Source organism: Streptomyces sp. bgisy100 (assembly GCF_057709105.1).
Genome location: NZ_JBYITE010000004.1, coordinates 168,736 through 225,001 on the forward strand (window position 1 = coordinate 168,736; position 56,266 = coordinate 225,001).

The following is a 56,266-nucleotide window of genomic DNA, read 5'->3' on the forward strand; positions in this document are numbered from 1 at the left end:
GCCCGGCTGCCGCACCGCGCCCGCCGCCCCGGGCCGACGGCTCGTCCGGCCCGGGCCGAGGTTCGTTCTGCCCGGTGCCGAGGCTGGTTCGGCTCGGCGCCGAGCGGGCACCCGGCGCCGGTCGGGCCCCGGCGGGGACGGCCGTCACGGGGCGGCCAGCGCCTCCGTCGGCGGCATGCGGGACGCCCGGACCGCCGGGTAGAGACCGGCGACGGCGCCGATGAGCAGCGTCAGCGCCAGACCGCCGGACACCGCCCACCAGGGGACCACCACCGACCAGCCCTGCGCCGTGGCGTACGCGGCGGTCACCGCCGTGCCCAGCAGCACCCCGCCCGCCCCGCCGAGGGCCGTCAGGAGCAGCGACTCGGCCAGGAACTGCAGCCGGATCTGCCCGCGGGACGCCCCGAGCGACCGGCGCAGCCCGATCTCCGGCCGCCGTTCCAGGACCGAGACGACCATGGTGTTGGCCACCCCGATGCCCCCGACGAGCAGCGCCACCGCGCCCAGGCCCAGCAGCAGGGCGCTCAGCGTCTCGTCGGTGGCCCGGCGGGCGGCCAGCGCGTCCGAGGGCCGGGAGACCCGGACTTCGGTGGGCGCCTCCGGGTTCGCGGTGGCCGCGAGCACCGAGCGCACCGTCTCCACCGCCGGTTCGGCGGATCTGACGTAGAGGCAGGAGGGGTGTCCGTCGAAGCCCAGGTAGCGTTCCGCGGTGCGCCAGCCGACGAGGGCGGCACCGTCCAGCTCTCCGGCCAGCGGCATCGGGGCCAGGATGCCGGTCACGCTGAACCACTCCTCCCCCAGCCAGACCCTCAGTCCGGGGGTGCGCACGTCCAGGCGCCGGGCCGCCGTGGCGCCCAGGACGACGCCCGGGTAGCGGGAGGTGGCCTCGTTCAGCCAGGCGCCGGAGCGGACCCGGCCGGCGAGGGCGCGCGGCAGGTCGGCGCGGGCCGCCAGCACCTCGATGCTGTTGGTCTGCCCGACGGGGATGCGGTCGTTGCGGTAGACGTGCGCCTCGACCCGGCCGACCGCCGACACCGACCGCACCGGCCCGATCCGGCGGACCATCGCCACGGCCCGGTCGGGGAGTTCGGCCGAGCCGCCGTACATCGTGCTGCCGGGGGCGACGGTGAGCAGATTGGTGCCGAGCCGGTCCAGGGCCCGGTCCAGACCGGCCCGGCTGGAGGCGGAGATGCCGACCACCGAGAGCATCGCCGCGATGCCGATGGCCACGCCGAGCGCGGAGAGAACGACCCGCAGCGGCCGGGTGCGCAAGCCCGCCGTGCCGACCCGGACCAGGTCGGCGGCGCTCAGTCGCGCCTGGACCAGTTCCCCGGGCCCGGTCACGACGCCCCGCCCGCTGCCGCTTCGGAGGCCGGGCGGCCGTCGCGCATGTGCACCCGGCGGGGCAGTCCGGCGGCGACGTCCCGGTCGTGAGTGATCACCAGGACGGTGGTACCGGCCGCGTGCAGTTCCCGGAGGACCGCCAGCACGGCGGCGCCGGAGGCGGAGTCCAGGTTGCCGGTCGGCTCGTCGGCGAGCAGCAGGACCGGGTCGCCGACGACCGCGCGGGCCATCGCCACCCGCTGCTGCTCACCGCCGGAGAGCTGGTGCGGGCGGTGGCCGAGCCGGTGCCCCAGGCCCACCCGCTCCAGGGCGTCGGCAGCCGCCCGGCGCCGCTCGCGCAGCGGCACACCCGCGTAGAGCAGCCCGCCGGCCACGGTGTCCAGGGCCGAGGTCCCGGCGGACAGGTGGAACTGCTGGAAGACGAAGCCGATCCGGCGGGCCCGCAGCGCCGAGACCCGGCGGTCGGACAGCCGGGCGACGTCGTGCCCGTCGACCAGCACCCGGCCGGAGGAGGGCCGGTCCAGGGTGCCGATGATGTGCAGCATCGTGGACTTCCCGGAGCCGGACGGACCGACGATGCCGACCAACTCGCCGTGGGAGACGGTCAGATCGACGCCGCGCAGCGCCTCCACGCCGCCGGGGTGGACCTTGGAGACCCGGTGCAGCTCGACGACGTTCATCCGGGCATCCCCACCCTCCGGCCGGCCCTGATGCCCTCGCCGCGCACCTCGACGCGGCCCTCGGCGAACAGTCCGGTGCGCACCGGTGCGATCCGGGTGCGCGGTGGCGCGCCGTTCCGCCCGGGTTCGACGAGTTCCAGGCCGTAGCCGCCCTCCGCGAGAGCGAGCAGCGCGGCCACCGGCACGGTGAGGGCTCCGGCGCGCCGGTCGGCGGTGAAGCGGATGCCGACCGGGGCGTGTTCCGGGCCGCGGAGCGCCTGCTGGGCGGCGACGGACACGGTGATGCGGACGGTGGCGTCGCCGCCGGTTCCGGAACTGCCGGAGCCGCCCCCGCCGGCGCCTCCCGAACCGCCGCCCCCCGAACCGCCGCCTCCCGAACCGCCGCCGGATCCGGAGGAGCCGGATCCGCTGCCGCCCGAACCGCCCGAGCCGCCCGATGAGTTCCCGTCCGTGCCGTTCCGCGAACCGCCCTGAGCGCCGTCCTGCGAACCCTCGTCCGAGCCGTCGTCCGAGCCCGTGCCCGTGACGGTGCCCCGGACGGTCCGTCCGTTCTCCAGCTCCACCCGCACCTTCGCGCCCCGGACCGCCCAGCCGGCGTCGAGCACCCGCACCTCGGCCGTGACCACCCGTTCGGTGCCGGTGCAGGTCAGGACCTCAGTGTCCGCGGAGCCGCCGACGCGGGCCGTGTGCCCGGCGATCCGCACCGGACCCGGCGCGTACACCACCTGCCCGACGGCGACCGATCCGGTTCTGCGCAGCCCGAGGCGCGCCTGCCAGCGTTTGACCGCGGCGGCCGTGAAGGCGGTGTACCGCTCGTCCGCGTCGAAGCCGACGTAGCCGAGCGCCGCCAGATTGCGTTCGAACTGGAGCACGTCCCGGCCGCGGGAGCCCGTCCGGAGCTCGCGGTACATCGGGAGGGCGCCGTAGAGCAGCGGCACCGGCCGGTCGTCCGCCCGCAGCAGCGGTGCGCCCCGGGTGACGGTGCTGCCCACGGCCGGCAGCCAGGTCACCGTGCCACCGGCCCGGGAGGCGACCGGCGTGGTGGGGCCGTATCCGAGTTCGCCGTCCACGGTGGTCGCGTCGGTCAGCGTCTGCCGGGTGATACGGGTGGTGGCCGCGGGGCCGTCGCGGCGCTGCGGCTCGGCTCCGCCGCCGGTGCCCGCGATGCCCACGGCGACGACCGCGGCCACGGCCGTCACGGCGGCGCCGGCCGCCACGATCCGCGTGCGGCGGGTTGCCTTCCTCATCCGCCGTTCACCGCCGATCCGCCGGCGCCGGGCAGGAGTTCACGGCAGGTCTCCAGCGCCTCGGGGGTCTGGGGATCCTTCTTGATCCGTTCGGCCAGCTCCGCGTCCATCTCCGGCTCGCCGGTGCGCGGATCGGGGTCGGGGTACTGCGGAACCCCGTGCCGCCGCATGCACGCGGCGTACCGGCCGCGCTTCTCGATGTCCTCGGGCGCCGCCTTCTCCGGGGCGGTGCCGCCGGGCTGCAGGTCGCGGCACTTCTCGGCCGCCTCGGCGATCTTCCGGACCGGGGTGCCGTCCTTGTCCACCTGCGGCAGCCCCTCGGAGGTCTCCTCCAGCACCACGCCGTGCCGGCGCATGCAGGCGGCGTACTCACGGGAGCGTTTCCCGTTGTCCGGGTCCGCCGAACCGCGGGCGGTCGGCGAGCCGTCGGCCGTGGCCACTCCGGGGCCGTGGTCGTTGCCGCACCCGGTGAGTCCCAGCACGACGGCGAGCAGGGACGCCGCCGCGAGTCGTACCGTTCGTTGTCCAGCCATGGTCGGATTCCTTCCCTTTGGCCGGTCCGTGCCGTAGCCGATGAGAGCGAACGGTTTGTAAGTTCACTGTCAGGATGAGCGCTTATGCGTGCCTTATGGGCGATGGCGCACCATCCGGGAATCGACTCGAGGGGTGGCCGGTGGTGCGGGTGCTCGTGGTGGAGGACGAGGAACTCCTGGCGGACGCGATCGCCGAGGGGTTACGGCAGGAGTCCCTGGCCGTGGACGTCGCGTACGACGGGGCGGCGGCGCTGGACCGGCTGGGGGTCAACGAGTACGACGTCCTCGTACTCGACCGGGACCTGCCGCGGGTGCATGGCGACGAGGTCTGCCGCGCCGTGGTGGCCGAGGGGTACGGCACGCGCATTCTCATGCTGACCGTGGCCGGTGACGTCGGCGACCGCATCGCCGGGCTCTCGCTCGGCGCCGACGACTACCTGCCCAAGCCGTTCGCCTTCGGCGAGCTGGTCGCCCGGGTACGGGCGCTGGGGCGGCGGGCCCGCCCCGCCACTCCCCCGGTGCTGGTCCGGGCGGGCATCTCGCTCGACCCCGGCCGCCGGGAGGTCTTCCGCGACGGCCGGTACGTCCCGCTGTCCCGCAAGGAGTTCGCCGTGCTGGAGGAGCTGCTGCGGGGCGAGGGCAGCGCGGTGAGCACGGAGCAGCTGCTGGAACGGGCCTGGGACGAGAACATCGACCCGTTCACCAACGTCGTCCGCGTCACGGTCATGACGCTGCGCCGCAAGCTGGGGCCGCCGCAAGTGGTGCGGACGGTCCCGGGGTTCGGGTACCGGATCCCGTGAGGCCGAACTCCTGGACCATCCGCGTCCGGCTGACCCTGCTCTACGGCGGGCTGGTCCTGCTGGCCGGGCTCGCACTGCTGACCGTGACCTATGTGATGCTCGACCGGATCATCGCCACCCAGCCGATCACGCCTCCGGCGGGGATGCCCGCGAGCGCGACGGGCGCCGGGGCCGGGCCCGCGCCGTCCGCACCGGCCTCGCCCGGCCCCCGGGCGTCGGCCGGGGCACCGGCACCCCCGCCCGCGGGCCGGGACGAACGCGAGGCCATGGCGGTCAAGAAGCGGCTCAGCGCCGCCTCCGAGGAGCTCCGGCAGGAGTTCCACCGGCGCACGCTCGACCCGCTGATCGGCCGCGGGGCCCTGACGCTGGGGATCTTCGCCCTGGGGGGCCTGTGGATCGGCTGGCTGGTCTCCGGGCGGGCGCTGCGGCCGATCAGCCGGATCGTGGCCACCGCGCGCCGGGTGGCGGACCGCAGTCTGCACGAGCGGATCGCGCTGACCGGGCCGCGCGACGAACTGCGCGAACTGGCCGACACCTTCGACGACATGCTGGGCCGGCTGAACGCGGCGTTCGAGGGGCAGCGGCGGTTCGTGGCCAACGCCTCCCACGAGCTGAAGACGCCGCTGGCCATCAACCGGACGCTGCTGGACGTGGCGATGGCCCGGCCCGACGCGCCACCGCAGCTCCGGCACCTCGGGGAGACGCTGATCGAGGTGAACGCCCGGCACGAGCGGCTGATCGAAGGACTCCTCATGCTGGCCCGGTCCGAGTCCACGGTGGCCGACCCGGTGCCGCTGGACCTGGCCGACCTGGTGCGGCATGCGGTGGACGCCGCCGGGCCCGAGGCGGCGCGCGCCGGGGTGAGCCTGTCCTGGGACGCGACACCGGCGCCGCTGACGGGCGATCCGGTGCTGCTGGAGCGCCTGGTGCAGAACCTGCTGCAGAACGCGATCCGGTACAACATCGCCGACGGGTGGGTGCGCGGCACCTGCCGCCGCGGCGGCGGGACCGTCCGGCTGACCCTCGCCAACAGCGGTCCTGTCGTGGTGGCGCACGAAGTCCCCGCGCTCTTCGAGCCGTTCCGCCGCCTCGACGACCGGGTCGGCTCGGCGCGGGGAACGGGGCTCGGGCTCTCGATCGTCCGCTCGGTCGCCCGGGCGCACGGCGGCACCGCCGTTGCGACACCGCGCCAGGGGGGCGGACTGGAGGTGGCGGTCACGCTCCCCGCGCACTGAGTGTGCCCTGACGCGCCGATACGCGCCGTGTATGTAGGGGTATACGTCTTCCGCGCGCTATGTCTGCCCCGGAACCGCTGGGGGCGGTGGGCTGTTCATCGCACTGGGGGCGGTCAATGCACTGGGGCGGTGAACGGCACCTGGCACATCTCGGATGGATCGACGGATCGCAAATGAGGCAACCATGGACTCGCGCAACGAGTGCCGGATCTGTGCACTGTGCCTGCTCACCCCGGAGCACGGGGCGGAAGGCGGTGCGACGGCCGTACTGGAGCGGGTCGGCCTGCTCAGCCACCGTGAGCGGGACGTCCTCCTGCTCCTGTCCGGCGGCCCGTCGAACCGCGATATCTCCCAGGCGCTGTGCATCAGTGAGCGAACAGCAAAGGCCCATGTTTCCAGCATTCTCAGCAAGTTGGCGGTCAAGTCCCGTTTACAGGCCTGCTTGATCGCCTGCGCCTATCACGCCCAGAACTGTCCCAAGGGCCAATAGATGACGCCTCCCGGTATCTGCTGCCATTGCCTTGTCCGGCCGAAGGGGCCGGATTCCATCGCATCGGCCACCAGATTCTGGGGGAAACATGCACGGTAATATCAGACGAAGAATGCACCGCGCTCTGGCCACCGCGGCGGCTCTGGCCGCTCTGGGCGGTCTCGGCGTCGCCACGGCCGGCACGGCGGACGCCGCCGGGAAGAACGGCGTGGTGGAGGTCGGTGAACTCGGGCTGTACTACCTCACGGACTACCGCTCGCCCATCTTCGACCTCTACGTCTCGGACGCCGACTTCAGCAACGACGTGTTCCCGGGCACCAGCATCTCCGCCAACAACAACACCGAGTCCTTCTGGAACCGCGACTCGTTCACCTGGTACGTGTGCCTGAGCGCCAACTACGGCGGCGGCTGCGGCTACATCAATCCGGGCCAGTACGCCAACTTCAGCGCCACCTTCAAGAACACGGTGACGTCGGCGTACTACGCCTGATCCGACGACGTCCGATCCGGCGACGTCCGACCCGGCCATGTCCGATCCGGCTCGCCTGATCCGACTCATCCGATCCGACTCGTCCGATTCGACTCGCTGAGGCACAAAGGGGCCGGTGCTCCGCCCATTGGAGCTGGGCGGAGCACCGGTTCCCGCACTCTATCCGCATTCCGCAGGGAGCCCACCATGCCCATGCCCGGCCGCCGACTCCCCGCGCAGCGCGCCACCGCTCTCCTCACGCTGTGCTGCGCGCTCCTGGTGTCCGCCGGCTGCTCCTCCGGCACGGCCGGCCCGGACCGGCGGGAGCCCGAGGTCACCGGCATTCCGTCGGTCCTCGCCAGTACGAAGTTGCGGATGCCGCTGGAGCGTTATCTCCCCAGCCGACAGGAGCTGCGCGAAACGGACCGGGCCCGCGTCGTACTGATCGACCGCTGCATGGAGCGGTTCGGATTCGATTACACCGTCCAGCCGCCGGAGCGGGAGTACGGACCGCGCAGCCTGACGGAACGGCGGTACGGGATCTCCGAGGCGAAACTCGCGGCCGAGGACGGCTACGGTCTCGGCGACCGGGACCCCAGCCGACAGCCTCCTCCCGCGCGCCCGAAAATCGAACCCGCGGCGGAGTCGGTGCTCTTCGGCAAGGGGCGGTCGACCGTCAAGGGAAAGAGCATTCCCGAGGGAGGGTGCGCGGGCCGGGCCGAGCGGGAGTTCACCGCTCCCTCCTCCGCGAGCGCTTCCTCGCCTCTCGATCTGCCGCAGAAACTGTCCATGGAATCCTTCAACCGGTCACGGCTGGACTCCCGGGTGAAAAAGGCGTCCAAGGCGTGGTCCGCGTGCATGACGGAGCGCGGCTACGACTACCCGGACCCGCTGGCCCCTCTGGCGGATCCCCAGTTGCGCGGGGACGGCAATGCCGAAGCGGTCGCCACCGCCACGGCCGACATCCGGTGCAAGAAGCGCATCAATCTGATCGGTATCTGGTTCGCCGTCGAATCCGCGTATCAGCGGGAGCTCATCCGGAAGAACTCCGGCGCACTGCAGATCGTCCGGCGGGCGAACGGGGAACGGCTGCGCATGGCCCGCGCCGTCACCACCGGGGTGTCCCGCGCGGGGCCGCGGTAGGTCGCGGCCCCGCACGCGCTCACTCCCCCCTCTCCGCGGTCAGGTTCCTTCCGCGGTCAGTTCCCGTCCGCGGTCAGCCCCCTTCCGCGGTCAGCCCCCTTCCGCGATCAGTCCCCTTCCGCGGTCAGTTCCCGTCCGCGATCAGTGAACGGACCATCCGACAGGTCGTGTTGGACGGCCGGTGGATGCCGATCCGGGCGGCCGTGCTGCGTATCCGGCGGTTGCGCGCCTGCTCGGTCCGGTAGACGCCCGTGTCGAGCAGGGCGATGACCAGGCGCATGGCCTTCAGCTTGCGGTTGTGGGACTCGTACCACTCGCGGGGCCGGCCCGCGGGCAGCGGCTTCTTCCGCAGTGGCGCGGGCGGTTGGGTCGTCGGCTTCGTCCGGTGCTTCGTGGTCGGCTTCTTCGTGACTGCGGTTGTGGCCATCGGCGACCTCCTGGCGTGCTGATCGGACCCCTCACGAACTGCTTCCATTTTACGGGCGGCCACTGACAAACGGCCTGGCCGGAGCGGGTGCGGCAGGGGCTGCGGCAGGGAGTGCGGAGTATCGTGGAGGCGGCCGGATCCGGAACGGTTCGCCCCGCCCCCGGACCCGCCCCGGGCCTCCCCGGGCATGTCTTCCGGGCCCCGGCGCGCGCCCCTCCGCCCCGGCTGCCGGGACTCGCCGCGGCACGACCGGAGGCCGGCGGAGAGGGGCCGACCCTCGCACCGGAACGAGGCCGCCACCGCAGGCTCCAGGGTGACCAGTTACCGCCGTGACACCGCCGATCAAGGATGCCAGGGTGCTGGCTGCACGTGCATCGGGCAGCGGGCGGCGGCGGAGCGCTGCGTGCCGTTTCCGTTCCGAGCGGAAGCGGCCGGAGCCGAGGCGAAGGGCGGGATCGCGCCGCCCGCGGCGTACGGCGTGTCCCGGGTGGGGGCCCGGCCCCAGGCGTCGGGCACGACCGCACGTACCACCCGGAAGGCGCTTGCGAAGATCGGATGCGACGGACTGTCAGAAACGTGTCTTCGCTGGTGACATGCGGTTTTCCGGCGTTCGTGGTGATCATACATACGCTCCTGTATGATTACGCCTCAGCCGATAGCTACGGGGGCTGGCATGGCAAGGCACACGGAGCCGTTACCTTCCGGGGAACTGCTCGACGGCCCGACGAACCGGCGGAGCGGCGGCACCTGGCTGGAACGGTTCGCCGCGGTCGTGCTGCGCCGGCGCCGTGCCGTACTGGTCGCGACCCTGCTGCTCACCGCGCTGGCAGGGGTCTACGGCGGCGGAGTGGTGGACCACCTCTCCAACGGCGGCTACGCGGCCTCCACCCGGGACCTCCGGATCGCGGAGGACACCCTGCAGGAGAAGTTCGGGGTGTCCAAGCCCCATCTGCTGCTCCTGCTCGAGTCCGGGACCGAGGTCGACTCTCCCGCCACCGCCGCCGCGGGCACCGCGTACACCGAACGGGTCCGCAGACAGCCCGGAGTGGCGTCGGCCGAGTCCTACTGGACCACCGGCGACACCTCGATGCGGGCTCGGGACGGGCGTTCCGCGGTGGTGGCGGTGCGGCTGTCGGGGGACGACGACCGGGTCCAGGACACCACGGCGCGGCTCGTGCCCCGGCTCCGCGGCGAACACCCGCCGTTCGAGGTCGGGGTGACGGGCGAGGCCGAGGCCAACGCGGAGCTGCAGCGGCAGAGCGACGAGGACCTCGTCCGGGCCGAGCTGGTGGCGGCGCCGCTGATCCTGCTGGTGCTGCTGCTGGTCTTCCGTACGGTGGCCGCGGCGCTGCTGCCGTTCCTCGTCGGGGTGGTCGGGGTGGCGCTCACCCTGGCCATTCTGCAGGGGGTCACCGAGTTCACCCAGGTGTCGATCTTCTCGCTGAACCTGACGACGGCGCTGGGGCTCGGGCTGGCGGTCGACTACAGCCTGCTGTTGCTGATGCGCTTCCGGGAGGAGTCCGGCAAGGGGCTCGATCCGCACACGGCGGCGATCGTCACCGTCCGGACCGCGGGGCGCACCGTCTTCTTCTCGTCGCTCACGGTGGCGCTCTGTCTGAGCGCCCTGCTGATCTTCCCGCTGTACTTCCTGCGCTCGCTCGCGTACGCCGCCATCCCGGCGGTGCTGACGGTGGGTGTGGCCGCGATCGTGGTGCTGCCCGCCGCGCTGCTGGCACTGGGCCGGTGGCTGGACGCGGGGGACGTCACGCCGCTGCTGCGCGGGTTCCGGCGGCGGGAGCGGTCCGCCGAGCCGGGGCCGCCGTTCTGGTCGCGGGTGGCCCGGCGGGTCTCGCGGCGTCCGCTGCTCGTCGCGATGCCCGTGGTGATCCTGCTCGTCGGCCTCGGCCTGCCGTTCACCCAGGCGAAGTTCGGGCTGACCGACGAGCGGGTGCTGCCGCTGAGCGCCGAGGCGCACAGAACGGCGCGCAGCGTGGAGCGGCACTTCGCGGCCGGGGCACTGAACCCGGTGCACGCCGTGCTCCGGGACGCCCCGGCGGACGAGCAGGCCGGCTACTTCCGCCGGGTGTCGCGGCTGGACGGGGTCGAGTACCTCGACACCCCGCTCGGCGCCTACGCGGACGGCAAGCGGGTGGGCAGGGCCGACCTGCCGGCCCGGGCGTATGTGCGGGGCGATGTGACGCGGCTGCTCATCGTGCCGTCCGACAACGCGTTCTCGCCGCGCAGTGAGGAGATCGTCCGGAAGATCCGGGCGATGCCGGCGCCCGGCAGCGTCCATGTGGCGGGCGACGCGGCGCGGTTCGCGGACACCAAGTCGGTGATCGGCGACCGGCTGCCGTACGCCCTGGGCATCATCGTGATCCTCATGTTCGTGCTGCTCTATCTGTTCACGGGCAGCCTGCTCGTACCGGCCAAGGCGATCCTTTTCAACACCCTCAGCCTCACGGCGTCGTTCGGCGCCATGGTCTTCATTTTCCAGGACGGACATCTGAAGTGGCTGGTGGGAGATTTCACCTCGACGGGCTATCTCGACGTCACCGTACCGGTGCTGATGTTCTGCGCCGCGTTCGGTCTGTCGATGGACTACGAGGTGTTCCTGATGTCCCGGATCCGTGAGCAGTACTCGGTGCACCGGGACAACACACGCGCAGTCATCGAAGGGGTGGGCAGGACCGGACCGATCGTCACGGCCGCGGCCGTGCTGATCGGCGGTGTGCTGCTCGCGCTCGCCAGCTCCGACATCTCGGTGCTCAAACTGCTCGGCCTGGGCATGTTCCTGGCCGTGCTGGTGGATGCGGTACTGATCCGGGGGGTTCTCGTACCGGCATTCATGCTCGTCATGGGCAAGGCGAACTGGTGGGCACCGCGCCCGCTGCGCCGCTTCCACGCCCGTTTCGGCATCACCGAGAGTGACTGACGCGTCTCGAATCCTGTTCGGATCACTCCGGAGAGAATTCATGGAAGTGCAGTCGGTTTGTCAATTTCCGGGAAGAGGACTCTGTGACTCGCTCGTCCCTCAAGGACATCAAGCGCACCCCGGCAGAAACCGAGCGGGGGGACTGCTCTGTGATACTCGTCGGCACCTGGCTGGCGCTCTCGATGAACGCCACGGAACGTTACGAAGGAGCGTGGATACACCGCTGTCCGGACCGCGAGGACCTGATATCCGTCGTGCACGCGCGTCGGGCCGACTGGATCCTGGCCGGGCCGGAGCTGGACGACGGGGACATCCAGCGGCTGTTCTCCGTGGCGGGCGCGGTCCGGGAGAACGTCCGGCTGGCGATCCTGGGCCACCGCCGGGACTGGCGGCGCTGCGACCGCTGGATCCGCCGCGGCTGCCGCGTCTACCTCGACGAGTCGGTCGGACCGGACCGGGCCGTCGCCGCCATCCGGGCCGCCCACACCCTCGGAGTGAACGTCATGGACCGGGGGTTCACCGAGGCGCTGCGCGAGCGGGCGACCGGTCCGGCGCCCCATCTGACCCGGCGTGAGCGCGAGGTCCTCGACCTGCTGCGGCGCGGGATGCGCAACCGGGAGATCGCCGGCGCGCTGTTCGTCAGCGAGAACACCGTGGAGTACCACATGCGGCATCTGCTCTCGAAGTTCAGCGCCAGGAACCGGCTGGAAGTGGTGGAACGGGCCACCGCGCTGGGCCTGGCCTGAGGATCGCCCCCGGATACTACGGCTATCCGGGATGCCCGCGGTGGCGCTCTCTTCATAATCTGGTCCCGCAAGGCCAGGAAATCCCGAATGAAAGTGGTGACAACAATGGAAGACATCACGTTCGAGATTGTGGACGAGCAGGTTTCCAGCCTCGACTCGATCGGCGTCGACGAGGGCTGCTCCACCACCACGACCAGCTCCTCTCTCGACATCTCCGAGGTCGAGTTCGAGTAAGCGGGAACGCTCCTCGCCGACGCGCGTCCGCGAGCCGTCGAAAGACGGTTCGCGGACGCGCGTCACGCGTATACGGACGCGGCGGCAGTGGGAATGCGGCGGGCGGCACGGACCGGACGGAAGGCACACGCATGGGCGGCACGGTGCGGCATCAGCGGGATCTGCAGGGCGACTACCACCACCGCATCTTCCACGCGCTCCACGACTGGGAGCGGACCTGGTCCGGCGCCCTGGACGTGGCCGGTGAAGGGGCCCGGGCGCGTTCGCTCGGCTTCGACCAGCTGGGCCACTTCGGCGCCCCGGGCTGCGCCCTCGTCGTCGAGGAGCTGGTGCGCCGGCTGGGGCCGCCCGACGGCACGCAACTGCCGTCGGTGCTGGCCGAGTTCGGCTGCGGGTTCGGCGGAGCGCTCCGCGAAGTGGTGCGTGGCCTGCGTGAACACGGCGTCGAGGTGGGCCGGGCGGTGGGCTTCGACCTCGTCTGGGACCACGTCCGGCTGTTCCGCACCATCCAGCTGTCCGGCGCGGGAGGACCGGCGGCGGGCGGCCCGACCGAGATGGCGGCGGCACCCGAGGCCCGGCCGGTGCAGGCGGACGTGCGGGCGGTGCCGGTGCGGGACGGGGCGCTCGACGCCGTGGTGTGCACCGGGTCGCTGCCGCACTTCGCCGACGTCCCGGCGGTGTTCGCGGAGGCCGCCCGCACCCTGCGCCCCGGCGGCGCGCTGGTGATGACCGAGGAGGCCAGCCTGGTGGCGGACGGGCGGACGGTGTCCGCGGAATTCCGCCACCGTCATCCCCCGGAGATCTTCTTTCTCACCGAAGCCGGGGAACGGGTGGCGCAGTTGGCCTCGGCCGGCTTCACCGATATCGAGGTGCGCGATCTCGGCACCTGGGCCCGCCGGCTGCTGCACGACCGGCTCAAGGCGATGCGGCTGTTCTTCGGAGACGTCGCCGCGATTTACGGCGAGGAGGAGACGGAGACCCTTCTCGGAACGCTCGGCGCGGCCCGTGAGGAGTATGTGAGCGGAGCACTCCTGCCGGCCCTGGTGACCGCGCGCCGGGCGCACCCCGGGGAAATCCCCGAAAAATAACCACGGTATTCCGGGTGGTTGAGCGCCGTACGGATTCCATAGTCTTCTTCCATTCCCAGGAAAGCAATTCTCCGGCCCGTGGGGATTGCGGAACGGAAGGGACCGTGACCGTGAGTCAGCCGCTGTCCGCACCGCGCGCCGTCGCCCCGGCGTACGGGTTCGCGATCGACCCGTCGGAGGTCGCGCGCTTCCGGCGCCTGCTGCCCGGCGCCACCGACGGCAGCAGCACCGGCGCGCCCCTCCCGGGCACCTCCGTGCCGGCCTTCTTCCTCTGCCGCGCGCTGCCTCCGGCGGTGCGGTCCGCGCTCGCCGGAACCGGTGCCGACGCGGCGGCGGTGCGGCACGCCGGACAGCGGATCACGCTGCGCCGCCGTCCGGGCCCGGACGAACGGCTCACCGCGCACGCCGTCGTCGAGTCCGTCGGCGACTACGGCTTCCAGCGGGCCGTCGTCCTGCGGGTGACCCTCCGGGACGCGGCCGGCGACGCCGTGGCCGAACTGCTCACCACCCTCGCCATCGGGCCCGCCACCGGGCAGGGCAGGATCGATCCGCAACCGGCCGCGGTGCTCCGCGGGCCGCCGCTGCTGCACTGGCGCACCCGCGTCCCGGACGACCTGCCGGAGCGCTACGCGCGGGCGAGCGGGGACGACAACCCCATCCACACCGACGCCGAAGCCGCCCGGCGGGCCGGGCTGCCGGGCGTGGTGCTGCACGGCATGGCGACCCTGCAACTGGCCGCGGCGGGGCTGACCGAGCGGCTCTTCGGCGGGGACGAGACCCGCTGGCGCGAGGTCCGGACCCGGTTCGCCCGCCCGGTGCGGCCGGGCGACACCATCGCGTTCACCGTGCACCGCGAGGAGGCATACCGCGCGGATGTGCACCGCGAAGATGCGTACCGCGAGGAGGGCGCCGGGCCGGGCGGGGACGTCCTCGGCCTCAGCGCGAGCGTCGACGGGAAGCCCGTCCTGAAGGACACCTGGTTCTCCGGGGCGGTGGCGTGAGATGACGGTCTGGATGTTCCCCGGCCAGGGTGCCCAGCGCCCGGGCATGGCCCGCGGACTCGACACCGCCCCCCGGCTGCTGCGGGAGGCGAGCGCGCTGCTCGACGCCGATCTGGCCGCCCTGTGCCTCACCGACGAGAACCCCGACGGGCGCCCCGAACTCGTCCAGCCCGCCCTGTTCGTGGTCGGTGTGGCGGCCGCCGCCGCACTGCGGCGGCACGGCCCGGCACCGGCCGCCGTCCTCGGGCACAGCTTCGGTGAATTCGCCGCCCTCACCGCCGCCGGCGCGCTCACCTTCGCGGACGGAGTGCGGCTGACCGCGCTGCGCGCCCGCGCCATGCTGCGCTGCGCCACCGCGGACAGCGCCATGGCTGCGGTGCTCGGCCTGGGTGAGGACGCGGTGCGCGCGGTCTGCGCGGAGGTCGGCGCGGGCGGCGGGCTGGTGGAGATCTCCAACATCAACAGTCCGGAGCAGATCGTCATCGCCGGGGAGCGCGCCGCGCTCGACGAGGCCACGGCGCTCTGCCGCGCCCGGGGCGCCTTCCGGGTCCGCCCGCTCCGGGTGCCGTACGCCGCGCACACCCGGCTGATGGCGCCCGCCGCCGACGAACTGCGCGCCGCGCTGGAGCCGGTGGAGCTGCGCCCGCCGGCCGCCCCGCTGTTCTCCTGCATCACGGCGGAGGCCACGACCGATCCGGGCCGCGTCAAGGAGCTGCTGGTCCTCGGCCTGACCGGCACGGTGGACTTCGCCGCCGCCGTCCGGGCCGCGTCGGCCGCCGGGCACCGGGACTTCACCGAACTCGGCCCCGGCTCCCCCGCCCGGCTCCTCGGCCTGGTCCGGGCCGTCCTCCCCGGGCGGACGCCCGGGCTGCGGCTGGTCTCCAGCGACGCGGAGGCCCGGACGCCGCAGCCGTTCCAGGCCGAGCGCGGCGGAAGGCCGGGGAGCGGCCGGCAGTCGCCGGTGGCGGCGCGTACGGCTGGAGGCGGCGACCATGGCGGGTGAACGGGTGGGTTCGGGAGCGGACTTGAGGGATTCGAGCCGTGACGCGGGGCCGGGTCGTCCCGGACGTGGACCTGGGCGGGGCACGAGGAGCGCAGGCCCCGGTACCGAGCCGGACCCGAGGAGCGCACGCCCCGGTACCGAGCCGGACCCGAGGAGCGCACGCCCCGGTACGGAGCCGGACCCGAGGAGCGCACGTCCTGGCCCGGGACCGCACATCAGGGCCGCACGCCCCGGCGCCGGGCCTGTCGTGGGGGCGGGTCCCGGTGCCGCGGGGCCGGCCCCGGCGGACGGCCCGCGGGTCGCGCTGGTCACCGGGGCGAGCGGGACCATCGGTTCGGCCGTGGCGCGGGCGCTCGCGGACGCCGGGCTGCGCGTCGCGGCCGGCTACCACCGGGACGCCGACGCGGCCGGGCAGCTGGCGGCGGAACTGCCCGGCGCGCTGGCCGTACCGGTCGACGTGACCGACCCGGGCGCCGTACGGGCCGCCTTCCGGGAGGTGGCCTCGGCCGCGGGACCGGTGACCGTCCTGGTCAACGCCGCCGGGGTGCTCCGGGACCGGCCGCTGCTGCGGATGGCCGACCGCGACTGGGAGGAGGTGCTGTCCGCGAACCTCACCGGCCCGTTCCGGTGCGTGCGCCAGGCCCTGCCCGCCATGGTCGCGGCCGGGTACGGGCGGATCGTCAGCATCGGGTCCGCGGCGGCGGCGTACGGGACGCCCGGCCAGGCCAACTACAGCGCGGCGAAAGCCGGGTTGCTCGCCCTCACCCGCTCCGTCGCCCGCGAGTACGGCCGGCACGGGGTGACCGCCAATGTGGTGGCGCCCGGGCTCGTGGAGTCCCCGCTGATCGCCGGGGTCGGTGCCGCCTCCCGGGCCGGGTTCGCCGAACGCACCGCGACCGGGGGCCTGGTGAGCGCGGAGGACGTGGCGCGGGCCGTGCGGTTCTGCGTCGAGACCCCCGGGCTGACCGGACGGTCCGTCGACGTCGACGGGGGGTTCGGCTGACCGCCTGGCATCCCCCGCGCCACCACGCTCGGCCTGGTGCCGCTCCGGCTGCCGACGGCGTCGGCGGGTCGTACGACCACCGGGCACACACCGGAGCAGCATCCACCCGGGCCGGAGCACCGGCCACCGGCCGGGAGGAACACCACAGGGCCGGAGCACAACCCCCGGACCGGTGGACCACCCCGGGAGCACGACCGCCGGGCCGGAGCACCACCACCGGGGAGCACCACCGTCGGGCCACCGTCGGGCGCCGGAGCACCACCACCGGGCCGGCACACGGCCGCACCGTGCGGCAGCCGGCCCGCCCCACCACACACGCCGTACCCAGCAGCGAGGAGAAGGCCGTGCAGGACAGCAGGGAGAAGATCGAGGCCGAGGTGCGGGAGCTGCTCACCGAGCGGTTCGCGGTGCCCGCCGACCGGATCACGCCGGAGGCCCACGTGTTCGACGACCTCGGTCTGGACTCGGTGGACCTGATGAGCGCCGTCGCCATTCTGGAGGAGCTGTACGACACCTCCGTGTCCGACGCGGAACTCCAGGACATGCTCGTCATCGGCGGGGTCGTCGACCGGTTCAGCGCCACGGCGGACGCGGCATGACCCGGCGCGTCGCGATCACCGGCATCGGGCCGGTCACTCCGGTCGGCATCGGGGTCAAGACGTTCGAGGAGTCGCTCCGCGAGGGCATGTCCGGCATCGGCCCGCTCACCCGCTTCACCGTGCCGGACTTCCCGGTGCACGCGGCCGGGGAGATCGACGACTTCGACCCGGCCGAGTACCTCGACGCCCGGCTGATCCGGCGTGCCGAACGCTTCGCGCAGTTCGGGGTCGCCGCCGCCCGGCTCGCCGTCGAGGACGCGGGGAACGTGGCCGACGGCCTCGATCCGGAGCGCGGCGCCGTGGTCGTCGCCACCGCGTACGCCGGGATGGAACGGATCTCGGCCGAGGCCGAGGTGCTGGGCCGGCGCGGCTGGCGGGCGGTCTCCCCGACCACCAGCATGGCCATGATGCCCGCGGTGGCCGCCGGGCTGATCTCCATGGAGTACGGCTTCATGGGCGCCGTCGAGTGCCCCACCACCGGCTGTGCCGCGTCCGGGCACGCCCTGTCGCGGGGCGCCGAACTGATCCGGCAGGGGCTGGCGGACGTCGCCCTCGCGGGCGGCTGCGACGCACCGCTCAATCCGGTGTCGCTGGCCACCTTCGCGACCGCCCGCGCCCTGTCCACCCGCAGCGACGACCCGGCCGCGGCCTGCCGCCCGTTCGACGCCGACCGGGACGGGTTCGTGATGAGCGAGGGCGGCGTGGTCCTGGTCCTGGAGGACTGGGAGCGGGCGCGGGCCCGCGGCGCCCGGATCTACGCAGAACTCGTCGGACACGGCCACACCGCCGACGCTTTCAACCTCTCCCGGCCCCGCCCGGACGGCCGGGGCGCCCTGAACGCCATGCGGCTGGCCCTGCGGATGGCGGGCCGCGAGCCCGCGGAGGTCGGGTACGTCAACGCCCATGCGGCGGGCACCCCGGCCGGTGACGCGGCGGAGGTGCTGGCGCTGCGCACGCTGATCGGGCCGTCCCTGCCCCCGGTGTCGTCCACCAAGTCGATGCACGGCCATCTGATGGGCGCCACGGCCGCCACCGAGGCCGCCGCCACCGCCCTGGCCCTGCACCGCGGCCTCCTGCCGCCCACCATCAACTTCCGCACCGCCGACCCGGACTGCGCCGTGGACGTCGTCCCCGGCCGGGCCCGGAAGGCCGACGTGGACCTGGCGCTGAGCAACTCGTTCGCCCTCGGCGGAGTCAACTGCTCCCTGGCCCTGGCGAAGGCGGTGTGAGCGCGGTGGATTCCAGGACGGAGACCGGCAAGGGCACGCCGCCCGGCGCCGGGTCCGCGGCCTTCGACCGTGCGGTCCCGGGCGCCTCCGGCGCCGAGGGCTCCTGCCCCGCCGCCCGTGGCAGCGCGGAAGTCCGCGGCGCGGAGCGGCCGTTCGCCGGTCAGGTCGCGCTGGTCACCGGTGGCACCAAGGGGATCGGCGGCGGCATCGCCCGTCGGCTGGCCACTCTCGGCGCCGATGTGGCGGTCACCTATCTGCGCGACCGGACCAGTGCCGAGAAGACGGTCGCGATGCTGACCGAGCTGGGTGTGCGGGCCTGTTCCCGCCGGGCGTTCTTCGGGGACCCGCAGGGAGACGTGCCCGCCGCGGTCGTCGACTGGGTCACCGCCGAACTGGGGCCGCCCACCCTGCTGGTGTCCAACGCCGGTACCGGCGTCGAGCGCTCCCTGATGGACTCCAGGCGGAGCCACTGGGACTGGACGGTGGAGACCCACGCCCGTTCCCTGCTGCGGCTGGTGCAGTGCGCGTCGCCCGGGCTGAAGGCGGTCGTCGCGGTCTCCAGCCCCGGCGCGCAGCGGGTGATACCGCACGCCTACGGGCTGCTGGCGGCGTCCAAGGCGGCTCAGGAGTCGCTGGTGCGGTATCTCGCCGTCGAGCTGGCGCCGCACTGCCGGGTCAACGCGGTCACCCCCGGCCTGGTCGACACCGACGCCGCGCGGAGCTTCGGCCGGCACGAGGAGCTCTTCACCACGGCACGGTCCCGCACGCCCGCCGGGCGGCTGACCTCTCCGGACGACGTGGGAGCGGCGGCCGCGTTCCTGCTCTCCGACGACGCACGAATGATCACCGGCCAGAACCTCGTCATCGACGGCGGCTATTCAATCCTGATGTGAGGCCCCACGTGAGCGCTGCTTCCCCACCTCGCCCTTCCCTCTCCCCGCCCCACCCTTCCGTTTCGCCGCCCCGCCCTTCCGTTTCCCCGCCCCGCACCGGTCCGGACGCACCACCCGGGCCCGGTCCGGGCGTTCCGTCCCGCCCGTATCTGCTGACCGGCGCGGGCGGGGTCATCGGCCAGAGCCTCGCCACGGTGCTCGGGCCGGGGCACGTCATCGGCCTGGTACGGCCGGGCGGCAACCGGCCCGGACCCGGCATCGAGGCCGTGACCGGTGACGTCACCGCGGCCGGCCTCGGCCTGGACCCCGGCCCGGGGCGGGTGCTCGCCGGCCGCATCGGCGGGGTCGTCCACAGTGCGGCGGTCACCTCCTTCACGCGGCCCGCCGAGGAGATCCGGCGCGTCAACACCGACGGCACCCGGCACGCGCTGCGGCTCGCCGAGGCCGCCGGGGTCCCGTTCCACCTGGTGAGCACGGTCTACGTACGGCAGCGCGACGGGAGTGCGGAGACCGGGCGGTCCCGGGTGTACCGGGAGTCCAAACAGGCCGCCGAGGACCTGGTGCGGGCCGCGCGGGTGCCGTGGTCGATTCTCCGGGTCACGGTGGTCACCGGGGACAGCCGCACCGGCGCCACCCCCCGCTTCCAGGGCATCTACGCCGCGATGAAGGCCCTGGTCACCGGGGATGCCCATCTGGTGCCGGTGGCCCCCGGCTCCCGTCTGGACTTCCTGCCGCGCGACCATGTGGCGGCCTGTGTTGCGGCCCTGCTGGCCGCGGGGGCGCGCGGCGAACACTGGATCACCGCGGGCGAACGGGCCCTGACCATCGAGCAGTTCGTCGATCACTGTCTGCGCTTCGCGGGGAGGCTCGGCTGGGAGGTACCCCGCCCACGGCTGATGGACTCCGACGTGGTGCACCGGCTGATCCTGCCCGCCTTCGGCGACGCCCTCGCGGCCGACCTGCGGAAGCGGCTGGAGCTGTTCACCGACATCGTCGGACCCCTGACCACCGACGAGACGCTGCCCGGCCCGGGCCCGGAGCTGCCCGCTCCGCCCGACCTCGGCGCGGCGCTGGACACCGCGCTGGAGTACTGGAGTTCCCGGGTACGGCTGGTGCGGCAGGGGGTACGGGCGTGATCACCGAGGAGCGGCTGGACCGCGCCGAGGTCCTCGGCCTCTACGCGAAGCATGTGAACTCCGGGCTGGCGCGGCTGGCCGCACTGATGGCGGCGCCGGTCATCGTCCGCGGCGAGGGCGACTACCTCTGGACCGAGGGCGGCGAACAGCTGCTGAACTGCGGCGGGTTCAGTGTCTTCCTGCTGGGCCACGGCTATCCGCCGGTGGTCGACGCGGTGACCCGCCAGCTGGGCACCCTGGCGCTGACCGGCCCCCTGGTCCACCACGAGGAACTGGCGCGCGCCGCGACGGCCCTGGCCGCCGTGTGCCCGCCGGGACTGGAGTACGTCCACCTCACCAACTCGGGAGCCGAGGCCTGCGAGACCGCCCTCAAGCTGGCCCGGATGAACGGCAAGCGGCACACCGTGTCCACCGAGGGCGGCTTCCACGGGAAGACCCTCGGGGCGCTGTCCACCACCGGCCGGGCCGTCTTCCGCGACCCCTGCGAACCACTGCCGGGGCCGGTCGACTTCGTGCCCTACGGCGACGCGGAGGCCCTGGCCGCCCGCCTCACCTCCGAGTCCTGCGTCATCGTCGAACCGGTGCAGGGCGAGGGCGGGGTGCGGGTGCCGCCGCCCGGCTATCTCCGCGAGGTCGAACGCGCCTGCCGGCGCACCGGCGCCCTGCTCATCGTCGACGAGGTGCAGACCGGGCTCGGCCGCACCGGACGGATGTGGGCGATCGAGGAGGAGGGCGTCACCCCCGACCTGCTGCTCTGCGGGAAGGCGCTGGGCGGGGGCGTGATGCCGGTGGGCGCCGTCGTCGCCACCGCGGAGGCCTACGCCCCGCTCAACCGGGACCCGGTGCTGCACACCTCGACGTACGGGGGCAACCCGCTCGCGTCCGTCGCGGTCCGGCACACCGTCGAGGCCGTGCTGCGGGAGGACGTCCCCGGCCGGGCGGCGGCCCTGGAGGGGCGGCTGCGGGACCTGCTGACCGACGGGCTGGCCCCGTGCGGGCCGCTGGTCAAGGAGATCAGGGGGCGCGGCGCGCTGTTCGGGGTGGAGTTCCACCAGCGGTCGCACGCCGGGGAGTTCGTGCTCGACCTCCTGGAACACGGTGTCGTCGTGTGCCCCACGGGCAACGCGCTGGGAACCGTGCGCTTCACCCCGTCCGCGTTCTTCGGCGAGCGGGAGCTGACTCTGCTGGCCGCGGCGGTCGAGAGTTCCGCCGCGGCCCTCGCGGCCCGGCACGGGTGCGGGCCTCGCTGAGGAGTACGGGCTGCTGAGGGGCGGGGCCGGGTGCGGGGGCTCGGATCGGCTCCGGTTCTCGGTCCGGTTGCGGCTTCGGCTCGCGTTCCGGTTCTCGTTCCGGTCCTGGTTCCGGTTCCGGTTCCGGCGGAGGCCCGTCGCCGGCCCCTCGCGGCGGACGACCCACTGTGACGATTCATTGTTCAGGAGGCGTGCATGCGGTACGTACGAATGGCGGGAACGGCCCCGGGCCGGAAAGCCGACGAAATCTATCCGGTCATCAGCGATTTCTCCCGCTACCCGGAACTGACCGACGCGGTGCGCAGTGTCGGAATTCTCGAACTCGACGGCGGGCGCACCGGGTGCGCCTGGGAGGTCACCTTCCGCCGGGGCATTCTGAAATGGACCGAGGAGGACCGGTACGACGCCGAGAACCACCGGGTCGACTTCTCTCTGGAGGAGGGGGACCTCGACCATCTCGTCGGCCACTGGCAGGTCGTGGACACCGACGACGGCTGCCGGGTGGTCTTCTCCTGCGACTTCGACATGGGAATTCCCACCCTGGCCGAGGTCATCGAACCGATCGCCGAACAGACGCTGCGCGACTACATCGCGGTGATCCTGCGGGCGCTGGTCGACGGCATCGTGGTCGACGCGTACGGCGACGGCGATCCTTCCGGCGGTCACGCGGAAGGCGGTGACGCGGAAGGCCGTGACGCGGAAGGTGCGGCGGACGGTCGCCTCGCGGCCGACGGAGGCCGGCGGTGAGCGTCGGCGCCCCGGGGGCGGCGCCCGGCGCCGGGTTCCTCGCCCGGGACCGGGAGCTGCTGGAGCGGCGGCTGCCCGGTCTGGACGCCCGGCTGGCCGCCACCGGGCTGGAGAAGCTGGAGCGGCCGGGCTCCCCCGCCGTCGACTGGTTCCGGCAGTCGGGCGCCGGTGCGCTGTTCGTCCCCACCGACCACCACGGGCTCGGCGCCGGGCTGCGCGAAGGCGTGCGGCTCCAGCGCGCCCTCGCCTCCCGAGCGCCGTCGCTGGCCGTCGCCACCACGATGCACCACTTCTCGGTGGCGTCGCTGATCGGCTGGGAACGCCTCAGCGCCGGACTCGAATGGCTGCTGGCCGAGGCGGTCGCCCGCAACGCGATGCTCGTGGCGTCCGGAGCCGCCGAGGGGCGCCCGGGGGCGGGCATCCTCACCCCGTCCATGACCGCGCGCCCGGTCGACGGCGGCATACGCATCGACGGCACGAAGAAGCCGTGCAGCCTGAGCCGTTCCATGGACCTGCTCTTCGCCACCGTGCGGGTGCGGCGGCCGGACGGCGAACGGTGCGCGGTCGCCGTCGTACCGGCGGACTCGCCGGGCGTGAGCGTCCGGCCGTTCTGGCGCAGCGACGTCCTGGCCGGCGCCGAGAGCGACGAACTCGTCCTCGACGACGTGTTCGTGCCCGACCGCCTCGTCACCGACCTCGGCCCGGTGGGCACCACCAGTGAGCCTCTGCGCCGTTCACTGGTCTGGTTCGAGGTGCTGATCGCCGCCTCCTACCTGGGGATGGCCGCGGCGCTCGTCGAACGGGCGGTCGCCGCCCCCCGCACGGACACCGGCGAACTCGCCCGGATGGCGGCCACGCTGGAGGGGGCGACGTACGCCCTGGAAGGGGTCGCCGCCCAGGCCGAGTCGGACGCCGCGGCGGGGGCGGACCCGGCCGCGCTGCTGGGCCCCGCGCTGGCCGTGCGCTTCGCCGTCCAGGACGCGGTCGTCGCGGTCTCCGCACGGGCCGCCGAGGCCCTCGGCGGCGGCGCGTTCATCGGCGACCCGGACATCACCTACCTCTGCGCGGCCACCCGCTGCCTCGCCTTCCACCCGCCGTCCCGGACCGCCGGCGAAACGGCGCTCGTGCAGCACCTGCGGGGGGAGGCGGTGGACGTCCCGTAGGGCTTCGGACGGGACGGGTGTTCCCGTCGGCCAAGGTTTCGGCCACGGAGCCTGATGAAAACCGTAGTTCCGTACTACGGGAATCGGTATCGGACCGCCGAAGAATCGCCGTTAGGTTGATAATTGTGAATACATGGGACGCAGCAGGGGATGTCGTCGGCGCGACCGATGTGGAGCTGACAGCGCTCGGGAATTCCCGCTTCGAAATCATCGCGGGTGCCCGGAAGTTCGTCGTGGAGGCGAAGGGGGAAAGCGGGGAGACGCTGCGGCACCTGCTCACCGAGGTGGTGCCGAAACTCAGCCGCACCGCCCCGGTCCGGGAACAGTTGACCGCGGACGAGGCCGAACGGCTGCGGCCGCATATGAAGAATCTCGCCGCCATGGGCGTCCTGCTGCAGCCGCGGGAAACCATCGGCTCGAAGGCGGAACTCCGGCTCTACTCCTTCATATCCCGCCGGACCTCGTCCCCCGACGCCGTCTTCGCCTCGGTCCGCCGGGACATCACGCTCACCGGCCCGTCCCGGGTGACCGACGTCCTCGGGGAGGCGCTGCGGCGGCAGGGGCTCCGGGTGCGGGACGCGGCGGACGCCCCGGACTCCGAGCACTGCGAGGACTTCGCAGCCGGTGCGGCCAGGGCCTCCGGTGCGGCCGGCGCGGACGACCGCACCGGGAACACCGCCCCGGACGGTCTCACCATCGTGGTCTCCCTCGCCGACGAGGCGTCCCTGGACCGGGCCGCACACCGACTCTGCGCGGACCGCCGCCCGTTCCTCCCCGTGCTCGTCACCCCGGAACAGGTCAGACTCGGCCCCTGGACGATGCCGGGCGAGTCGGCGTGCCCCCGGTGCTCCGCACCGGACCGGGCGGCTCTCGGGGACACCGGCGTCAGCGCGGTGGCCGACGGGCTCGCCCGCGACGGCGCCGCCGGGGACGGCCCACAGCGGCGGACCACGACGCCGGCCGTCGCCCACGACAGCTGGCCGTCCCTCCAGCCCGGCTGTCTGGTCTGGGCGGCAGGACTCACCGCACAGCTGACCCTGCGCGCCTTCATGCCGATGGGCGCCGAGCACCCGTGGGGACGGATCGTCACCCTCGACCCCGTCACCTGCGAGCAGACCTCCGTACGGGCCTGGCGGGACCCCTACTGCGCGTGCTGCGCGACCGCCGGACCGGTCGCCCAGGAATGGCTGGAGTTCTGACCATGACGGACCTCCGCACAGACCACCGCCTCCGCACCGAACTCCGTACAGAACTCCGCACCGACCTGCGCACGGGCCACGGCGCCGACGTCCGCATCGCACACCCCGAGGCGGCCGTCACGGCCCAGGGCTACGCCGTCCGGCCGCTGCCCCTGCCGCTCTACGTCCGTGCCCACGCCGCCGCGCTCGTGCCCGCCGCCCACCGCCGCGAGGACCTGGACCTCGGCGCCGCCGACATTCCGGTGCTAGACGTCGCGGTGGCCGGGGACCGCGCGAGTGCGGCACTCCAACTCGCAGCGGCAGCCGCCGCGTTGAAGCTCGACCGGGCCGGTGTCGACGCCACCGCTGGCGCCGGAGCGACCCATGACGACGCCGTCGCCGACGCCGTCTACGCCGCCCTCGCCCAGCGTCACCTGGACGACGCCTCCGCCGTCGGCACCGGGGCGGGCACCGGACCGGACGGCGGAGTGGCCGGCGGAGTGGCCGGCCGAGCGGAAGGCGGAGCGGAAGGCGGTGCGCCCGGCGTGCCGGTCACCGGGTGCGAGGCGGCGGAGAGCGTGCTGCGCGGCACCGGCGGCCGTATCGAGTGCCGGCTGCTGGGCGAGTCGGCGTCGGTCCCGGTCATCGGCGCCCGGCTGCACCTGGACCGGCTGGGCCGTCCGCTGGAGGCGGCGGTCTGCGACCTCGACGTCGGGCGCGGTGCCCGGCGGGCCGTGCACGCGGTCCTGCGCGAGTTCGTCCTCACCGGGCTGGACCCCTGCGCGGCGGGGGAAAGTTCCGCCGCGCAGGGGTCCGTACCGGGGACCTCAACGGCCCACCCGGGCGTGGCTCCCGTCCAGCAGGACCTCACCGGGAACGCCGTCCGGGCGGACGGCCCGGGCCTCGCCCCCGGCACCGAACCGGACCTGCTGCGCGCCGCCCTGGAGAAGAACGGCCTCCGTGTGCGGGTCCGCACCCTGAGCCCGCCGGACGCCGACACGGTCGTGGTGGCCTGCCGCATCACCCCGGTGACCGCCGAGAGGGGTGAGGGAACGACCGCAGCGTCCGGAGAGACCGCCGAGGGGACAGCCGCGTCGTCCGAACGCACCACCGACGCGACGGCAGCACCGCCCGGACAGGCCACCCCTGGAACCGCACCGCCCGGACAGGCCACCCCAGGGACCGCCTCCCGACGTCCCCCGGTGCCGCGGGGGCTGCGCGCCCCGCGTCAGCTCTCCCTCACCTACGAGCCCGACGAGGTGCGCCTCAGCCGGATCTTCCACGAGAACTCCAAGATGCGGACCGCCTTCGGCACCCTGCCGGCCGTGGACGTGAACGACATTGCGCCCGCGGCCCGCCGCCTCATCGGCCGGGCCTACCGCGACTTCCGCGACAGTGCCCGCGTCCACGACCTCGGCACCGACGGTCCGCCCGCCCTCGCGCCCCTCGATGACTGCGTGCGCCGCCGCCGTTCCTGGGCGCCCATGGGCGGCGGCCCCCTGACCCGCGACCAACTGGCCCACCTGCTCAACCTCTCGTACGGCACCACCGGCAGCGGGCTGGCCGGCGGCGACGTCAGGCTGCCGCTGCGCGCGACGCCGTCGGCGGGCGGGCTCTACTCGTGCGACCTGTTCCTGCTGGTCAACCGGGTCACGGGGATCGAACCCGGCCTGTACTACCTGCATCCCGGGCGCCGGGAGCTGCAATTGGTCCGGGCCGACCGCAGCTGGGCCGACGTCACCGCGCAGACCGGCTACCAGGGCCGCGCGGACGAAGCCGCCGCGATGGTCGTCTACACCGGGGCCTTCCGCCGCAACCAGTGGAAGTACCGGGAGCGCGGCTACCGCACCGTCCTGCTCGACTGCGGCCATCTCGCGCAGAGCGTGGTCCTCACCGCCACCGCGCTGGGCCTCGTGGCCCACCCGATGATCGCCTTCGTCGACGACTACTTCAACGACCTGGTGGGCGTGGACGGGGTCGACGACGCGGTGCTGTATCTGACCCTGCTGGGGCCCCGCGCCGCCGCACCGCCGAAGGGCACCGGGGGAACGGGCGCGGAGACGTCCGCCGGGGCCCCTGACAGGTCGGCCGCGGAACCGTCCGCCGGCTCCCCCGGAGGGACGGCCACCGGAACGTCCGCCGGCTCGCCTGCCGGGACCGCAGCGGAACCGTCCGCCGCCGCCCGCACCCGCACGGCCACGGACGCTCCGCAGCGCACCGCCACGGCACCGGACACCCCGCACCGCACCGACAGCCCGGCCGGAACCGCGTCCGCGGCGCCCCGGCCCCCGCTCCCGCCCGAGGGGCCCGGTCGCGGGCCCGAGGAGGCCAGATGACGGACATCGACACCTCGGCCCCGCCGGCCGAGAGCATGCGCGTCCACCCGCTGGACGACGAGAACGGCTTCGTGGAAACCGCCTCGGAGGTACGCCGGATCAAGGGCACCGGCCTGATCCGGCTCGCCGAACGGCTCGCGCAGCAGGACTCCGCGACGGCGTCCGGCTCCACCGGGCCGGCCGGTCCGGAGTCCGACGGCCCGGCGGCCGGCAGCCTGGTGATCCTCGGACCGTCCGAACTGACCCGGCAGCTCGCCGTGGTCGCCGAGGGCACCCCGGGCACCACCGTCCGCACCACCGCCCCGGACAGCGACCCGGAGCCGCTCGTGGACCCGCCGGACGGCCCCCGCCCGTCGCTGGTCGTCATCGCCACCGCGTCCCTCTTCGACCCCCGGCCGGCCCGGGCCGCGGCGATGTGCGTCCGCACCGGCGTGCCGCACCTGGTGTACGGCGCGGCCGGCGCGACCGTGACCTTCGTGGGTCCCCTGTGGGCACCTGGACGGGGCGTCGCCTGTTACGAGTGTCTGCGCATCCGCGTCAGCTCCCACTCGGTGCACGGCCCCACCTGGCGGGCCTACATGAACCACCTCGCGGACACCGACGGCCGGCCCTACGAGCACACCGTGCCGTCCTGGGCGTCCGCACGCCTCGCCGGAACCGCCGGCAGCCGGATCGCCGGCTGGGCGGTCGCGGCCGGCACGGGCCGGACGGCCGGTACAGGTGGCACGGGTGGCATGACTGGCACGGGTGTCACGGGTGGGGGTGGCACTCCCGACCGGTCCGCCGACACCCTGCTGTGGCGCGACCCCACCAGCCCCGACCGCGTCGAACGCCACCTCTCCGTCGTCCCCAACTGCCCCGTGTGCAAGGGCGGCCCGGCCGACGACACCACCGTCACCGGCACGCTCCGGGACGCCGAGGACGACCGGGTCGGCATCGTGCACGCGGCCAATGTGCGGCGCGCCGAGAGCGGACCGCCCGTCTACCTCAGCGGCAGCACCTCCGCCGACCTCTCCCTCATCAAGCCCCCGATGCGGGTCACCCGCAACGGCGGTGCGGGCTTCTCCAAGGGCGAGGCCATCGACGCCACGCTCGGCGAGTCGCTGGAGCGCTACGCCGCCGGGTTCTACCGCCCGGACCGGCTGCGGCTGGCGGCCTGGTCGGAGCTGGACGAACCGGCCGTCGAGCCGCACCGGTTCGCGCTGTTCGCCAAGAACCAGTACGCCGAGCCCGGCTTCCCGTTCGAGCCCTTCGACGCGGACACCCCGGTCCGCTGGACGCAGGCCACCGACCTGGCGACCGGCGCCACCGTGCGCGTGCCGTCCTCCCAGGTCCACATGCACTACCGGCGAGCGCCGGGAGAGAGCGCCATCGCCCCCTCCATCTCGACCGGCCTGGCCGCCGGCCCGTCGTACCGGCAAGCCGTCCTCGGCGGCCTCTGCGAGATCGTCGAACGCGACGCCCTGGCCGTGTCCTGGCTGCACCGGCTGCCCCCGCGGCCGGTCGCCCCCGAGGTGGTCGCGGCCTCGTCCCGGGTGTCGTACCTGATCGAACGCTCGGCGTCGTGGCGGGTGCGGTTCTACGACCTGTCGCTGGACCTGGCGCCCTCCTGCGTGGTCGCGGTGATGGAACACGGCAGCGGGGCCGACCACATCATGTCCTTCGGCAGTGCCTGCCGCCCCTCCCCCGTCAAGGCGGTGGAGAAGGCGTTCCTGGAGGCGGCCCAGGGGCTCACCTACGTGCGCCGGCTGCTGCGGCAGTACAAGGACTGGACGGAGCCGGCCGAGGACTTCTCGGACGTGGACGACTTCAACAAGCACGCCGTGCTGTACACGAAGTTCCCCGAGCTGCGCGAGAAGGCCGGATACCTGGTCCACCCGACGCTGCCTGCCCCCTGCGCCCGCCCGCAGCGCCCGCCGTACGACGAGGCCGGGGCGCCCGCGGACCCGCTGGACGGGCTCGTCGAGGAACTGAACGCCGCCGGCCACCCGGTGTACGCCGTGGACCTGACGACGCCCGACACCCGCAGGCTCGGGGTGCACGTCGTCCGCGTCCTGGTCCCCGGGCTCCAGCACCTGGCGGGCATCCACGGCTGCCGGATGCTCGGCGGGCGCAGGCTGCACGAGGTCGCGGCCCGGCTCGGCTTCGACTCCGCGCCGGACAATCCCTATCCGCATCCGCTGCCTTGAGGGTTGGGGGCGCGCGGTTGGGGGTCCCGGCTGGGGTGGAGGCGTCACGGTTCGGTCCCTCGTCACGCCGAGGGACCGGCCCGGCCCGGCGCGTCGCCCGAAATGGCGCGTCGCCCGACCCGGGGCCTTGCCCGACCCGGGGCTTCGCCGGGCTCGAGACGTCGCAGGGCCCGCTCGCCGGTCCCCGCGTCCCGTACCACCACAGGCGCAGCACTCACCGCGCACACCGCACCGCCGAAGCACCCGCCCCGTGAAGGAGCCGTGATGTCCGCATCGTTCACCGTCACCCCCGCGATGTCCGTGGTCCGCAACGAGGACTTCGCGCACACCTCCGACATCGCCGCCGTCTTCGCCCGCCGGATGGCGAGCCGGCAACTGACCTCCGAGCACGGCCCGGTCGCGTGCGAGATCGGCGTGACGGCACTGGACGGCGGGGTGAAGCTGACGTTCACCAGCACCGTCCCCCGCCCGGCCGACGGCACGGTGCTGACGCACAAGTTCTTCTTCGTGGACCGGGAGGAGTGCCGCGTGCGGATGCACGCGCTCTCCCCCGACCGGGCGGCCGCCACCACGGAACTGCTGGTCCTGCTCCCCGAGGGACAGGAGCGGGACTACTGTCACGCCTCCGTCTACGACGCCGAGAACCGGCTGGTCGCCGCGCACGCCGTCGTCTTCGACCGGAGCGGACGGCATGTGCCGTACGCCTTCACCGAGCAGTACGTCTCACCGCTCCGCCTCGGCCGCGCCGCACTGGACACCGTGCGCGACGACGCCGGACGGCGGGTGGCGCGCTGGTCCGTGGGCCTCGACGGCCTGGAGGGGCCGGAGAAGATCAGCCTGGCCTGGGAGGCCGCCGGGCTGGTGCACACCCGGGAGCTGCTCTGCACCCCGGACGATCCGGTGGCCCGCTACGACATGCCGCTGGACGACAACGCCGTGCTGGCCCCCGGCGACTGGGTCGTGATCGCGACCGACGAGAAGGGGCGGCTGCTGGCCCAGACCCTGGTGACGCTCACCCCCGCCGACCCGGCCGCCGCATGCCCGTCCTGAGCCGCCCGCCCACCGGAGGGCCCGCCCTGATCACGGTGGACCGTCCGGGCGCCCCGCTCGCGGCCGTCCGGCTGCATGTGGCGGTGGGCAGCGCCGACGAGCCGCCCGGCGAACGCGGGCTGGCCCATGTCGTGGAACACCTGGTGGTGCGCTGCGCGATGGGCGGCGGACGGGTCGGGAACGGCGCCCTGGTCAGCGCCCGGACCGGCCGGGAACGGACGAGCTACGCGGTACTGGTCCGCCGCCCCGACGCCCCCGCCGCGGTCGCGGCCCTGGCCGCGGCCTTCGACACCCTGACCGTCGAGCCGGCCGTGCTCGCGGCGGAACTGGCCGCCATCCGCCGGGAGACGGCGCAGCGCACCGCGGACCTCCGCTGGCGCCTCCAGGAGACGCTGCTCGCCGCGCTGTGGCCGGGCACCTCGTACGCGCACTCCCCCCTGGGAGACCGGCCGGTGCTGGACGCGCTCACCCCGGACGCGGTGCGCTCCTTCCACGCGACCTGGTACCGGCCGTCCGACGCGACGGCGGTCATCGTCGCCGATGGCGCGGCGGACGTGGGGGCGGCCACGCTAGGGGCGGCCACGCTAGGGGCGGCCACGTTGGGGCCGCCCGGAGGGCCGGTCGCCGGCCAAGGACTGCCACCCCGGCTGATCCGTTCCCCCAGGCACGACGCCCGGCCCCTGTCGCACGGTGTCTGCGTCGAACTGGCGCCTGAGAGCGCCGGGGCGTCGCGGCCCGGCGCTTCCGGTCGGCCCGGCGCTTCCGACCGGCAGGGGGGATCGGGCCGGCGTGGCGGATCCGATCGGCATGGGGGATCCGATCGGCTTGGGGAATCCGACCGGCAGGGGGGATCCGACGGGCAGCGGGCTTCCGGTGTGGCAGTACGGTCCACCACGGCGAACGGCACCCAGCGACGGGGCGTCAGCCGGGCGGTGGGGCTCGCGTTCGCGGTCGGCCACCCCGGCAACGGCCCCGCGCTCCCCTCCCGCCAAGGCCTCGTCAACCGGGCGGGCCGCCATCCCACCCACCGTGCACGCCAGGAACTCGCCCGCCGTGCGGTCCGCGCGGCGGGCGGACTCGACCTCCAGTTGCTGGAGCTGCGCGGCATGACCTGTGTCTGGGCCATGGTCTCCGCTCCGGACGCGGACGCCGCCCGGCGCGCACTGCACGGCGCGCTGTGGGACGCCCGGGCCCGGCTGCTCGCCGCGGACGGGGAGCTCTGGCTGCGAACCGAGGCGCTGATCCCCGAACTTCGCGCAGCCGACGACCTGGAGACGCTCGCCGCGCGCGCCGCCGAGACCGGTCCGGACGCCTGGGCGGGCAGTCCGGAGGGGCAGTACGGACCGGAAGCGCGGTACGGACCGGAAGCGTCGTACGGAACGGAGGGGCCGTACGGAACGGAGGGCCCGTACGGAACGGACGCTCCGGAGCAGGTGACCGCGGCCGAGGTGGCGGCGGTACTGGCGGAGTGGGAACGCCACGTCGAAGCGATACATCAGGTCGAGCCGGGGACAGCGGGGAAGGACGACCGATGACACGGAACCTCGGAGCGCCGAGCGGTGTAGTCAGGAACAAGAACGCCACTCCCGACCCTCCGCGCGCCGACACCCGACCTGCCGACACCCGACCTGCCGATTCCCGGCCCGCTGATACCCGAGCCGCTGATACTCCAGATCCCACACCCGCGTCGGCGTCGGCGTCGGCTTCCACCCCCGTCCCCGCCGGCACCGCCCCGAGACGGACCCCGGTGCGGGGCGGCGGAGTCGTGATCGACGGACGGGGCGACGGCGGCACCCTGTCCGCGGCCACGCTCGCACTGCCGCTCACCACGGCCGGAGACCGCGCCGCCGTCGTCGCGGCGCCGCTGATCGCCGCCTGCTGGGCCCGTGCGGTGGCACGGGCCGCCCGGCGGTCGGGGGCCGCGATACGCGCCGAGCCGGTGGTCACCGCCGACTACGCCGGCGTCACCGTGGAATGCGTGCGCTCCGACGGCCCGGTGCTCCGCGCCGTACCGGAGTGGTTCGCCGAGGGAGTGGGCCAAGAGGCGGACCTGGAACCCGATTTCGAGAAGGCGAAAGCGGAGTGCCTGGCCACGCTCGCGGCGGACGACCGGTGGTCGGACGGGGTCCGGCGCGCCCTGTTCGGTGAGAACCACCCGTACGCCATCGGCCACGACGAACGCGCCGCCGCCCTCGCCGCCACCGACCCCGACTCCGTACGACGACTCTCCGCCACCCTCCGCGCGGCCCCGCCCGTCCTGGCTGTCTCCCACACCGACCCGGCCGCCCGGCGAGACCTGGTGGCGGCCCTGGAGAACACCAGCCTGGTCGCGGCCCTGGAGAACACCGGCCCGGTCGCGGCCCCGGAGAACACCGGCCCGGTCGCGGCCCCGGAGAGCCACGGCCTCGTCGCGGCCCCGGAGCGCCCCGGCTCTCCCCCACCGCCGGCGACCACGCCCCCGCACGGCACACCCCCCACCGGCCTTGCCCCGGAGAGCCACCCCGCCAACCCCAGCACCGCGCCCACTGACCCCGCCAACCCCGGCACCGCGCCCACCGGCCCCGTCACCGCCGGCGTGGCGGAGACTCACACCACCCCCGCTTCCCGCCAGACCCGCGAACCGGCTCCGCCCACCACGCCCCGTCCGGTCACGGTCTCCGTCCCGGCGGGCCCCGGGTCCGCGTACCACCTCCTCGGCACCCCGGGCGTCCCCCTGAGCAGCCCGGACAAGCCGGCCGTGCACCTCGCCTGGGCCCTGCTCGGCGGCAGGAACGGTCTCCTCGACCAACACCTGCGCGTCGAAAGGGCGTTGACCTACTCCCTCGCCGCATTCAGCCGGGAGTTCGCGCACGGCGGCTACGGCCTGGTCGCGGCCGGCTGCGCCCCGGAAACACTCCCCGAGGTGGCGGCCGGCACCCGAGCCGTCATCAGCGCCCTGGCCCACGGGGAGTTCAGCGAGGACCTGCTGGCATCCGCCAAGGAACGGCTCGTCATCCAGTACCACCGGGCCGGGCGCAGCTCCCGCGGCATCACCGAACGCCTCTGCGGCTACGAGGTGGCGGGCCTGTCCCCGGCGGAGAGCACCCGCTACCCGGACCGGCTCCTCCAGGTCACCGCGCACCAGGTACAGCAGGCGGCCGAGCAGTACCTCCTCACCTGAGGCCACAGAGCACCGCACCAGGCCCCAGCACGCGCCCAAGCCGACCCGGACTCCCCGGAACCACCCGGGCGCCCCGGACGCCCCGGACGAACCCGGGCGGCCCCGGACGACCACGGACGACCACGGACGACCCGAACAACCCAAACGACCCGGACAACCCGAACGCCCCGAAACAACCGGACCACCCAACCAACCCGAACGACTCAGGAGGCGACCCACCATGACGACACATCAGGCACCCGACACACAAACCCTCACCAGCCCCAACAGCCCCACGCCCACGCCCACGCCCACCCCCACACCCCCCGCCGTGCAGGACATCTGGCGCTACCCCGTCAAGAGCATGGCGGGCGAACGTCTCGACCGCTGCGAGCTCACCACCGACGGCATCGCGGGCGATCGCTGCTGGGCGGTGCGCGACGAGAAGCGCGGCTGTGTCACGGACGCCCGCTCACTGCCCGCGCTGCTCGACATCGGGGTGCGGTATCTGCGCCCACCCGTACCGGGTGAGCCGTCGCCACCCGTCGAGCTCAGCGCGCCCGGCACGCCCCCGGTCACGTCCGCAGACGCAGGCGTCCACGACGCGCTCAGCGCGCACCTGGGCGCCGATGTCACCCTCTGGCCCCGCGTCCCGGCCGACCAGCGGGAGCACTACACGCGGGTGTACCCGGAGGATGTGAACGGCTACCTGACCGGCCTGTTCGGGGTCGCCGACCTGGCGGACATCCCCGATCTCTCACAACTCCCGCCCGCCGTCATGGAGTTCCAGACCATCCCGGGCAGCTACTTCGACGCGTATCCGCTGCACATCCTCACCACCGGCATCCTGGAGGCGCTCCGCGCCGCACTCGGCAGCCCGGTCGACACCCGTCGGCTGCGCCCCAACCTCGTGGTGGACGGCCCCGCCGAGACCGACGAGGACTGGACCGGCCGGGAGCTGCGGATCGGCGAGGCGACGGTCCGCATCGAGGTGGCCTGCCCGCGCTGCGTGATGATTTCGCGCCCGCAGCAGGGGCTGGCGGTGGACCGTGAACTGCTCCGTACGGTCCACCGCCGCTTCGGGCACAACCTGGGCTATTACGCGTCCGTGGTGAAGCCCGGCCGAGTGAGGTCCGGAGATGCGGTCGAGCCGGTGGCGGGCTGATCCCGCCGGAACATCAGCACCGCCGCGAGCACGACCGCGAATCCACCGGCGACGAGCGTCGTGGTCGGGACACCGGCCGCCTTCGCGCCGGCACCGGCCAGCACCGGGGCGACCGCGAGCCCGCCGGTGTAGGCGAGGTTGTAGAGGGCGTACGCCGCGCCGTACGCGGCGGGTTGGGTGTGCTCGGCGAGCGCCCCGATGAGCACCAGGGTGGGGGCGAGGACGAGTTGGGCGCCGAAGCCCACCACGATCAGCCCGGTGACGGACCAGACCGTGGAGTCGCGTCCGGCGAGGAAGAAGCCGAGGGCGGCGACGAGCGCGCCCGCGGCGGCGATCCGGCCGGCTCCGGCCCGGTCGGTGAGCATGCCGGCGATCGGAGCGGCCAGGGTGCCGCCCAGTGCGGCACCGGCGAAGACGAGGCCGATGGCGGTCGTGCCGAGCCCGAGATCGTGCAGGTGCAGCGGCAGGACGGGCTCGGGGAAGGCGATCGCCGCGGCGCCGAGCCCGGTCAGCGCGATCAGCAGGGCGACTCGCGGGCCGCGCAGCACGACCCGGTAGGGGGTGCGGACCTCGTCCGCGGGGGTCTCCTTGACGAGGAGGATCCGGGCCACGGCGTCGCCCGCGGCCAGCGCCGCGATGAGGAAGAACGGGGCGCGCGGACCCCAGGCGTCGTTGAGCACACCGCTGACGGCGGGGCCGAGCAGCACACCGACGCCGACGGCCGAGAGGGCGAACCCCATCACCTTGCCGCGCTGGTCGGGCTGATGGGTGGCCGCGATGAGCGCGAGCCCGGAGGTCCAGGAGGCGGCTGCCGCAACGCCCTGCGCGGCACGCGCCAGGAGCAGCAGCGCCAGCCCTGAGGAGCCGTCGACCTCGACGGCGGAGGCGAACAGCACGGTGGCGGCGGCCAGTCCTAACAGGCCGGCGAGCATCGGGGCACGCGGCCCGCGCCGGTCCACCCACACCCCGACGAACGGGGTGGCGGCCAGCAGCGCCGCCGCGTAGACGGCGAACAGCACACCGGCGATGAGCGGGGAACCGTCGACGGCGGGCAGGCCGGGCAGCAGCGGAACGATGCTTCCGTACAGGAACATGTCGACGCCGAGCGCCAGTGCGGTGACCGTGACGGCGGCTCCGGGACGAGTCCCCGAGCGGATTTCAGTCATGGCAGAAGTCCTCTGAGAGCGGGGGCGACGCCGGTGGCGTCGTCCGGAGGAAGGAGGTCCGGATCGGTGGCGGCCAGCAGCGCGGTGCCGCACAGCCAGGCGAGCAGACTCGCGGCGGCACTCTCCGGGGTTATCGCGGCGGCCTCGCCCGCGCCGGGGCGGCGCGTGTGATCCGCGCCCGCGTCCGCGGCGGCCGTCTTCTCACCGAAGAGAGCTTCGAGCTGCTGCTGCCACTCGGCGAGACCGGAGGCCTTGGCGGCCCGGCCTTCGGGCAGGCCCGCGGCGTCGTACGAACTGTCCAGGGTGAGGGTCAGCAGCGCACGGAAGCGGGCATCGTGGCGCAGCCGTCGCAACCACGTGGTGAGGAAGCTGTGGAGTCGCTCCTCCAACGGCGCGTCCGAGCTGAGAATGCCCCACACCGGCTCGGTGACGGTCTCCCAGGAGTGGGCCATCACGGCGGCGTGCAGGGCGGACTTGTCCGCGAAGTGGTAGTAGAGCGCGCCACGCGTCAGCCCGGCGCGCTGTGCGACATCCGCCAGCCGAGCCGAGGCCAAGCCTTGTTCGGCGAAGACGAAAAGCGCCGCATCCAGCAGGGCGGCCCGGGTCTGTGCGGCTTCCTCGGCGGTTCTACGCATAGAGCTATCATACATACACGCACGTATGCGTCAACGCGCAGCGCACCACCCCCGTCACACCCCACCCGCACCAGGTCCCCCAGCCCGGACGCCGCCCCTCCACAGGCCGCCGCCACCCCACCGGGGCGGGCCCTCCCCGCCACCGTTTCTCCGACCACGACCGGGGCACACGCGGAACACACGGTGCCCGGCACGGCACGCCGGGTGGGTGGGATGGGGAGGCCGCAGTGAACGCAGCGTCGGTGATACGGGGCCGCCGTACGGCTCGTCGTACGGCCCGGCAGGCGGCGAACAGCTCCGCCGTGGAGGCCGCCGCCCGCTGGGGTCTGGCGGCCCGCGGAGTGATCTACTTCCTGGTCGGCCTCCTCGCCCTGCGCATCGCCTTCGGCGACGGCGGCGAACAGGCGGACCGCGGCGGCGCACTGGAGGAACTGGCCGACCAGCCCTTCGGCGCCTTGCTCGTCTGGGCCGTGGGCATCGGCCTGGCGGGCATGGCCCTCTGGCGCCTCTCCGAAGCGGCCTTCGGCGCGGCCGGCCCGGACGGCCACAAGCCCTCCAAGCGCCTCCTGTCAGCGGCCCGCGCCGTCTTCTACGCCTTCGTCGCCTACTCCGTCCTCTCCTTCGCGGCAGGCGAGAAGGGCAGCGGCTCGAGCGACCAGCAGTCCCGGGACATCACCTCCCGCGCCATGGAACTCCCCGCCGGCCAGTGGCTGGTGGCCCTCGGCGGCCTCGCCGTCGCCGGAGCCGGCCTCTGGATCGCGATCCGCGCCATGCTGCGCAAGTACCACAAGCACCTGAAGCGCTCCGCGATGTCCCGCCGCACCAAGAAGGCCGTCGACGTCCTCGGCGTCTCCGGCGGCATCGCCCGCGGCGTGGTCTTCGCCGTCGCCGGCGCCTTCGCGGTCCAGGCCGCAACCCAGTACGACCCGGACGAGGCCAAGGGCCTCGACGACACCCTCCGCACCTTCTCCGACACCCCGGCGGGGCCGTGGCTGCTCGCGGCAATCGCTGCCGGTCTGGCGCTGTTCGGGGTGTTCTCCTTCGCCATGGCACGGTGGCGGAAGGTGTGAGGCGCGGGGCGGGGCGGCATCGAGCAGCGCTCCTGGGATGCAACCGGATGCGGCCCTGGCGGGATGTTTCCGCCAGGGCCTTCTCCGGACCTGCTCAAGGGGCAGGAGCCATCCCCCGGGTCACCAGGACATGCTCGCCGACGCACCCTTGCGGTGCGGAACGTTCAGCGTGATGGTGCCCTTGGGGATCCTCTTGCACTTCTTGGTCTTCGTCTTCCAGTGCTCTCGCACTTCCCCCGTGCAGAGAATCCTGTCGCCCTTGCGAAGATCCCAGCCGTAGCGCGGGCCGGTCCTGTCCTTTCCGAAGACGTTCACCTTTACGGTCACCGTCCCCTTGCGGGGGTGCCTCTTCTTCAGGACGCAGGTGCCCGGTCCTCCGTGGCAGGTCTTCTTCGCCTTGGCCGCAGGAGTGGCGGTGTCGGCAGCAGCGGGCGCGCCGGTGGCGGTCGGAGCCACGCCGGCCAGGGTTCCCGCGCTGAGGACCGCGGTGACCGCGGTGAGGGCGAGCTTGCGCTTCATGTGATCCGTCCTTCGGTTGTCACGGTGCCGTCGTCAGAGCCGTCTCAGCCGGAGAGCGGCCTGCTCCACACGGTCTTGCTCTTTCCCTTGCCCCACGAGCCGCCGACCTTGGTGATCCACTTCTGAGTCCCCGGCCCGTCCTTGACCGCCTTGGTGGCGACGTAGCAGTCCCTCCTGTGGTTGCTGCACTCCGCGCTCGCCATCCTCTTCTTTCCCTTGTAAAGAGTGACGGTGAGCTTGGTGTAGGCCGGCTTGAAGTTGCACCGGATCGCGCCGCTGCCGAACTTGTCGAGCTTCCGGTCAACGCGGTCGGTCCATGCGGAGACCTTGCAGGTCTTCTTCTTTGCCGTGGAACCGTGGTCCGCGGCGATGGCCGTGTTGCCGGCGATTCCGGCAGTACCGAGAATGCTCACGGTGACGGCACTCACAACGAGTGCGCGAGATGCCTGGAGCATGCGCATGCTGAAACCCCTTCGGTTCATCACGTTCTGTTCCACTGCTCTGACTTCATTGAATCCACCGCGCTGCAGCAAGGCGGAAATGGCCCACAATCCAGCCGTAGCGGCAGTCAAGGCATCGCCCGCACATCACCATGAAAGCTGTCACCGCCACCCACACCGGCGATGCAGCCCGCATGACAATTGCCAAGCGCACCCAATTCGGACCGATCGCACAGCCGACCTGAGACTCCGCACCCCGGGCGGGCGCGAAAAGCACCATCGGCCGCCGATAAACCATCAGCGCATGGACACTTTCGCACCCGCCTGAGCTGCGCTGCTGACGCATGAGTGCGTTTCAGCGCCGAGGCACGTCCGGTGGCTCACCCATGACCCACCGGACGGCCCTGGGCAGCCGCGTCAGTACTTGACGCAGGCCTTGGCCTCACTGCGCTTGTGGGGCTCCGGGTACAGGGGGTGCATCCACCATCCCATCATGCAGAACTTCTGGGTGCCCCTGCGGTTCTTGAAACTGACCCGCTTGGTGGTCATCGACTTGCCCTGGGTCCGCATCCCCACCTTCTTGAAATCCTGGTTGTTGAGGGACAAGGCGCCGGAGATGGTGGAAAACGACTTGTCCTTGCAGGTGGCCTTCAGATACCCCGTGGCGCGACTCCTGTTCGCCTTCACCGAGGCCATGATGCGACAGCCCGGGGAACTCCCGTAGAGATAGATCCTCTTCCCGTACTTACGGCTGTGCGGGCTGCCCTGCACGGAGCCGGCAGCGCGTTGGGCGTCTGCCGCTGTTCCGATGCTGCTCACGCCGGCTGTCTTCGCCGGTGCATTGTCCGCTTGCGCTGAACCGGCACCGAGTACGCCGACGCACGTCACGACTCCCGTGGTCAAGGCAATGCCGAACGAACGTGTTCTCATGTCGGACTCCCCGTGTCATGCGCCCTGCGCCACTGTTCTGTGTGCGCAAGACCGCTGGTCTCCTGAGATCCAGGTTCCCTTTCACGATATGGAGCTGATCCCACGCTGTCGTTGGCAGTCAGTCCACAGCTCTTGGCCATGCGTCCACTCGGCGATGCGGCAGGCTCGGTGGCGGTGGTCGCCGAATGGCACACAGCGGCGCAGAAGGCATGGATTGGGGTGGTGCGTCGACGGGGTGTCGGGGCGTCTGCGGACGGTCGGTGCCTGACGAGCAGCTCCGGATTATCGCCAGGCCCTTCCCCGAACCGGCCGCCCGATACCGCGCCGGACCGCACATCGCCCCACTCGTCGTCCGGCTCCGTGACACCGAACGTGTGGTCCGGACTCTAGAGTGGTCCGATGCCGCTCGTGGAAGTCACCTATGCGCCGGGTGTCGCTGAATCCAGGCTCCGCGAACTGGGGGCGCTGCTGCCGCACCTGGTGTCCGAAGCCGTGGAGTGTCCCGAGGAACCGTACGACGGGGCCTTGCAGCCGGGCGATGTGGAGATTCGCTTTCGGAGGCTGGGCCCGTTGGACCGCAGCGCCTTGGATGTGGTCATCGAGGTGAGGTCGAAGTGGTTCGAGAGCAGGGCCGCCAACCGCCAGGAACGCGTGGACGGGCTTCACGCGGCCATCGGCACCGCCACTGGACTCCGCGACTTCGGCATCTACCTGTCACTCCCTACAGCTGCGTGGTCGCAGGGAGACTGAGCCGCTTGAAGGTGCGTGATCCCGGCCCTGGCCTTCCTCTCAGGGGTCAGGACCGACGGTTCACCAAGGACTCCGCAATGGCGACAGAGGACGGGGCGAGGGCGGTCGCGCCGTCCTCGATGTCCCACAGCTCGTTCTGCAGCAGCCGCCCCAGCGTCCAGCCGGTCGCACGTGCCCGGTCCAGGCCGAGGACCTCAGTGAGCAGGTCGAAGCGGCGCCGCACCAGGCGCGGAGTGTCGCCCTTCGCCACGACGTCCTCCCACCGGCTGTTCAGGGCGGGCCACAGGTCGAAGCCGGGGTCCCCGGACAGCGGTTCGGGATCGATGGCGATCCACGGCTCGCGTTCCGCGGCGAGAACGTTGTCGTAGTGCAGATCCCAGTGCAGCATCCGGTCGCCGGGTTCGCCGACCAGGTCGGCCACCGCCGACGCCCAGCCCCGCAGGCGTTGCCGGTCGGCAGGGTCGGCCAGAGCCGTGACCGCCCGCGGAACCTGCTCCAGCATCTCGGTGGCGATGTCGCCGAGGCTCCTCAGTCCCTGCGGCGCGGGGACACGGACCAACCGCGCCTCAAGCTCGGCAAGGATGCCCATCGCGACGTCGTCGTCCTCGATCGAGGTCAGCGTGCGGGCACCGTCCAGCCGTTCCAGGAGCATGGTGCTGCTCCCGGGGTCGTGGCCGAGCAGCCTCACCATCCCCTCGCCGTCCCAGGTGCGCAGCCCGATGACTGCGGCGGTGGTCTCCTCCCTGGGCATCTGAAGTTTGAGGACTGCGCGCGTGCCGTCGTTGCGCAGCACCGGCAGCACCAGCGACGCTTCCCCTGATCCGGACGCGCCGTCCCGTTTCAGCTCCCAGCGGTCCAGGAATTCCGCAGCGAGAGCCGGCAGTCCGGCGATCCAGGCCATCCCTTCCTCGCCGAAGCTCCGGGCGTACGACGCCGTCAGGGGTTGCGGGACCTCGACCGCTTTCGGCGCGCCCATATCGACTGCCTCTCACCGGAGTTGAGCTTCCGGTCGCAACCTACTGGAGGACAGTGAGCGGCGGCCGGCCGCCCCCGCGACGTCGGCCCGTAGCCCGGCCTTGGCGTCGGCGGCCCAGCCCCGTCGGCGTCTGCCCCGGCTCCTCCCCCGGCCCCGGTACGGCGTTGATGGAGTGGATGCATTGCCAAGCAGATGTGGACTGATCACTCAGGACAGAGCCAAGGAATCCTGCCAGCCTGAATGCGGAAACGCCCCGGTCGCCGTGTGATTTCGAGAATGAGCCAGTCGAACGGGGCTGCTTTCTCGTGAAGCCGGTATCGGATACCGCTTCACCCAAAAACCCACAGCAAGGGAACGTCGGAGCCCAGGATGACGGCGTACGGCCTTCGGCGCCTTCCTCCGCTGCGCAGGTCAGCAGCAGAGGATCTGCACCTCAGCCTTGCTGAAGTCGCCGTTCGCCAACGCCTTGACCGGGATCGTGAAGTACAGCGTTCCGGCGTCGCCCCAGCCCCAGCCGAGTTCGGTGTCCTCGGCGAGCTGGAGGAGGTGGACTGCGGGGCCGTCGGCGTCGCGGGGCGACACGCTGAGCGTGTGCGAGGTGTCCGGCCAGCCGAAGGCGCAGTGACTGCCGGCGGTGTTCCCGTCGAGGTCTCCCATCTCGCTGAGCATGAGCGATGCCGCGCCCCAGTGCTCGTCCCGGTCGAACTCCACGTCGTCGTCCTCGACGTCCCAGCAGTCCGGGAGCATCGTCACCTCGACCGCGTGGACGGGGGTCGCCGGGTAGCTCCTCGCCGGTTCGGGTGCCGTCGTCTCGACCGCTCGGGCCGGGTCGGCGGGAATCACGCGGCATGCCCCGGATCCGAGCAGGTCCAGTATGCGGTACTCCTCGTACGGCAGGTCCGGATCGAGGTGGAAGAAGTTGAGCAGGCAAGGGCGGATGGGCAGTTCGTCGCCCAGCCAGGTGGCGAGGGCATCGGTGTCCAGTACGGCGTGCAGGGAGAGGGGAATCCCGTTTTGCTCGGGCCAGAGGGCCCCCGGTTCGAGAAGGGCGGCCCCACCGAGCCGGCATCGGCCTGAGGCCGGGAGGCCGTCCGTGGATCGGACGAGCCGAAAGCCGCGGCGGGCCATGGCGGAGAACTGCCGACCGGTCTTCTCACCGAGCCGTTCCGTGCATTGGCGGATCATGTCGGCGGGGTCATCGAACTGCATGTCGGGATCTTCTCAACCCCTTTCGCCTCGGCCACCTTTGCGCTCGGAAGCGGCCCCAGTTGCGCCGCCATCAGCCCTCTGCCCCTCAGCCGTTGGACCTCGGTGGCTGGGGCTTGCGGTGCTTGCCGGTGCCTGTGCCGAGGGGTTTGGGCGCCGGCGCCTGGGCCGGAGCCGGAGAGTCTTTGGCTTCCGGGTAGAGGATTGCCTTCGCCTCGGCCAGGTTTGCGGCGAACCCGTACGGCTCCCACGCGTACCCGTTCCATCGCTCGATGGCGCGTGGTGCGTCCGGGTACACATGCGATCCTCTGGGCCCGCCCCCGGGGACGATCGGCAGGGCACGCAGGCGTCCGATCCTGGCGTCGCGGCGTTCCGCCCAGCGTTCCAGCGGTTCGTCGTCCATCCTGGCGTTCCTCGCGTCGGTGGTTGCCGGCTCCAGAAGGTAGCGGCCCCGGGGGCCGCTGGGGCCCGGGGCAAGTGCCTGTCCACCGTGAGGGTGACTTCGTCCCGAACGCAGCCCCTCTCCGGTGACTATCCGGCTCCAAGCGGGTGGTGCCGGCCGGCCCGATGGAACGATGCGCTCGCCTGCGGGCCGTCGCCGATGAAGGGGGAAGCCGCCGACGACAGCCCTGTCTCAGTCGCGGTCCCTCAGCCAGGGACCCCGTCACTGTCTCCGTCGCGCGCTCGGTAGCAGCCTCAGTCGCGGCGCCGCTCGTAGACCGGGCAGCCGTCGGCGGCCGGGTCGAAGGGCCGCAGTCGGTAGATGCGCATGCAGTCCGGGCAGGCGTAGTAGATGGCGCCGGGGCCGCTGCCGGTTTCGATGAGGGCGATCAGGGTGGGGCGATCGGTGTAACCCAGGTGCCAGTTGCACATGCGCCGGGTCACCGGTGCGCTCCGAGCTGGGTCAGGAGCCACGCGCACTCGCGGGCCAGGGCCGTCACGTGAATGTGCGCGGTGAGCGGGCGCTCCGTCAGCCCCTGCGCGGCCAGATACCTGATGCTCTCCAGCCGGCCCCGCTGCTGGTACCACGCAATGCTGCCGCGCCACAGCCCTTCGACCGCGACTTCCGCTTCGGGGAGCAGCCGTTCGATGTGCCCGCGCAGGGATCGTTCGAGGGTGACCAGTTCGTCCATGACCAAGGGACCGTTGCTGGCCGCTAATGCCGTGGTGATGGTGGCCTGAATGGCTGCGATGTCGATGGGGTGGGAGAACTTGAGGGGGTGCCCACCGCCCCGCACCCCGGCACGGTCTGTGTTCATGCGGTGACAGTAGAAGGGGTATGACCTGGGGCTCAATGACGCTTTCGCGGTGCCCGCCCAGGAAGTGCCAACGAGAAGGCGGCACTACAGAGGAACACCCACCGCGTCCGCCAAGGTGTGCATCTCCGGAGTCAGGGTCCTGCGCTGCTGCATCACATCCGTGAGGATGTCCCGGGCGTACCGCTGGCTGGCCAGCCATTCGGGGACGGCGGCATGAAGGTCCGCCAGGGTTTCCACGGCCTCGTTGTGCTGACGGAGCATGACGTGCGCTCGTGCGACGTCGAGCCGGTGGCGGTGGTATTCGGTGCTCGCCGCCATGTCGCCGCCGATCCGCCGTGCCGCACACAGGACCTTGTCCGGCTCGTCGAGGACGATGTGTCGCTCCGCCGCCTTGTAGCCGACGGTTTTGGGTCCCCACGTGGTGAGCCGCTCCCGGCCTCGCGGCAACTCCCGCCCCGTCATGACGGCGACGGCCCGCGCGAGCCGCATCGTGTCCGCGGCTTCGCCCGGCCGGTTGTCCCGCAGATTCGCGGCGGACGCTTGCAGCAGCAGCCAGCCCCAAGCCGCCAGGTCCTCCGGTGTCGCCCGGGAGAGGCGTGGCTCCACATCATCTGCCCACCGCGTGGCGAGCTCGCGGGATGCCGCCAACTTGCCCTGCCGGAGGAGGAGCCAGCTCCACGTCGTGATGACTGCCGCCGCACGCCGACGGTCCGGGGCATCGTCGAGAGCGCGCCGCAGGGCGGTCTCTGCCGCGGCATAGGCACGAACCTGGGTCAGCACCGAACCAGCCATCTGGAGCAGGTGCGAACGCACGTCCCGAGCATCGGTGGAATCACCGAGTGCGTCTGCGTCACGGAGCAAGGGGACGAGAAGTCCGGAGAACTCGCCGAGTTTATTGGCGAAGTACGTTCGGCGGGCTTCCGGGAGCACCTCTCGAACGCCTTCCACGGTGGGAGCCTCAGCCGGCGGCTCGGCGGCCACCTGCACCGCCCGTTGCAGGGGCCACCATGCCTCGGGCCTACCGGGCTCGGGCTCCTCGTCGTCGCGTTCCAGCAGAGAGCTCGTCGGTACCCGGAGGGCCAGGGCGAAACGATGGGCCGTCTCCATACGGGTGCCGTCGACCTCGCCCTGCTCCAACTTCCGTACCAGGGAGAGGGAGACATCGGCTGCCGCGGCGAGCTCGCGCTGTGTCATTCCGCGCCGCTTCCGGACCTGGCGCAGCCGGGCTCCGATGTGCATGTCAGCGTGTTCGGTCATCACTGGCTCCGATCTGACTCGACACCAGAACGGTACAGCGAAGACTCACCCCGCTCCGGTGCGGTAGTGATACCCGCACACCTCGTCGAAGCCCGCGCGGTCGTACAGCCGAAGGGCCGGAGCGTTGTCGCGTTCGACCTGGAGGTACATGCCGTGGGCCTCGTGGGACCCGGCCCAGTCGGCCAGCGCTGCGAGTACGGCGCGGGCCGTGCCCTTTCCGCGCGCCCGGGGGATCGTGGCCATTCTGCCCCGCTCCGCGGGAAGCCGGATTCCTCCCCAGGCTGAAGCCTGGGGCATTCTCCGGGAGATTCGGTGACGGTACCCCAACTGCTGTCTCCGGATCGTCCGCAACCCGGCACGGTCTATCGCCCCTGACCCTCATGCGGGCCGTCGCCGACGGAGGGGGAACCATCGGCAACGGCCCTGACTCAGCCGCGGTCTCAGCCAGGGCCCCGGTCACTGGCTCCGTCGCGGGCTCGGCGGCAGCCTCAGTCACGGCGCCGCTCGTAGACCGGGCAGCCGTCGGCGGCCGGATCGAAGGGCCGCAGTCGATAGATGCGCATGCAGTCCGGGCAGGCGTAGTAGATGGCGCCGGGGCCGCTGCCGGTTTCGATGAGGGCGATCAGGGTGGGGCGATCGGTGTAACCCAGGTGCCAGTTGCACATGCGCCGGGTCACCGGTGCGCTCCGAGCTGGGTCAGGAGCCACGCGCACTCGCGGGCCAGGGCCGTCACGTGAATGTGCGCGGTGAGCGGGCGTTCGGTCAGTCCCTGCGCGGCCTGGTGCCGGATGCTCTCCAGTCGGCCCCGCTGTTGGTACCACGCGATGCTGCCGCGCCAGAGCCGTTCGGCCGCGGCTTCCGCCTCGGGGAGCAGCCGCTCGATGTGACCGCGCAGGGATCGTTCGAGGGTGACCAGTTCGTCCATGACCAAGGGACCGTTGCTGGTCGCTAACGCCGTGGTGATGGTGGCCTGAATGGCTGCGACGTCGATCGGCTTGCTGTGGCCGTCTGTTGTGGTGTGCACGCGCACTCCTGCTGTCGGCGTGATCGGATACGCGACGACAGTAAGAGCGGTTCCGTGAGGGAGGGGACACAGATCGTGTCCCCTCCCTCACGCCGCCAGAACTCCCACCTTGACTGCCAACGCGGAGGCGCGGCGGCGTCGGTCGGGGCTTGCCGATTCGGTCTCCTCCAGGATGATGCGCCGGGCGAAGCCGTTGTAGCGGATCGTCTCCGGGGCGGACTCGTAGGCCTGGTCCAGCAGGGCCAAGGCGGTGTCCGGCCGGCCGTCGAGCCGGTATCCGCGGGCCTGTTCGATGCGGTGGCGGGCCCGGCGTGGCCGGGAGGGGATCGCCGTGGCATCCGCGCGGTCGGACTGGCGCGCGGACTCGCTGCCGGAGTGCAGTTCGACGGCGATCGTGACCGCGTGGGCGCCCATGATGGCCTGCGAGAAGCTGGTGACCGGGTGGAAGTAGCCCGTGGGGAGGCGGTCGGCCATCACCCGGGCGCTGTCCCAGTGGCGCCATGCCGTCCCGGTGTCCCCTCGTCGGGCGGCGGTGTACGCGGCGGCGACGGTGAGTGCTCCCGCGACGGCGCGTACGCCGTCATCGGCATCCGGCAGCAGTGGCCGCAGGTGGTCGAGGGTTTCCCTGGTGACCGCTTCGGCCTCTTCGTAGTGGGCCGGCCCGGAGTCGCGGTGTGCCTCGGCCGCCAGCCACGCCGCGATACCCATGGCGTGCGGGTCCTCGGACTCCTGGGCGGCGACCATCCCCCGGTCTGCGACCCGCCACAGCAGGGAGGGGTCCGGCTGGTACGCCAGGAAGAACTGCGACAGGCAGTAGACCTCGGAGAGCGTGGCCTGCGCGGCTCGCCGGTCTGCCGCCGTGTCCGCCTGACGTATGGCCAGTTGGGCATCGCGGATCAGTCCCGGCAGGAGGCCGCCGACCACATCCCGGTGGTGGGGAGAGGAGTGCCGGGCCGACCATGCGTGATCGAGGCGGGCACGAAGGTGATCGGCTCGGGGCGCGGGCCGGTCATCGGTGATGGGGAACGCGTTCACGGCTGCCGCGACCGCAGGCAGCCGGGGGTGGCCCGGACCGGTGAAGAGGTCGACGCCGAGGGCGTGACGTCCGGTCAGGTCGGCGAGGTTGCGGACCCGGAGTGTCTCGGCGATGCGGAGAATCATCTCCAGCCCGGGTGTTTGCAGTTGGCCGGATTCCACCCGCTTCACCCATGACGGGGACATGCCCAGCAGACCGGCCATGACGGTGCGGGTGATGCCCCGGCGCTGGCGGAGGATCTGCATCCGCTGGCCGAACGCCAGTGGATCGGCGTACGGGTCCGGGGTGGCATCGGAAGGTGACACGGCCTTGCCCCTCTCTGTACAGCTCGTCTGTCAGAAAGTATGCGGTCGCGCCCGATCAGTGCGTCGGCGAACGCCCCAATCCGCCCCGCCCAGTCACCTGCCGGCCCAGTCACCTGCCGAAAGAGCACCCGGGAGGACACGGCGCGGGCTCAGCCCCCGGCCTCACCCCACTCCACCGCGGTAGTGGTACCCGCACACCTCGTCGAAGCCCGCGCGGTCGTACAGCCGAAGGGCCGGAGCGTTGTCGCGTTCGACCTGGAGGTACATGCCGTCGGCTTCGTGTGCCCCGGCCCAGTCGGCCAGCGCTGCGAGTACGGCGCGGGCCGCGCCCTTTCCGCGGGCCCGGGGGATGGTGGCCATGCCGAACACTCCCGCCCAGCCCTCGTCGGCGACCGCGCGGCCCACCGCGATGACCTCGCCGCCGTTCAGCGCGCAGGCGTAGGCGGAGGGGCGGTTCACCCGGCCGAGCAGGTCCCACTCGGAACGAGGGTCGGCGCCATGTCCGTGTACGGCGTGCCAGACGTCGAACCACGCGCTCGTCGGGTGATCGTCCACGCGGACCCGCAGGCCGGTCGTGGTGCGAGCGCCGCCCAGCAGTGGGCCGGTCGGCGCCTGCGCCAATACGGCAGCAGTCGCGGCACGCCGCAAGGACATCGGGCTCTCGCGCCGATACCCGCGTTCCGCCAGAAGCGGGTCGAGGTCCGCCGGGCACGTCCCAGGGGTGATCTGGAATCGCGCTGCCACGCCGTGTCCGGCGTAGAACTTCTCCACGGCGGCCACCCTGCCGCGCAGGTCGAGCGGTCCGGTCGCAGCGTGTTGTCCGGTCGGTGCGAGTTGCCCCGTCGGGTCGAGTTGCCCCGTCGGGTCGAGTTGTGCGGCCGGGTCGAGTTGCCCGGTGTCGCCGTGCGGCAGCACTGTCCCCGCCCACCAGGCGGAGCCGGTGGTGTGGCGCAGCCACCATCCGTCGCGGTGTTCGACGTGCTCTGCCGGAAGGGCTCTCGCCGCTCTCTCCTGCAGGCCTTTCACCAGGTCCGGGCTGCTCGGGGCGGGCGGTGTCGGCATGTGTACCTCCTGTGCGGCCAACCCTGGTACGCCGCAGGGCCGGTCGGCAACCGCTTTCCTTCCGGCACGCCCGACGCCGGGCCGGGGCTCGTGTCGGCCGGGCTTCTCAAGGGCCGTTCAGCGGCCCCCGCCGCCGGACCCCGTTCGCCCTCAGGTCCCCACCCTCAGGCCACCGACCCGATCCGCCCCACACTCGCCGCCCCGTCGTGGTGGATCGGGGTGTGGGCGCCGGTGAGAGGGACGCCGGTGCCGCCGCGGCGGTCGGCGACGATTTCGGCGGCGATGGACAGGGCCGTCTCCTCGGGGGTGCGGGCGCCCAGGTCGAGGCCGATCGGGGAACGCAGGCGGGTCAGTTCGAGTTCGGTGACGCCGGCGTCGCGGAGGCGCTCCAGGCGGTCCAGGTGGGTGCGGCGGGAGCCCATGGCGCCGACGTAGGCGACGGGCAGGCGCAGGGCGCGTTCCAGGAGGGGGACGTCGAACTTGGCCTCGTGGGTGAGGACGCACAGCACAGTGCGGCTGTCGAGGTCCTGGGAGTCGAGGTAGCGGTGGGGCCAGTCGACGACGATCTCGTCGGCGTCCGGGAAGCGCTCGGCGGTGGCGAAGACGGGGCGGGCGTCGCAGACGGTGACGTGGTAGCCGAGAAAGGAGCCGACCCGGGCCAGGGCGGCGGCGAAGTCGATCGCGCCGAAGACGATCATCCGGGGCGGCGGGACGCTGGACTCGACGAAGAGGGTGAGGGGCTGTCCGCAGCGGCTGCCGTCGGCGCCGATGGCGACCGTTCCGGTGCGGCCCGCGTCCAGGAGCGCGCGGGCCTCGGCCGACGCCGTGCGGTCCAGCTCGGGGTGGCCGCCGAGGGTCCCGGCGCAGGAGCCGTCGGGCCGTACGTGCAGGGGGCGGCCGATCAGCTCGGCCGGGCCGTCGACGATCCGGGCGACCGCCGCTGTCCCTCCCCCGGCCGCGGCCGCCAGTACGGCGGCGAACACCTCGCGCGCGGGTCCGGCCGAGGGGGAGTCGCCCGCCCGTACCGGGGTGACCAGGACATCGATGTCCCCGCCGCAGGTCAGGCCGACGGCGAAGGCGTCCTCGTCGCTGTAGCCGAAGCGTTCCAGCACGGATGCGCCGGATTCCAGGGCCTGTCGGCACAGGTCGTAGACCGCGCCCTCCACGCAGCCGCCGGAGACGGAGCCGATCGCCGTGCCGTCGGTGTCGACCGCGAGGGCGGCACCGGGCCGGCGGGGCGCGCTGCCGGTGACGGCCACCACGGTGGCCACGGCGAAGTCGCGTCCCTGCTCGCACCACCGGTTCAGTTCCTCGGCGATGTCCAGCATGGCGATCACCTCTCCTTCAGGGTTGCGTGGAGGGCACGGCGGCGCTACTTGACGCCGAGCCAGTGCTCGATGGGCCGGAGGGCGAAGTAGACGACGAAGATGCCGGTGAGCGCCCACATGAACACGCCGGGTTCGCGCCACCTGCCCTGAGCCGCCTTGATGGCGGTCCAGGCGATGACGCCCGCGCCGACACCGGCGGTGATGGAGTACGTGAAGGGCATCAGGACGACGGTCAGGAAGACCGGGATCGCCACCGTGCGGTCGCCCCACTCGACATGCCGGGCGTTCTGCATCATCATCGCGCCGATGACGACCAGGGCGGCGGCAGCCACCTGACCCGGGACGATCTGGGTGAGCGGGGTGAAGAAGAGGCAGGCGGCGAAGAGCAGACCGGTGACGACGCTGGACAGTCCGGTGCGGGCGCCCTCGCCGACGCCGGTGGCCGACTCGACGAAGACGGTCTGGCCGGAGGCTCCGGCGACACCGCCGACCGCGCCGCCCGCGCCGTCGATGAACAGCGCCTTGGACAGGCCCGGCATCCGGCCCTTGTCGTCGGCGAGGCCGGCTTCGGTGCCGACACCGATGATGGTGGCCATCGCGTCGAAGAAGCCCGCCAGCACCAGGGTGAAGACGATCATGCCGACGGTCATGGCGCCGATCGAGCCCCAGCCGCCGAACTCGACCTGTCCGAAGAGGGAGAAGTCCGGTGCGGAGACCGCGCTGCCGTCGAGTTCCGGCGGGGCGCCGCCCCACTCCTTCGGGCTCAGTCCGCCGACGGTGTTGACGACGACGGCGAGGACGGTCCCGACGGCGATGCCGATGAGGATCGCCCCGGGGACGCCGCGGGCCTGGAGCATGAAGATCAGCAGCAGGGTGACGCAGAAGATCAGGACCGGCCAGCCGGCGAGCTGTCCGCCCGCCCCGAGGGTGACCGGGGCGGACTCCGCGCCCATCTGCACGAAACCGGCCTTGACCAGGCCGATCAGGGCGATGAACAGGCCGATGCCCATGGTGATGCCGTGCTTGAGCGGCAGCGGTATCGCGTTCATGACCAGTTCGCGGAGGCCGGTGACCACCAGCAGACAGATCAGCAGGCCGTAGATCACGCACATGCCCATGGCCTGCGGCCAGGTCATGTTCGGCGCCACCTGGGTGGCGACCACCCCGGAGACGCTGAGGCCGGCCGCGAGGGCGAGCGGCACCTTGCCGATGAAGCCCATCAGCAGGGTGGTGAAGGCGGCGGCGAACGCCGTGGCCGTGATCAGCGCGCTGCGGCTGAGGGTGTGGTCGGCGGCGTCCTCACCGCCGAGCAGCAGGGGGTTGAGCAGAAGGATGTACGCCATCGCCATGAAGGTGGTGATGCCGCCGCGCAGCTCGCGCGCGACGGTGCTCCCTCTGTCGGAGATGTGAAAGTACCGGTCGAGCCAGGACCGGCCGGCGGGCGGACGCGAGCCGGTGGCCGCATCCTCCGCCGCGGTGTCCGGCTGTACGGACGACTGGGTCATGGTGCCTACTCCCAAGGTTCACAGGGGCACCCGCGCGCTGTGGGGGCGGCGCGGGATTTGGGATGTCGAGGTGGCTGCACGACCCGGGGGACGGCCCGAGACGAACGGGGTGGTGCGGGCACCGCCGGGTGGCCGGACGGTGCCGTTACTGCTCGGTAGTGCCGGTGGTGCGGGGTACTGCTGGGCGGTGCCGTGATGCGGGGTGGTGCTGGTGATGCGTTTCCTGCGGAGTGGTGCGCTTTCCGCTGGGTGGTGCGTTTCCTGCGGGGTGTGCCGCGAGCGGTGCGGCACTGCTCCGGGCGGTGCGGGGGTCTCCCGGGCCGGGGCCCGGCGAGGGACGGACATGGGGGCGTCCGTCCGCACCGCCCGGAGAGCGGGTGAGGTACCGGAGGGGACCGGGTACCGGAGGGGCGGGTCAGGTGCCGGTGAGGTGTTCGGGCCGTACCGGTACGCGGGCGAGGCCGAGCCCGGTGGCCTCCCGGATGGCCGCCACCACCGCCGGGGTCGAGGAGAGCGTCGGGGCCTCGCCGACGCCGCGGAGCCCGTACGGCGCGTGGTCGTCGGCCAGTTCGAGGACGTCGACGGGGATGACCGGGGTGTCCAGGATGGTCGGGATCAGGTAGTCGGTGAAGGACGGGTTGCGCACCCGGCCGTCCGGGGAGACCACGATCTCCTCCATGACCGCGAGGCCGAGGCCCTGCGTCGTACCGCCCTGGATCTGCCCCTCGACGGAGAGCGGGTTGAGCGCCTTGCCGACGTCCTGGGCACAGGCCAGTTCGATGACCTTGACCAGGCCCAGTTCGGTGTCGACCTCGACGACGGCCCGGTGGGCGGCGAAGGAGTACTGGACGTGCCCGTTGCCCTGGCCGGTGCGCAGGTCGAACGGCTCGGTGGGGCGGTGCCGCCACTCCAGCTCGATGTCGATGGACTCGCCCTCGATGACGTCGGTGAGGTCGGCGAGGGCCTCGCCGCCGTCGGTGACGACCTTGCCGCCCTCCAGCAGCAGTTCGGCGGTGGCCCAGGCGGGGTGGTGGGTGCCGAACTTCCGGCGGCCGAGCTCCAGGACCTTCTCCCGGACGGCCTCGCAGGTGTGCTTCACCGCGCCGCCGGTGACGTAGGTCTGCCGGGAGGCGGAGGTGGAGCCGGCCGAGCCGACCCGGGTGTCGGCGGGGTGGATGGTGACCTGGGTGACGCCGAGTTCGGTGCGGGCGATCTGGGCGTGCACGGTGACGCCGCCCTGGCCGACCTCGGCCATCGCGGTGTGCACCAGGGCGACCGGCTCGCCGCCGACGACCTCCAGCCGGACGCGGGCGGTGGAGTAGTCGTCGAAGCCCTCGGAGAAGCCGACGTTCTTGATGCCGACGGCGTAGCCGACGCCGCGCACGACGCCTTCGCCGTGGGTGGTGTTGGACAGGCCGCCGGGCAGGGCGCGGACGTCGGTGGCCGAGCCGTCGGAGCCCGCGGTCTCCCACTGCCGCTCGGGCGGGAGCGGCATCGCCTTGAGGCGGCGCAGGAGTTCGGCGACCGGGGCCGGGGAGTCGACGGGCTGGCCGGTCGGCATGACCGTGCCCTGGGACATGGCGTTGATCCGGCGGAACTCGACCGGGTCCAGGCCGAGTTCGGCGGCGAGGCGGTCCATCTGGGCCTCGTAGGCGAAGCACGCCTGGACGGCGCCGAAGCCGCGCATCGCGCCGCAGGGCGGGTTGTTGGTGTAGAGGGCGACGGCCTCGATGTCGACGTTGTCGATGACGTACGGGCCGGCCGAGAGGGAGGCGGCGTTGCCGACGACGGCCGGGGAGGACGAGGCGTAGGCGCCGCCGTCCAGCACGATGCGGCAGGCCATATGGGTGATCCGGCCGTCCCGGGTGGCGCCGTGCTCGTAGTGGAGCTTCGCCGGGTGCCGGTGGACGTGGCCGAAGAACGACTCGAACCGGTTGTAGACGATCTTTACGGGCTTGCCGGTGCGCAGCGCCAGCAGGCAGGCGTGGATCTGCATGGACAGGTCCTCGCGCCCGCCGAAGGCGCCGCCGACGCCGGAGAGGGTCATCCGCACCTTGTCCTCGGGGAGGCCGAGGACGGGGGCGATCTGGCGGAGGTCGGCGTGCAGCCACTGGGTGGCGATGTAGAGGTCGACGCCGCCGTCCTCGGCGGGCACCGCGAGGCCGGACTCGGGGCCGAGGAAGGCCTGGTCCTGCATGCCGACCTCGTAGTCGCCGGTGACGATCACGTCGGCGCGGGCGCGGGCGGCCTCGACGTCGCCGCGGAGGATGGGCTGCCGGTGGACGATGTTGGGGTGCGGGGCGTGCGGAGCGTGGTGGTCGTCCCGGCCGGGGTGGAGCAGCGGCGCGTCGTCGGCGGTGGCGGACGCCTCGTCGGTGACGACGGGCAGTTCGGCATAGTCGACCTTGATCTTCGCGGCGGCGCGGCGGGCGGTCTCGGGGTGGTCGGCGGCGACGATCGCCACCGGTTCGCCGTGGTGGCGGACCCTGCCGTGGGCGAGCACCGGGGTGTCCTGGATCTCCAGGCCGTAGTGCTTCACCTCGGTGGGCAGGTCGTCGTAGGTGAGGACGGCGTGCACCCCGGCCTGTGCCAGTGCCTCGGAGACGTCGATGGAGCGGATCTCGGCGTGGGCGTGCGGGCTGCGCAGGGTGAAGCCCCACAGCATGTCCTCGTGCCACAGGTCGGAGGCGTAGGCGAACTCGCCGTTGACCTTGAGGGTGCCGTCGGGCCGCAGGGTGGACTCGCTGATGCCGCCGCGGGTGGCCCCCTGGGTGATGCGGGTGGGGGATCCGGAGGGCACCGAGGTGCGGGTGGTGTTCGGGCGGGTCATCTCAGGCCCCCTCCCCGGCGGTGGCGGTCGCGCCGCGGGCGGCGGCGAGGCGTACCGCGTCGAGGATCTTCTCGTAGCCGGTGCAGCGGCACAGGTTGCCGGAGAGCGCCTCGCGGATGTCCGCGTCGGACGGTTCGGTGTTGCGCTCCAGGAGTTCGTCGGCGGCGACGAGCAGGCCGGGGGTGCAGAAGCCGCACTGGACGGCTCCGGCGTCGATGAAGGCCTGCTGGATCGGGGCGAGGGCGGCGTGTTCGCCGGTGCGGCCGTCCGTTCCGGTGGGGCGGGCCTGCCAGCGGCGGGCCTCGTCGAGGCCGGTGCCGCAGGCCCCGGTGGCGCAGCCGCCGGCCGCGCGCCGGCCGGCGAAGTCGGCGAGGCCTTCGACGGTGACGACCTCGCGGCCCTCGGCCTGTCCGGCGGCCACCAGGCAGGCGCAGACCGGCACGCCGTCCAGGCGCACCGTGCAGGAGCCGCATTCGCCCTGTTCGCAGGCGTTCTTGGAGCCGGGGAGGCCGAGGCGCTCCCGCAGGACGTAGAGGAGGGACTCGCCCTCCCAGACGTCGTCGGCCTCGTGGGGGCGGCCGTTGACGGTGAGGTTCACGCGCACTGGGCGCCTCCTTCGGTTCCGCGGGCGGCGCCGCGGTGGGCGTCCCAGGTCCAGCCGAGGGTGCGGCGGGCCATGACGCCGACCGCGTGACGCCGGTAGCGGGCGCTGCCGCGCACGTCGTCGATGGGGTTGCAGGCGCCCGAGCAGAGTTCGGCGAACTGCCGGGCGACGGACGGGGTGATGGTCTTGCCGCTGTCCCAGAAGCCGCCCTCGTCGAGTGCGGCGTTGAGGAAGTCCTCGGCGGCGCGGGCGCGCACCGGGGTGGGGGCGGCGGAGCCGATGCCGGTCCGCACGGTGCGGGTCTCGGGGTGCAGCGCGAGGGAGAACGCGCAGACCGCGATGACCATCGCGTTGCGGGTGCCGACCTTGGAGAACTGCTGGGGGCCGTCGGCCTTCTTGATGTGCACGGCGCGGATCAGCTCGTCCGGTTCGAGCGCGTTGCGCTTCACCCCGGTGAAGAACTCCTCGACCGGGATCATGCGGGTGCCGCGCACCGACACGGCCTCGACCTCGGCGCCGGCGGCCAGCAGTGCGGGGTGGGCGTCACCGGCCGGGGAGGCCGCGCCCAGGTTGCCGCCGACGCTGCCGCGGTTGCGGATCTGCGGTGAGCCGACGGTGTGCGAGGCGAGCGCGAGGCCGGGCAGTTCGGCCCGCAGGTGTTCCATGATCTGCGTGTACGGGACGGACGCGCCGAGCCGGACGGTCTCCTCGCCGACCTCCCACTCCCGCAGTTCCGGGATGCGGCCGAGGTCGAGCAGGTGCTCCGGACGGCGGTGGTCGAAGTTGATCTCGACCATCACGTCGGTGCCACCCGCGATGGGCACGGCGGCAGGGTGCTCGGCCTTGGCGGCGAGCGCCTCCTCCCAGCCGGCGGGACGAAGGAAGTCCATGAGTGGCTCTCTTCTTCGGGATCGGTCGTTCGGCCCGGCGGGAGACCGCGGGCTCGCCGCCGGCTCGTTTCATGTCCTGTTCACACGCCTCGTCAGTCAGTACACCGAGGTACGCCCTCATGGGTGCAGTCACCGAAAACATGAAGCAGTTGGCTGGCCAGGGACCCCGTCTTGTAGATTCGAACGAAAGGCGGGGTCCGGAAACCTCGACGTAATCTCCCCTGGTGCCTGCCACGGGGAACGACCCCTGTGGCACACAAGAGATCGGCGGCGACGATGCGGCTGCGCGCACTGCTGGAGACCGGCACCCTCGGCCTGCGGCTCCTCGGCGGCGAGGAGGAGCTGGACCGGCCGGTCCGCGGCGTGATGACCACCGACCTGCGCGACCCGAGCCGCTATCTGTCCGGCGGCGAGCTGGTGCTGTCCGGCCTGGCCTGGCGGCGCCGGCCGGAGGATTCGGAGCGGTTCGTCCGGATCCTCGTCCAGTCCGGGGTCGCGGGGCTGGCCGCGGGCGAGGCCGAGCTCGGTTCGGTGCCCGAGGACCTGGTGGCGGCCTGTGCCCGGCACCGGCTGCCGCTGTTCGCGGTGAACGAGGCCGTGTCGTTCGCCAGCATCACCGAGCATGTGGTGCGGCAGGTGTCCGGCGAGCGGGCGGGCGACCTGGCGGCCGTGGTGGAGCGGCACCGCCGGATGATGACGGCCGGCCCCTCGGGCGGCGGTCCCGAGGTGGTCCTGGACCTGCTCGGCAGCGACCTCGATCTGCGGGCCTGGGTGCTCTCCCCCACCGGCCGGCAGATCGCCGGCTCCGGCCTCGCCGACTCCGGCCCCGCACTGCCGGCGGCCGTGCGCACCATGCTGGCGGGCGAGCATCTGGCGGCGACCCGCGGCGGCCGGCGCGGACCGCACCGCGCCCTGGCCGACGGCACGACGTACTCGCTGTTCCCGGTCCGCAGCTGGGGGGACCGGCCCGCGGCGGGAGCGGGCCGTCCCGGCGCGGGCGCCCGGGACGTGCGGGAGACCGT

General features: G+C 72.8%; 55 protein-coding genes (1 of these 55 cut by a window edge). 29 read left to right on the forward strand and 26 right to left on the reverse strand.

Going from position 1 to position 56,266, the window contains the following annotated elements; translation table 11 throughout:
• Positions 1-144: 144 nt before the first annotated feature.
• Genes AC3EQ1_RS04785 through AC3EQ1_RS04800 form a run of 4 tightly spaced genes read right to left on the reverse strand, consistent with a single transcriptional unit; the run spans position 145 to position 3,804 of the window.
• Positions 145-1,344, reverse strand: coding sequence for an ABC transporter permease (locus tag AC3EQ1_RS04785; protein ID WP_432092969.1), 1,200 nt, complete (start codon positions 1,342-1,344; stop codon positions 145-147).
• Positions 1,341-2,024 carry an ABC transporter ATP-binding protein gene (locus AC3EQ1_RS04790; RefSeq protein WP_432092970.1) on the reverse strand — a complete coding sequence of 228 codons (684 nt, stop codon included), beginning with the start codon at positions 2,022-2,024 and terminating at the stop codon, positions 1,341-1,343. The genes AC3EQ1_RS04785 and AC3EQ1_RS04790 overlap by 4 nt, the downstream gene beginning before the upstream one ends.
• Positions 2,021-3,271, reverse strand: a complete 1,251-nt coding sequence (locus tag AC3EQ1_RS04795) for a peptidoglycan-binding protein (protein WP_432092971.1) — start codon at positions 3,269-3,271, stop codon at positions 2,021-2,023. The genes AC3EQ1_RS04790 and AC3EQ1_RS04795 overlap by 4 nt, the downstream gene beginning before the upstream one ends.
• Positions 3,268-3,804, reverse strand: a complete 537-nt coding sequence (locus tag AC3EQ1_RS04800; RefSeq protein ID WP_432092972.1) for a hypothetical protein — start codon at positions 3,802-3,804, stop codon at positions 3,268-3,270. Before AC3EQ1_RS04800 ends, AC3EQ1_RS04795 begins: the two co-directional genes overlap by 4 nt.
• 143 nt (positions 3,805-3,947) lie before the next feature.
• Here AC3EQ1_RS04800 and AC3EQ1_RS04805 point away from each other — a divergent pair, with 143 nt between their 5' ends.
• From AC3EQ1_RS04805 to AC3EQ1_RS04825, 5 genes are all read left to right on the forward strand, one after another.
• The gene (locus AC3EQ1_RS04805; RefSeq protein ID WP_432093041.1) at positions 3,948-4,604 is read left to right on the forward strand and encodes a response regulator transcription factor; all 657 of its coding nucleotides are present in this window, start codon (positions 3,948-3,950) and stop codon (positions 4,602-4,604) included.
• A complete protein-coding gene (locus tag AC3EQ1_RS04810; RefSeq protein ID WP_432092973.1) occupies positions 4,601-5,839 on the forward strand; it encodes a sensor histidine kinase in 1,239 nt (412 codons plus the stop codon). Before AC3EQ1_RS04805 ends, AC3EQ1_RS04810 begins: the two co-directional genes overlap by 4 nt.
• A gap of 184 nt (positions 5,840-6,023) precedes the next feature.
• Complete coding sequence (locus AC3EQ1_RS04815; protein WP_432092974.1) at positions 6,024-6,329, forward strand: response regulator transcription factor; 306 nt, start codon at positions 6,024-6,026, stop codon at positions 6,327-6,329.
• A gap of 112 nt (positions 6,330-6,441) precedes the next feature.
• Positions 6,442-6,819 (forward strand): peptidase inhibitor family I36 protein, encoded by a 378-nt coding sequence (locus tag AC3EQ1_RS04820; RefSeq protein ID WP_432092975.1) that lies wholly within the window; start codon positions 6,442-6,444, stop codon positions 6,817-6,819.
• Positions 6,820-7,005: 186 nt separating this feature from the next.
• The gene (locus AC3EQ1_RS04825) at positions 7,006-7,941 is read left to right on the forward strand and encodes a hypothetical protein (protein WP_432092976.1); all 936 of its coding nucleotides are present in this window, start codon (positions 7,006-7,008) and stop codon (positions 7,939-7,941) included.
• A 124-nt stretch (positions 7,942-8,065) separates the two neighbouring features.
• Here the strand turns inward: AC3EQ1_RS04825 and AC3EQ1_RS04830 are convergent, their stop codons facing one another.
• Positions 8,066-8,368 (reverse strand): hypothetical protein, encoded by a 303-nt coding sequence (locus tag AC3EQ1_RS04830; protein ID WP_432092977.1) that lies wholly within the window; start codon positions 8,366-8,368, stop codon positions 8,066-8,068.
• Positions 8,369-9,041: 673 nt separating this feature from the next.
• On the opposite strand from AC3EQ1_RS04830, the gene AC3EQ1_RS04835 reads away from it, so the two are divergent.
• The 21 genes from AC3EQ1_RS04835 (at position 9,042) to AC3EQ1_RS04935 (ending at position 34,452) form a co-directional block, all read left to right on the forward strand.
• Positions 9,042-11,303 (forward strand): MMPL family transporter, encoded by a 2,262-nt coding sequence (locus AC3EQ1_RS04835; protein ID WP_432092978.1) that lies wholly within the window; start codon positions 9,042-9,044, stop codon positions 11,301-11,303.
• Between the two features lie 83 nt (positions 11,304-11,386).
• A complete protein-coding gene (locus AC3EQ1_RS04840) occupies positions 11,387-12,049 on the forward strand; it encodes a helix-turn-helix transcriptional regulator (RefSeq protein ID WP_432092979.1) in 663 nt (220 codons plus the stop codon).
• 105 nt (positions 12,050-12,154) lie between these two features.
• On the forward strand, positions 12,155-12,283 hold the full coding sequence (locus tag AC3EQ1_RS04845) for a hypothetical protein (protein WP_432092980.1): 129 nt from the start codon (positions 12,155-12,157) through the stop codon (positions 12,281-12,283).
• A 131-nt stretch (positions 12,284-12,414) separates the two neighbouring features.
• Positions 12,415-13,371 (forward strand): class I SAM-dependent methyltransferase, encoded by a 957-nt coding sequence (locus AC3EQ1_RS04850; RefSeq protein ID WP_432092981.1) that lies wholly within the window; start codon positions 12,415-12,417, stop codon positions 13,369-13,371.
• Positions 13,372-13,475: 104 nt separating this feature from the next.
• Complete coding sequence (locus AC3EQ1_RS04855) at positions 13,476-14,372, forward strand: MaoC/PaaZ C-terminal domain-containing protein (RefSeq protein ID WP_432092982.1); 897 nt, start codon at positions 13,476-13,478, stop codon at positions 14,370-14,372.
• A gap of 1 nt (position 14,373) precedes the next feature.
• Complete coding sequence (locus AC3EQ1_RS04860; protein WP_432092983.1) at positions 14,374-15,375, forward strand: ACP S-malonyltransferase; 1,002 nt, start codon at positions 14,374-14,376, stop codon at positions 15,373-15,375.
• 247 nt (positions 15,376-15,622) lie between these two features.
• A complete protein-coding gene (locus AC3EQ1_RS04865; protein WP_432092984.1) occupies positions 15,623-16,378 on the forward strand; it encodes an SDR family NAD(P)-dependent oxidoreductase in 756 nt (251 codons plus the stop codon).
• 344 nt (positions 16,379-16,722) lie between these two features.
• Positions 16,723-16,977 carry an acyl carrier protein gene (locus AC3EQ1_RS04870; RefSeq protein ID WP_432092985.1) on the forward strand — a complete coding sequence of 85 codons (255 nt, stop codon included), beginning with the start codon at positions 16,723-16,725 and terminating at the stop codon, positions 16,975-16,977.
• On the forward strand, positions 16,974-18,206 hold the full coding sequence (locus AC3EQ1_RS04875; RefSeq protein WP_432092986.1) for a beta-ketoacyl-[acyl-carrier-protein] synthase family protein: 1,233 nt from the start codon (positions 16,974-16,976) through the stop codon (positions 18,204-18,206). Before AC3EQ1_RS04870 ends, AC3EQ1_RS04875 begins: the two co-directional genes overlap by 4 nt.
• Positions 18,207-18,211: 5 nt before the next feature.
• A complete protein-coding gene (locus AC3EQ1_RS04880; protein ID WP_432092987.1) occupies positions 18,212-19,099 on the forward strand; it encodes an SDR family oxidoreductase in 888 nt (295 codons plus the stop codon).
• Positions 19,100-19,107: 8 nt separating this feature from the next.
• A complete protein-coding gene (locus tag AC3EQ1_RS04885; protein ID WP_432092988.1) occupies positions 19,108-20,235 on the forward strand; it encodes an SDR family oxidoreductase in 1,128 nt (375 codons plus the stop codon).
• Positions 20,232-21,485 (forward strand): aspartate aminotransferase family protein, encoded by a 1,254-nt coding sequence (locus tag AC3EQ1_RS04890; RefSeq protein ID WP_432092989.1) that lies wholly within the window; start codon positions 20,232-20,234, stop codon positions 21,483-21,485. The genes AC3EQ1_RS04885 and AC3EQ1_RS04890 overlap by 4 nt, the downstream gene beginning before the upstream one ends.
• A gap of 195 nt (positions 21,486-21,680) precedes the next feature.
• Positions 21,681-22,232, forward strand: a complete 552-nt coding sequence (locus AC3EQ1_RS04895; RefSeq protein ID WP_432092990.1) for a type II toxin-antitoxin system RatA family toxin — start codon at positions 21,681-21,683, stop codon at positions 22,230-22,232.
• A complete protein-coding gene (locus AC3EQ1_RS04900; RefSeq protein WP_432092991.1) occupies positions 22,229-23,395 on the forward strand; it encodes an acyl-CoA dehydrogenase in 1,167 nt (388 codons plus the stop codon). The genes AC3EQ1_RS04895 and AC3EQ1_RS04900 overlap by 4 nt, the downstream gene beginning before the upstream one ends.
• Before the next feature lie 125 nt (positions 23,396-23,520).
• Positions 23,521-24,594, forward strand: a complete 1,074-nt coding sequence (locus AC3EQ1_RS04905; protein WP_432092992.1) for a hypothetical protein — start codon at positions 23,521-23,523, stop codon at positions 24,592-24,594.
• 2 nt (positions 24,595-24,596) lie between these two features.
• Positions 24,597-26,909, forward strand: coding sequence for a SagB family peptide dehydrogenase (locus AC3EQ1_RS04910; RefSeq protein WP_432092993.1), 2,313 nt, complete (start codon positions 24,597-24,599; stop codon positions 26,907-26,909).
• The gene (locus AC3EQ1_RS04915; protein ID WP_432092994.1) at positions 26,906-29,098 is read left to right on the forward strand and encodes a YcaO-like family protein; all 2,193 of its coding nucleotides are present in this window, start codon (positions 26,906-26,908) and stop codon (positions 29,096-29,098) included. The genes AC3EQ1_RS04910 and AC3EQ1_RS04915 overlap by 4 nt, the downstream gene beginning before the upstream one ends.
• Positions 29,099-29,362: 264 nt before the next feature.
• Positions 29,363-30,148, forward strand: a complete 786-nt coding sequence (locus tag AC3EQ1_RS04920; RefSeq protein ID WP_432092995.1) for a DUF5944 family protein — start codon at positions 29,363-29,365, stop codon at positions 30,146-30,148.
• Positions 30,136-31,683, forward strand: coding sequence for a M16 family metallopeptidase (locus AC3EQ1_RS04925; protein WP_432092996.1), 1,548 nt, complete (start codon positions 30,136-30,138; stop codon positions 31,681-31,683). Before AC3EQ1_RS04920 ends, AC3EQ1_RS04925 begins: the two co-directional genes overlap by 13 nt.
• Before the next feature lie 230 nt (positions 31,684-31,913).
• The gene (locus tag AC3EQ1_RS04930; RefSeq protein ID WP_432092997.1) at positions 31,914-33,308 is read left to right on the forward strand and encodes a M16 family metallopeptidase; all 1,395 of its coding nucleotides are present in this window, start codon (positions 31,914-31,916) and stop codon (positions 33,306-33,308) included.
• 220 nt (positions 33,309-33,528) lie between these two features.
• Positions 33,529-34,452, forward strand: coding sequence for an MOSC domain-containing protein (locus AC3EQ1_RS04935; protein ID WP_432092998.1), 924 nt, complete (start codon positions 33,529-33,531; stop codon positions 34,450-34,452).
• On the opposite strand, the gene AC3EQ1_RS04940 is transcribed toward AC3EQ1_RS04935, so the two are convergent.
• Together AC3EQ1_RS04940 and AC3EQ1_RS04945 are read right to left on the reverse strand one after the other, a co-directional pair.
• Entirely contained in the window at positions 34,386-35,618 is a 1,233-nt protein-coding gene (locus tag AC3EQ1_RS04940; RefSeq protein WP_432092999.1) for an MFS transporter, read from the reverse strand. The two genes, AC3EQ1_RS04935 and AC3EQ1_RS04940, sit on opposite strands and share 67 nt — an antisense overlap.
• The gene (locus AC3EQ1_RS04945) at positions 35,615-36,253 is read right to left on the reverse strand and encodes a TetR family transcriptional regulator (protein WP_432093000.1); all 639 of its coding nucleotides are present in this window, start codon (positions 36,251-36,253) and stop codon (positions 35,615-35,617) included. Before AC3EQ1_RS04945 ends, AC3EQ1_RS04940 begins: the two co-directional genes overlap by 4 nt.
• Positions 36,254-36,480: 227 nt before the next feature.
• On the opposite strand from AC3EQ1_RS04945, the gene AC3EQ1_RS04950 reads away from it, so the two are divergent.
• Positions 36,481-37,323, forward strand: coding sequence for a DUF1206 domain-containing protein (locus AC3EQ1_RS04950; protein WP_432093001.1), 843 nt, complete (start codon positions 36,481-36,483; stop codon positions 37,321-37,323).
• A gap of 120 nt (positions 37,324-37,443) precedes the next feature.
• Here the strand turns inward: AC3EQ1_RS04950 and AC3EQ1_RS04955 are convergent, their stop codons facing one another.
• The 3 genes from AC3EQ1_RS04955 to AC3EQ1_RS04965 all read right to left on the reverse strand — a co-directional run bounded on the left by AC3EQ1_RS04955 (position 37,444) and on the right by AC3EQ1_RS04965 (position 39,101).
• Entirely contained in the window at positions 37,444-37,842 is a 399-nt protein-coding gene (locus AC3EQ1_RS04955) for a hypothetical protein (RefSeq protein WP_432093002.1), read from the reverse strand.
• A 44-nt stretch (positions 37,843-37,886) separates the two neighbouring features.
• The gene (locus AC3EQ1_RS04960; RefSeq protein WP_432093003.1) at positions 37,887-38,339 is read right to left on the reverse strand and encodes a hypothetical protein; all 453 of its coding nucleotides are present in this window, start codon (positions 38,337-38,339) and stop codon (positions 37,887-37,889) included.
• A gap of 360 nt (positions 38,340-38,699) precedes the next feature.
• Complete coding sequence (locus AC3EQ1_RS04965; RefSeq protein WP_432093004.1) at positions 38,700-39,101, reverse strand: hypothetical protein; 402 nt, start codon at positions 39,099-39,101, stop codon at positions 38,700-38,702.
• 510 nt (positions 39,102-39,611) lie between these two features.
• Between AC3EQ1_RS04965 and AC3EQ1_RS04970 the strand changes: the two genes are divergently transcribed.
• Entirely contained in the window at positions 39,612-39,962 is a 351-nt protein-coding gene (locus AC3EQ1_RS04970) for a hypothetical protein (RefSeq protein ID WP_432093005.1), read from the forward strand.
• A gap of 46 nt (positions 39,963-40,008) precedes the next feature.
• Here AC3EQ1_RS04970 and AC3EQ1_RS04975 read toward each other — a convergent pair whose 3' ends face one another.
• The 16 genes from AC3EQ1_RS04975 to AC3EQ1_RS05050 form a co-directional block, all read right to left on the reverse strand.
• On the reverse strand, positions 40,009-40,938 hold the full coding sequence (locus AC3EQ1_RS04975; RefSeq protein WP_432093006.1) for an aminoglycoside phosphotransferase family protein: 930 nt from the start codon (positions 40,936-40,938) through the stop codon (positions 40,009-40,011).
• Positions 40,939-41,349: 411 nt separating this feature from the next.
• Entirely contained in the window at positions 41,350-42,147 is a 798-nt protein-coding gene (locus AC3EQ1_RS04980) for a DUF1963 domain-containing protein (RefSeq protein WP_432093007.1), read from the reverse strand.
• 85 nt (positions 42,148-42,232) lie between these two features.
• On the reverse strand, positions 42,233-42,547 hold the full coding sequence (locus tag AC3EQ1_RS04985; protein WP_432093008.1) for a DUF6087 family protein: 315 nt from the start codon (positions 42,545-42,547) through the stop codon (positions 42,233-42,235).
• Positions 42,548-42,840: 293 nt separating this feature from the next.
• Positions 42,841-43,029, reverse strand: a complete 189-nt coding sequence (locus tag AC3EQ1_RS04990; protein WP_432093009.1) for a hypothetical protein — start codon at positions 43,027-43,029, stop codon at positions 42,841-42,843.
• Positions 43,026-43,403: a DUF6415 family natural product biosynthesis protein gene (locus tag AC3EQ1_RS04995; protein WP_432093010.1), complete on the reverse strand. Its 378-nt coding sequence runs from the start codon at positions 43,401-43,403 to the stop codon at positions 43,026-43,028. The genes AC3EQ1_RS04990 and AC3EQ1_RS04995 overlap by 4 nt, the downstream gene beginning before the upstream one ends.
• 84 nt (positions 43,404-43,487) lie before the next feature.
• Positions 43,488-44,660, reverse strand: coding sequence for a helix-turn-helix domain-containing protein (locus AC3EQ1_RS05000; protein WP_432093011.1), 1,173 nt, complete (start codon positions 44,658-44,660; stop codon positions 43,488-43,490).
• Between the two features lie 45 nt (positions 44,661-44,705).
• A complete protein-coding gene (locus AC3EQ1_RS05005) occupies positions 44,706-44,957 on the reverse strand; it encodes a GNAT family N-acetyltransferase (protein WP_432093012.1) in 252 nt (83 codons plus the stop codon).
• Between the two features lie 191 nt (positions 44,958-45,148).
• Positions 45,149-45,337 (reverse strand): hypothetical protein, encoded by a 189-nt coding sequence (locus AC3EQ1_RS05010; protein ID WP_432093009.1) that lies wholly within the window; start codon positions 45,335-45,337, stop codon positions 45,149-45,151.
• Positions 45,334-45,684, reverse strand: coding sequence for a DUF6415 family natural product biosynthesis protein (locus tag AC3EQ1_RS05015; protein WP_432093013.1), 351 nt, complete (start codon positions 45,682-45,684; stop codon positions 45,334-45,336). The genes AC3EQ1_RS05010 and AC3EQ1_RS05015 overlap by 4 nt, the downstream gene beginning before the upstream one ends.
• Positions 45,685-45,771: 87 nt before the next feature.
• Complete coding sequence (locus AC3EQ1_RS05020) at positions 45,772-47,025, reverse strand: helix-turn-helix domain-containing protein (protein WP_432093014.1); 1,254 nt, start codon at positions 47,023-47,025, stop codon at positions 45,772-45,774.
• Positions 47,026-47,187: 162 nt separating this feature from the next.
• The gene (locus AC3EQ1_RS05025) at positions 47,188-48,087 is read right to left on the reverse strand and encodes a GNAT family N-acetyltransferase (protein WP_432093015.1); all 900 of its coding nucleotides are present in this window, start codon (positions 48,085-48,087) and stop codon (positions 47,188-47,190) included.
• Between the two features lie 164 nt (positions 48,088-48,251).
• Positions 48,252-49,415: an XdhC family protein gene (locus AC3EQ1_RS05030; RefSeq protein WP_432093042.1), complete on the reverse strand. Its 1,164-nt coding sequence runs from the start codon at positions 49,413-49,415 to the stop codon at positions 48,252-48,254.
• A 44-nt stretch (positions 49,416-49,459) separates the two neighbouring features.
• Entirely contained in the window at positions 49,460-50,920 is a 1,461-nt protein-coding gene (locus AC3EQ1_RS05035; protein WP_432093016.1) for an NCS2 family permease, read from the reverse strand.
• Between the two features lie 415 nt (positions 50,921-51,335).
• The gene (gene pucD, locus AC3EQ1_RS05040) at positions 51,336-53,750 is read right to left on the reverse strand and encodes a xanthine dehydrogenase subunit D (RefSeq protein WP_432093017.1); all 2,415 of its coding nucleotides are present in this window, start codon (positions 53,748-53,750) and stop codon (positions 51,336-51,338) included.
• Between the two features lies 1 nt (position 53,751).
• On the reverse strand, positions 53,752-54,354 hold the full coding sequence (locus AC3EQ1_RS05045) for a (2Fe-2S)-binding protein (protein ID WP_432093018.1): 603 nt from the start codon (positions 54,352-54,354) through the stop codon (positions 53,752-53,754).
• Positions 54,345-55,244 carry an FAD binding domain-containing protein gene (locus AC3EQ1_RS05050; RefSeq protein WP_432093019.1) on the reverse strand — a complete coding sequence of 300 codons (900 nt, stop codon included), beginning with the start codon at positions 55,242-55,244 and terminating at the stop codon, positions 54,345-54,347. Before AC3EQ1_RS05050 ends, AC3EQ1_RS05045 begins: the two co-directional genes overlap by 10 nt.
• A gap of 276 nt (positions 55,245-55,520) precedes the next feature.
• On the opposite strand from AC3EQ1_RS05050, the gene AC3EQ1_RS05055 reads away from it, so the two are divergent.
• Positions 55,521-56,266 carry the start of a PucR family transcriptional regulator gene (locus AC3EQ1_RS05055; protein WP_432093043.1) on the forward strand. 952 nt of this gene lie beyond the right edge of the window, so the window shows 746 of its 1,698 coding nt (coding positions 1-746); its start codon is at positions 55,521-55,523; its stop codon lies beyond the right edge, outside the window.

What these genes read in the sequence shown, in the direction of transcription:
- AC3EQ1_RS04790 (WP_432092970.1), bottom strand. Translation starts at nt 2,024, where the DNA reads ATGAACGTCGTCGAGCTGCACCGGGTCTCCAAGGTCCACCCCGGCGGC.
- AC3EQ1_RS04795 (WP_432092971.1), bottom strand. Translation starts at nt 3,271, where the DNA reads ATGAGGAAGGCAACCCGCCGCACGCGGATCGTGGCGGCCGGCGCCGCC.
- AC3EQ1_RS04800 (WP_432092972.1), bottom strand. Translation starts at nt 3,804, where the DNA reads ATGGCTGGACAACGAACGGTACGACTCGCGGCGGCGTCCCTGCTCGCC.
- AC3EQ1_RS04815 (WP_432092974.1), top strand. Translation starts at nt 6,024, where the DNA reads ATGGACTCGCGCAACGAGTGCCGGATCTGTGCACTGTGCCTGCTCACC.
- AC3EQ1_RS04820 (WP_432092975.1), top strand. Translation starts at nt 6,442, where the DNA reads ATGCACCGCGCTCTGGCCACCGCGGCGGCTCTGGCCGCTCTGGGCGGT.
- AC3EQ1_RS04825 (WP_432092976.1), top strand. Translation starts at nt 7,006, where the DNA reads ATGCCCATGCCCGGCCGCCGACTCCCCGCGCAGCGCGCCACCGCTCTC.
- AC3EQ1_RS04830 (WP_432092977.1), bottom strand. Translation starts at nt 8,368, where the DNA reads ATGGCCACAACCGCAGTCACGAAGAAGCCGACCACGAAGCACCGGACG.
- AC3EQ1_RS04835 (WP_432092978.1), top strand. Translation starts at nt 9,042, where the DNA reads ATGGCAAGGCACACGGAGCCGTTACCTTCCGGGGAACTGCTCGACGGC.
- AC3EQ1_RS04845 (WP_432092980.1), top strand. Translation starts at nt 12,155, where the DNA reads ATGGAAGACATCACGTTCGAGATTGTGGACGAGCAGGTTTCCAGCCTC.
- AC3EQ1_RS04850 (WP_432092981.1), top strand. Translation starts at nt 12,415, where the DNA reads ATGGGCGGCACGGTGCGGCATCAGCGGGATCTGCAGGGCGACTACCAC.
- AC3EQ1_RS04860 (WP_432092983.1), top strand. Translation starts at nt 14,374, where the DNA reads ATGACGGTCTGGATGTTCCCCGGCCAGGGTGCCCAGCGCCCGGGCATG.
- AC3EQ1_RS04875 (WP_432092986.1), top strand. Translation starts at nt 16,974, where the DNA reads ATGACCCGGCGCGTCGCGATCACCGGCATCGGGCCGGTCACTCCGGTC.
- AC3EQ1_RS04895 (WP_432092990.1), top strand. Translation starts at nt 21,681, where the DNA reads ATGCGGTACGTACGAATGGCGGGAACGGCCCCGGGCCGGAAAGCCGAC.
- AC3EQ1_RS04910 (WP_432092993.1), top strand. Translation starts at nt 24,597, where the DNA reads ATGACGGACCTCCGCACAGACCACCGCCTCCGCACCGAACTCCGTACA.
- AC3EQ1_RS04915 (WP_432092994.1), top strand. Translation starts at nt 26,906, where the DNA reads ATGACGGACATCGACACCTCGGCCCCGCCGGCCGAGAGCATGCGCGTC.
- AC3EQ1_RS04920 (WP_432092995.1), top strand. Translation starts at nt 29,363, where the DNA reads ATGTCCGCATCGTTCACCGTCACCCCCGCGATGTCCGTGGTCCGCAAC.
- AC3EQ1_RS04925 (WP_432092996.1), top strand. Translation starts at nt 30,136, where the DNA reads ATGCCCGTCCTGAGCCGCCCGCCCACCGGAGGGCCCGCCCTGATCACG.
- AC3EQ1_RS04935 (WP_432092998.1), top strand. Translation starts at nt 33,529, where the DNA reads ATGACGACACATCAGGCACCCGACACACAAACCCTCACCAGCCCCAAC.
- AC3EQ1_RS04940 (WP_432092999.1), bottom strand. Translation starts at nt 35,618, where the DNA reads ATGACTGAAATCCGCTCGGGGACTCGTCCCGGAGCCGCCGTCACGGTC.
- AC3EQ1_RS04945 (WP_432093000.1), bottom strand. Translation starts at nt 36,253, where the DNA reads ATGCGTAGAACCGCCGAGGAAGCCGCACAGACCCGGGCCGCCCTGCTG.
- AC3EQ1_RS04955 (WP_432093002.1), bottom strand. Translation starts at nt 37,842, where the DNA reads ATGAAGCGCAAGCTCGCCCTCACCGCGGTCACCGCGGTCCTCAGCGCG.
- AC3EQ1_RS04970 (WP_432093005.1), top strand. Translation starts at nt 39,612, where the DNA reads ATGCCGCTCGTGGAAGTCACCTATGCGCCGGGTGTCGCTGAATCCAGG.
- AC3EQ1_RS04975 (WP_432093006.1), bottom strand. Translation starts at nt 40,938, where the DNA reads ATGGGCGCGCCGAAAGCGGTCGAGGTCCCGCAACCCCTGACGGCGTCG.
- AC3EQ1_RS04980 (WP_432093007.1), bottom strand. Translation starts at nt 42,147, where the DNA reads ATGCAGTTCGATGACCCCGCCGACATGATCCGCCAATGCACGGAACGG.
- AC3EQ1_RS04985 (WP_432093008.1), bottom strand. Translation starts at nt 42,547, where the DNA reads ATGGACGACGAACCGCTGGAACGCTGGGCGGAACGCCGCGACGCCAGG.
- AC3EQ1_RS04995 (WP_432093010.1), bottom strand. Translation starts at nt 43,403, where the DNA reads ATGAACACAGACCGTGCCGGGGTGCGGGGCGGTGGGCACCCCCTCAAG.
- AC3EQ1_RS05000 (WP_432093011.1), bottom strand. Translation starts at nt 44,660, where the DNA reads ATGACCGAACACGCTGACATGCACATCGGAGCCCGGCTGCGCCAGGTC.
- AC3EQ1_RS05005 (WP_432093012.1), bottom strand. Translation starts at nt 44,957, where the DNA reads ATGCCCCAGGCTTCAGCCTGGGGAGGAATCCGGCTTCCCGCGGAGCGG.
- AC3EQ1_RS05025 (WP_432093015.1), bottom strand. Translation starts at nt 48,087, where the DNA reads ATGCCGACACCGCCCGCCCCGAGCAGCCCGGACCTGGTGAAAGGCCTG.
- AC3EQ1_RS05030 (WP_432093042.1), bottom strand. Translation starts at nt 49,415, where the DNA reads ATGCTGGACATCGCCGAGGAACTGAACCGGTGGTGCGAGCAGGGACGC.
- AC3EQ1_RS05035 (WP_432093016.1), bottom strand. Translation starts at nt 50,920, where the DNA reads ATGACCCAGTCGTCCGTACAGCCGGACACCGCGGCGGAGGATGCGGCC.
- pucD (WP_432093017.1), bottom strand. Translation starts at nt 53,750, where the DNA reads ATGACCCGCCCGAACACCACCCGCACCTCGGTGCCCTCCGGATCCCCC.
- AC3EQ1_RS05050 (WP_432093019.1), bottom strand. Translation starts at nt 55,244, where the DNA reads ATGGACTTCCTTCGTCCCGCCGGCTGGGAGGAGGCGCTCGCCGCCAAG.